At 71.8% G+C, this 55,667-nt stretch carries 57 protein-coding genes and 1 pseudogene (2 of these 58 cut by a window edge); 36 read left to right on the top strand and 22 right to left on the bottom strand.

The features are described 5' to 3' along the window. Positions 1 to 691, top strand: partial view of an inorganic phosphate transporter gene (locus tag KLO01_RS03920; protein WP_147062282.1) — the 3' portion only. Its footprint begins 314 nt before the window's first position; only the last 691 of its 1,005 coding nucleotides appear in the window; the start codon falls outside the window, past its left edge; its stop codon occupies positions 689 to 691. 114 nt (positions 692 to 805) lie between these two features. On the opposite strand, the gene pstB is transcribed toward KLO01_RS03920, so the two are convergent. The 8 genes from pstB to cuyB form a co-directional block, all read right to left on the bottom strand. Then, entirely contained in the window at positions 806 to 1,582 is a 777-nt protein-coding gene (gene pstB, locus KLO01_RS03915; protein ID WP_147062280.1) for a phosphate ABC transporter ATP-binding protein PstB, read from the bottom strand. A gap of 67 nt (positions 1,583 to 1,649) precedes the next feature. Continuing rightward, positions 1,650 to 2,576 carry a phosphate ABC transporter permease PstA gene (gene pstA, locus KLO01_RS03910; RefSeq protein WP_147062278.1) on the bottom strand — a complete coding sequence of 309 codons (927 nt, stop codon included), beginning with the start codon at positions 2,574 to 2,576 and terminating at the stop codon, positions 1,650 to 1,652. Beyond that, positions 2,573 to 3,586, bottom strand: a complete 1,014-nt coding sequence (pstC, locus tag KLO01_RS03905) for a phosphate ABC transporter permease subunit PstC (RefSeq protein WP_147062276.1) — start codon at positions 3,584 to 3,586, stop codon at positions 2,573 to 2,575. The genes pstA and pstC overlap by 4 nt, the downstream gene beginning before the upstream one ends. Before the next feature lie 132 nt (positions 3,587 to 3,718). Then, complete coding sequence (gene pstS / locus KLO01_RS03900) at positions 3,719 to 4,843, bottom strand: phosphate ABC transporter substrate-binding protein PstS (protein WP_147062274.1); 1,125 nt, start codon at positions 4,841 to 4,843, stop codon at positions 3,719 to 3,721. Between the two features lie 221 nt (positions 4,844 to 5,064). Beyond that, the gene (locus KLO01_RS03895; protein ID WP_147062272.1) at positions 5,065 to 5,499 is read right to left on the bottom strand and encodes a hypothetical protein; all 435 of its coding nucleotides are present in this window, start codon (positions 5,497 to 5,499) and stop codon (positions 5,065 to 5,067) included. 121 nt (positions 5,500 to 5,620) lie between these two features. Then, a complete protein-coding gene (locus KLO01_RS03890) occupies positions 5,621 to 6,529 on the bottom strand; it encodes an NUDIX hydrolase (protein ID WP_147062270.1) in 909 nt (302 codons plus the stop codon). A 53-nt stretch (positions 6,530 to 6,582) separates the two neighbouring features. After that, positions 6,583 to 8,907 (bottom strand): RNA degradosome polyphosphate kinase, encoded by a 2,325-nt coding sequence (locus tag KLO01_RS03885; protein ID WP_147062268.1) that lies wholly within the window; start codon positions 8,905 to 8,907, stop codon positions 6,583 to 6,585. 69 nt (positions 8,908 to 8,976) lie between these two features. Continuing rightward, positions 8,977 to 9,693 carry a cysteate racemase gene (gene cuyB, locus KLO01_RS03880; protein WP_246136035.1) on the bottom strand — a complete coding sequence of 239 codons (717 nt, stop codon included), beginning with the start codon at positions 9,691 to 9,693 and terminating at the stop codon, positions 8,977 to 8,979. A gap of 240 nt (positions 9,694 to 9,933) precedes the next feature. Between cuyB and KLO01_RS03875 the strand changes: the two genes are divergently transcribed. Continuing rightward, positions 9,934 to 11,160, top strand: coding sequence for a lipid II:glycine glycyltransferase FemX (locus KLO01_RS03875; RefSeq protein ID WP_147062266.1), 1,227 nt, complete (start codon positions 9,934 to 9,936; stop codon positions 11,158 to 11,160). 13 nt (positions 11,161 to 11,173) lie between these two features. Further along, entirely contained in the window at positions 11,174 to 12,502 is a 1,329-nt protein-coding gene (locus KLO01_RS03870) for a carboxylate--amine ligase (RefSeq protein ID WP_246136034.1), read from the top strand. A gap of 99 nt (positions 12,503 to 12,601) precedes the next feature. Here KLO01_RS03870 and murJ read toward each other — a convergent pair whose 3' ends face one another. Genes murJ through KLO01_RS03855 form a run of 3 tightly spaced genes read right to left on the bottom strand, consistent with a single transcriptional unit; the run spans position 12,602 to position 15,957 of the window. After that, the gene (murJ, locus tag KLO01_RS03865) at positions 12,602 to 14,299 is read right to left on the bottom strand and encodes a murein biosynthesis integral membrane protein MurJ (RefSeq protein WP_147062262.1); all 1,698 of its coding nucleotides are present in this window, start codon (positions 14,297 to 14,299) and stop codon (positions 12,602 to 12,604) included. Between the two features lie 42 nt (positions 14,300 to 14,341). Next, entirely contained in the window at positions 14,342 to 15,250 is a 909-nt protein-coding gene (mshD, locus tag KLO01_RS03860) for a mycothiol synthase (RefSeq protein WP_147062260.1), read from the bottom strand. Further along, positions 15,247 to 15,957, bottom strand: a complete 711-nt coding sequence (locus tag KLO01_RS03855; RefSeq protein ID WP_147062258.1) for a response regulator transcription factor — start codon at positions 15,955 to 15,957, stop codon at positions 15,247 to 15,249. The genes mshD and KLO01_RS03855 overlap by 4 nt, the downstream gene beginning before the upstream one ends. Before the next feature lie 20 nt (positions 15,958 to 15,977). On the opposite strand from KLO01_RS03855, the gene KLO01_RS03850 reads away from it, so the two are divergent. Both KLO01_RS03850 and KLO01_RS03845 read left to right on the top strand, forming a co-directional pair. Next, on the top strand, positions 15,978 to 16,250 hold the full coding sequence (locus KLO01_RS03850; protein ID WP_186827897.1) for a MoaD/ThiS family protein: 273 nt from the start codon (positions 15,978 to 15,980) through the stop codon (positions 16,248 to 16,250). Positions 16,251 to 16,266: 16 nt separating this feature from the next. After that, positions 16,267 to 17,106 (top strand): hypothetical protein, encoded by an 840-nt coding sequence (locus KLO01_RS03845; RefSeq protein ID WP_147062256.1) that lies wholly within the window; start codon positions 16,267 to 16,269, stop codon positions 17,104 to 17,106. 53 nt (positions 17,107 to 17,159) lie between these two features. On the opposite strand, the gene KLO01_RS03840 is transcribed toward KLO01_RS03845, so the two are convergent. Next, entirely contained in the window at positions 17,160 to 17,540 is a 381-nt protein-coding gene (locus KLO01_RS03840; protein WP_147062254.1) for a DsrE family protein, read from the bottom strand. Positions 17,541 to 17,575: 35 nt separating this feature from the next. Between KLO01_RS03840 and KLO01_RS03835 the strand changes: the two genes are divergently transcribed. Then, entirely contained in the window at positions 17,576 to 18,085 is a 510-nt protein-coding gene (locus KLO01_RS03835; RefSeq protein ID WP_147062252.1) for a heme-binding beta-barrel domain-containing protein, read from the top strand. Between the two features lie 30 nt (positions 18,086 to 18,115). Here the strand turns inward: KLO01_RS03835 and KLO01_RS03830 are convergent, their stop codons facing one another. Further along, entirely contained in the window at positions 18,116 to 19,141 is a 1,026-nt protein-coding gene (locus KLO01_RS03830) for an LCP family protein (protein WP_147062250.1), read from the bottom strand. A gap of 56 nt (positions 19,142 to 19,197) precedes the next feature. On the opposite strand from KLO01_RS03830, the gene KLO01_RS03825 reads away from it, so the two are divergent. From KLO01_RS03825 to KLO01_RS03815, 3 genes are all read left to right on the top strand, one after another. Then, the gene (locus KLO01_RS03825; protein ID WP_147062248.1) at positions 19,198 to 19,617 is read left to right on the top strand and encodes a Fur family transcriptional regulator; all 420 of its coding nucleotides are present in this window, start codon (positions 19,198 to 19,200) and stop codon (positions 19,615 to 19,617) included. Further along, positions 19,614 to 20,645, top strand: coding sequence for a CAF17-like 4Fe-4S cluster assembly/insertion protein YgfZ (gene ygfZ / locus KLO01_RS03820; RefSeq protein ID WP_147062246.1), 1,032 nt, complete (start codon positions 19,614 to 19,616; stop codon positions 20,643 to 20,645). The genes KLO01_RS03825 and ygfZ overlap by 4 nt, the downstream gene beginning before the upstream one ends. Positions 20,646 to 20,708: 63 nt before the next feature. Next, positions 20,709 to 21,548 carry a beta-keto acid cleavage family enzyme gene (locus KLO01_RS03815; RefSeq protein WP_147062244.1) on the top strand — a complete coding sequence of 280 codons (840 nt, stop codon included), beginning with the start codon at positions 20,709 to 20,711 and terminating at the stop codon, positions 21,546 to 21,548. 138 nt (positions 21,549 to 21,686) lie between these two features. Here KLO01_RS03815 and KLO01_RS03810 read toward each other — a convergent pair whose 3' ends face one another. Further along, entirely contained in the window at positions 21,687 to 22,184 is a 498-nt protein-coding gene (locus KLO01_RS03810; RefSeq protein WP_147062243.1) for a DUF4395 domain-containing protein, read from the bottom strand. A 209-nt stretch (positions 22,185 to 22,393) separates the two neighbouring features. Here KLO01_RS03810 and KLO01_RS03805 point away from each other — a divergent pair, with 209 nt between their 5' ends. Genes KLO01_RS03805 through KLO01_RS03785 form a run of 5 tightly spaced genes read left to right on the top strand, consistent with a single transcriptional unit; the run spans position 22,394 to position 25,322 of the window. Next, entirely contained in the window at positions 22,394 to 22,762 is a 369-nt protein-coding gene (locus KLO01_RS03805; protein WP_147062241.1) for a helix-turn-helix domain-containing protein, read from the top strand. Between the two features lie 44 nt (positions 22,763 to 22,806). Continuing rightward, positions 22,807 to 23,526, top strand: a complete 720-nt coding sequence (locus KLO01_RS03800) for a hypothetical protein (protein ID WP_147062239.1) — start codon at positions 22,807 to 22,809, stop codon at positions 23,524 to 23,526. 31 nt (positions 23,527 to 23,557) lie between these two features. Beyond that, positions 23,558 to 24,538, top strand: a complete 981-nt coding sequence (locus tag KLO01_RS03795) for an asparaginase (RefSeq protein WP_147062237.1) — start codon at positions 23,558 to 23,560, stop codon at positions 24,536 to 24,538. A gap of 13 nt (positions 24,539 to 24,551) precedes the next feature. After that, complete coding sequence (gene dtd / locus KLO01_RS03790) at positions 24,552 to 24,986, top strand: D-aminoacyl-tRNA deacylase (protein ID WP_147062235.1); 435 nt, start codon at positions 24,552 to 24,554, stop codon at positions 24,984 to 24,986. Positions 24,987 to 24,995: 9 nt separating this feature from the next. Beyond that, on the top strand, positions 24,996 to 25,322 hold the full coding sequence (locus tag KLO01_RS03785) for a DUF2516 family protein (protein ID WP_147062233.1): 327 nt from the start codon (positions 24,996 to 24,998) through the stop codon (positions 25,320 to 25,322). On the opposite strand, the pseudogene KLO01_RS03780 reads toward KLO01_RS03785, so the two are convergent. After that, positions 25,307 to 26,123 (bottom strand): annotated as a pseudogene (locus KLO01_RS03780) (class I SAM-dependent methyltransferase). The gene KLO01_RS03785 and the pseudogene KLO01_RS03780 sit on opposite strands and share 16 nt — an antisense overlap. Before the next feature lie 68 nt (positions 26,124 to 26,191). Between KLO01_RS03780 and KLO01_RS03775 the strand changes: the two are divergent. From KLO01_RS03775 to KLO01_RS03760, 4 genes are all read left to right on the top strand, one after another. Beyond that, positions 26,192 to 26,983, top strand: a complete 792-nt coding sequence (locus KLO01_RS03775) for a hypothetical protein (protein ID WP_147062231.1) — start codon at positions 26,192 to 26,194, stop codon at positions 26,981 to 26,983. Positions 26,984 to 27,006: 23 nt separating this feature from the next. Further along, positions 27,007 to 28,320: a D-inositol-3-phosphate glycosyltransferase gene (mshA, locus tag KLO01_RS03770; protein ID WP_147062229.1), complete on the top strand. Its 1,314-nt coding sequence runs from the start codon at positions 27,007 to 27,009 to the stop codon at positions 28,318 to 28,320. After that, on the top strand, positions 28,317 to 28,805 hold the full coding sequence (locus KLO01_RS03765) for a YbjN domain-containing protein (protein ID WP_147062227.1): 489 nt from the start codon (positions 28,317 to 28,319) through the stop codon (positions 28,803 to 28,805). The genes mshA and KLO01_RS03765 overlap by 4 nt, the downstream gene beginning before the upstream one ends. Positions 28,806 to 28,870: 65 nt before the next feature. Further along, the gene (locus KLO01_RS03760) at positions 28,871 to 29,605 is read left to right on the top strand and encodes a phosphoglyceromutase (protein WP_147062225.1); all 735 of its coding nucleotides are present in this window, start codon (positions 28,871 to 28,873) and stop codon (positions 29,603 to 29,605) included. Positions 29,606 to 29,671: 66 nt separating this feature from the next. On the opposite strand, the gene phoU is transcribed toward KLO01_RS03760, so the two are convergent. After that, positions 29,672 to 30,388, bottom strand: coding sequence for a phosphate signaling complex protein PhoU (gene phoU / locus KLO01_RS03755; protein WP_147062223.1), 717 nt, complete (start codon positions 30,386 to 30,388; stop codon positions 29,672 to 29,674). Between the two features lie 196 nt (positions 30,389 to 30,584). On the opposite strand from phoU, the gene KLO01_RS03750 reads away from it, so the two are divergent. After that, a complete protein-coding gene (locus KLO01_RS03750) occupies positions 30,585 to 31,769 on the top strand; it encodes a sensor histidine kinase (protein WP_147062221.1) in 1,185 nt (394 codons plus the stop codon). Then, positions 31,766 to 32,446: a response regulator gene (locus KLO01_RS03745; RefSeq protein ID WP_147062219.1), complete on the top strand. Its 681-nt coding sequence runs from the start codon at positions 31,766 to 31,768 to the stop codon at positions 32,444 to 32,446. Before KLO01_RS03750 ends, KLO01_RS03745 begins: the two co-directional genes overlap by 4 nt. 73 nt (positions 32,447 to 32,519) lie before the next feature. On the opposite strand, the gene KLO01_RS03740 is transcribed toward KLO01_RS03745, so the two are convergent. Further along, complete coding sequence (locus KLO01_RS03740) at positions 32,520 to 33,041, bottom strand: hypothetical protein (RefSeq protein WP_147062217.1); 522 nt, start codon at positions 33,039 to 33,041, stop codon at positions 32,520 to 32,522. Between the two features lie 233 nt (positions 33,042 to 33,274). Between KLO01_RS03740 and KLO01_RS03735 the strand changes: the two genes are divergently transcribed. The 10 genes from KLO01_RS03735 (at position 33,275) to KLO01_RS03690 (ending at position 40,994) form a co-directional block, all read left to right on the top strand. Then, positions 33,275 to 33,757 (top strand): CarD family transcriptional regulator, encoded by a 483-nt coding sequence (locus tag KLO01_RS03735; RefSeq protein WP_035945327.1) that lies wholly within the window; start codon positions 33,275 to 33,277, stop codon positions 33,755 to 33,757. Then, positions 33,754 to 34,440 carry a 2-C-methyl-D-erythritol 4-phosphate cytidylyltransferase gene (gene ispD / locus KLO01_RS03730; RefSeq protein ID WP_147062214.1) on the top strand — a complete coding sequence of 229 codons (687 nt, stop codon included), beginning with the start codon at positions 33,754 to 33,756 and terminating at the stop codon, positions 34,438 to 34,440. The genes KLO01_RS03735 and ispD overlap by 4 nt, the downstream gene beginning before the upstream one ends. After that, complete coding sequence (locus tag KLO01_RS03725) at positions 34,437 to 35,207, top strand: SDR family oxidoreductase (RefSeq protein WP_147062212.1); 771 nt, start codon at positions 34,437 to 34,439, stop codon at positions 35,205 to 35,207. Before ispD ends, KLO01_RS03725 begins: the two co-directional genes overlap by 4 nt. Further along, positions 35,204 to 35,701, top strand: a complete 498-nt coding sequence (gene ispF / locus KLO01_RS03720; RefSeq protein ID WP_186827896.1) for a 2-C-methyl-D-erythritol 2,4-cyclodiphosphate synthase — start codon at positions 35,204 to 35,206, stop codon at positions 35,699 to 35,701. Before KLO01_RS03725 ends, ispF begins: the two co-directional genes overlap by 4 nt. An 81-nt stretch (positions 35,702 to 35,782) precedes the next feature. After that, positions 35,783 to 36,868, top strand: coding sequence for an S-(hydroxymethyl)mycothiol dehydrogenase (locus tag KLO01_RS03715; protein ID WP_147062208.1), 1,086 nt, complete (start codon positions 35,783 to 35,785; stop codon positions 36,866 to 36,868). After that, on the top strand, positions 36,868 to 37,536 hold the full coding sequence (locus KLO01_RS03710) for an MBL fold metallo-hydrolase (protein WP_147062206.1): 669 nt from the start codon (positions 36,868 to 36,870) through the stop codon (positions 37,534 to 37,536). The genes KLO01_RS03715 and KLO01_RS03710 overlap by 1 nt, the downstream gene beginning before the upstream one ends. Before the next feature lie 60 nt (positions 37,537 to 37,596). After that, positions 37,597 to 39,027, top strand: coding sequence for a cysteine--tRNA ligase (cysS, locus tag KLO01_RS03705; RefSeq protein WP_147062204.1), 1,431 nt, complete (start codon positions 37,597 to 37,599; stop codon positions 39,025 to 39,027). A gap of 2 nt (positions 39,028 to 39,029) precedes the next feature. After that, a complete protein-coding gene (gene rlmB / locus KLO01_RS03700) occupies positions 39,030 to 39,980 on the top strand; it encodes a 23S rRNA (guanosine(2251)-2'-O)-methyltransferase RlmB (RefSeq protein ID WP_147062202.1) in 951 nt (316 codons plus the stop codon). Between the two features lie 157 nt (positions 39,981 to 40,137). Beyond that, a complete protein-coding gene (locus tag KLO01_RS03695; RefSeq protein WP_147062200.1) occupies positions 40,138 to 40,542 on the top strand; it encodes a CD225/dispanin family protein in 405 nt (134 codons plus the stop codon). 11 nt (positions 40,543 to 40,553) lie between these two features. Continuing rightward, a complete protein-coding gene (locus KLO01_RS03690; protein WP_246136033.1) occupies positions 40,554 to 40,994 on the top strand; it encodes a DUF2752 domain-containing protein in 441 nt (146 codons plus the stop codon). Positions 40,995 to 41,078: 84 nt separating this feature from the next. Here the strand turns inward: KLO01_RS03690 and KLO01_RS03685 are convergent, their stop codons facing one another. The 3 genes from KLO01_RS03685 to KLO01_RS03675 all read right to left on the bottom strand — a co-directional run bounded on the left by KLO01_RS03685 (position 41,079) and on the right by KLO01_RS03675 (position 44,390). Further along, positions 41,079 to 41,864, bottom strand: coding sequence for an RDD family protein (locus tag KLO01_RS03685; protein ID WP_147062196.1), 786 nt, complete (start codon positions 41,862 to 41,864; stop codon positions 41,079 to 41,081). 79 nt (positions 41,865 to 41,943) lie between these two features. Next, the gene (locus KLO01_RS03680) at positions 41,944 to 43,182 is read right to left on the bottom strand and encodes a DUF4032 domain-containing protein (RefSeq protein WP_147062194.1); all 1,239 of its coding nucleotides are present in this window, start codon (positions 43,180 to 43,182) and stop codon (positions 41,944 to 41,946) included. A gap of 101 nt (positions 43,183 to 43,283) precedes the next feature. After that, the gene (locus KLO01_RS03675) at positions 43,284 to 44,390 is read right to left on the bottom strand and encodes an ABC transporter ATP-binding protein (RefSeq protein ID WP_147062192.1); all 1,107 of its coding nucleotides are present in this window, start codon (positions 44,388 to 44,390) and stop codon (positions 43,284 to 43,286) included. Positions 44,391 to 44,586: 196 nt separating this feature from the next. Here KLO01_RS03675 and KLO01_RS03670 point away from each other — a divergent pair, with 196 nt between their 5' ends. Continuing rightward, on the top strand, positions 44,587 to 45,015 hold the full coding sequence (locus KLO01_RS03670; protein ID WP_147062189.1) for a CBS domain-containing protein: 429 nt from the start codon (positions 44,587 to 44,589) through the stop codon (positions 45,013 to 45,015). A 30-nt stretch (positions 45,016 to 45,045) separates the two neighbouring features. Here KLO01_RS03670 and KLO01_RS03665 read toward each other — a convergent pair whose 3' ends face one another. Next, positions 45,046 to 47,247, bottom strand: coding sequence for an alpha/beta fold hydrolase (locus KLO01_RS03665; RefSeq protein WP_147062188.1), 2,202 nt, complete (start codon positions 47,245 to 47,247; stop codon positions 45,046 to 45,048). A gap of 5 nt (positions 47,248 to 47,252) precedes the next feature. Then, the gene (locus KLO01_RS03660) at positions 47,253 to 48,332 is read right to left on the bottom strand and encodes a class I SAM-dependent methyltransferase (protein WP_147062186.1); all 1,080 of its coding nucleotides are present in this window, start codon (positions 48,330 to 48,332) and stop codon (positions 47,253 to 47,255) included. A 143-nt stretch (positions 48,333 to 48,475) separates the two neighbouring features. On the opposite strand from KLO01_RS03660, the gene KLO01_RS03655 reads away from it, so the two are divergent. The 5 genes from KLO01_RS03655 to KLO01_RS03635 form a co-directional block, all read left to right on the top strand. Next, positions 48,476 to 51,241 (top strand): helix-turn-helix transcriptional regulator, encoded by a 2,766-nt coding sequence (locus tag KLO01_RS03655; protein WP_246136077.1) that lies wholly within the window; start codon positions 48,476 to 48,478, stop codon positions 51,239 to 51,241. A 59-nt stretch (positions 51,242 to 51,300) separates the two neighbouring features. Further along, positions 51,301 to 53,022 carry a protein kinase domain-containing protein gene (locus KLO01_RS03650; RefSeq protein ID WP_147062182.1) on the top strand — a complete coding sequence of 574 codons (1,722 nt, stop codon included), beginning with the start codon at positions 51,301 to 51,303 and terminating at the stop codon, positions 53,020 to 53,022. Continuing rightward, the gene (locus KLO01_RS03645; RefSeq protein ID WP_147062180.1) at positions 53,019 to 54,473 is read left to right on the top strand and encodes a threonine/serine exporter family protein; all 1,455 of its coding nucleotides are present in this window, start codon (positions 53,019 to 53,021) and stop codon (positions 54,471 to 54,473) included. Before KLO01_RS03650 ends, KLO01_RS03645 begins: the two co-directional genes overlap by 4 nt. A 121-nt stretch (positions 54,474 to 54,594) precedes the next feature. Beyond that, positions 54,595 to 55,290 (top strand): transglycosylase family protein, encoded by a 696-nt coding sequence (locus KLO01_RS03640; RefSeq protein WP_147062178.1) that lies wholly within the window; start codon positions 54,595 to 54,597, stop codon positions 55,288 to 55,290. Positions 55,291 to 55,363: 73 nt separating this feature from the next. After that, positions 55,364 to 55,667, top strand: the 5' portion of a protein-coding gene (locus KLO01_RS03635; protein WP_147062176.1) for an LCP family glycopolymer transferase. Its footprint extends 821 nt past the window's final position; only the first 304 of its 1,125 coding nucleotides appear in the window; it begins with the start codon at positions 55,364 to 55,366; the stop codon falls past the right edge of the window.

The following is a 55,667-nucleotide window of genomic DNA, read 5'->3' as shown; positions in this document are numbered from 1 at the left end:
GTCGTCGCACGCGCTCATCGGTGGCCTCGGTGGCGCGGCGATCGCCGCCTCCACCACGGTGCACTGGGCGGCGGTCCTCGAGAAGGTCATCCTCCCGATGGTCGCCTCGCCGGTCGTCGGCCTCGTCGTCGGCTTCCTCGTCATGACCGCGATCATGTGGCTGTTCCGCAAGGGGCACCCGGGCAAGGTCAACCGTGGCTTCCGCTACGCGCAGACCGTCTCGGCCGCCGCGATGGCGTTCGGTCACGGCATGCAGGACGCCGCCAAGACCGCCGGTGTCGTCGTGCTCGCCCTCACCGTCGGTGGCTTCCACACGAGCGGGAACGACACCATCCCGCTGTGGGTGCTCGTCATGAGCGCCGTGGTCATCTCGCTCGGCACGTATGCCGGTGGGTGGCGGATCATGCGCACGCTCGGCCGCCGCATCATCCACCTCGACCCGCCCCAGGGCTTCGCCGCCGAGACGACGGCTGCGGCCGTGCTCTACGTCGCCACCGCCACCGGCGCCCCGATCTCGACGACCCACGCCATCACCTCGGCGATCATGGGCGTCGGCTCGACGAAGTCGGTCAAGGCCGTCCGGTGGGGCGTGGCCAAGAACATCGTCGGTGCGTGGATCTTCACCTTCCCCGGCGCCGGCATCGTCGCCGCCCTCTCGTACCTCCTGCTCAAGCTCGTCATCGGCCTCTGACGCCCGGTCCGCAAACGACGAGGCGAGCAGCTCCTGGCGAGACGAGCAGCCCTGTCTGCTCGTCCCACCCGGAACTGCTCGTCTCGAGCGTCGGGCCCTGCTGCTGCCCGCGGCTCAGCCGAAGCGGCCGGAGATGTAGTCCTCGGTCGCCTTCTCGCTCGGGTTGCTGAAGATCCGCTGCGTGTCGTCGACCTCGACGAGGCGTCCGGGCTGGCCCGTCGCCTTGAGGTTGAAGAACGCCGTCTGGTCCGAGACGCGCGCCGCCTGCTGCATGTTGTGCGTGACGATGACGATCGTGTACTGGCTCTTGAGGTCGTTGATGAGGTCCTCGATGGCCAGCGTCGAGATCGGGTCGAGCGCCGAGCACGGCTCGTCCATGAGCAGCACCTGCGGCTCGACGGCGATGGCGCGGGCGATGCAGAGCCGCTGCTGCTGACCACCCGAGAGCCCGGCGCCGGGCTTGTCGAGGCGGTCCTTGACCTCGTTCCAGAGGTTGGCGCCCTTGAGCGAGGCCTCGACGACCTCGTCGAGCCGCTTCTTGTTCTTGACGCCGTTGAGCTTGAGCCCGGCGGCGACGTTGTCGCGGATCGACATCGTCGGGAACGGGTTCGGCCGCTGGAACACCATGCCGACGGTGCGGCGCACGGCGACGGGGTCCATCGACGACGCGTAGAGGTCCTGGTCGTCGAGCGCGACCTTGCCCTCGACGCGGCCACCGGGGATGACCTCGTGCATGCGGTTGAGGGTGCGCAGGACGGTCGACTTGCCGCAGCCGGACGGGCCGATGAAGGCGGTGACGGAGCGGGGCTCGACGGTCAGCGACACGCCTTCGACGGCCTTGAAGTCGCCGTAGTAGATGTCGAGGTCCTTGACGTCAATGCGCTTGGCCATGGGTGCTGTCGTTTCTCTCTGGTCGGGTTGCGAAGAAGATCGGGTATGCCGTGTGCTCGGCGGGGCGTCAGCTCTTCACCTTGCTGAACCGGCCGATGAGGCGGCCGAGGATGTTCAGCAGGAAGATGATGAGGATGAGGGTGAGGGCGGCGCCCCAGACGCGGTCCAGCGCGGGCTGGAGCGTCTGGTCGCGGTCCTGGTTGATCATCGTGGGGAGCGTGCCCATGAGACCGCCGAAGAGGTCGGTCGCGATGACCTTGGTGTACGGCGCGAGGATGAGCAGCGGCGCCGTCTCACCCATGACGCGGGCCAGACCGAGCAGGATGCCGGTGACGATCCCCGAGAACGACGTCGGGATGACGATCTTCATGATCGTCTTCCACTTGGGCACGCCGAGGGCGTAGGACGCCTCGCGCAGCTCGTTGGGGACGAGCTTGAGCATCTCCTCGGTGGAGCGGACCACGGTGGGGATCATGAGCATGGTCAGCGCGAAGCAGACCGCGATCGGGAGACGCTGGAAGCCGAACGTCGTCACCCACACCGCATAGATGAACAGGCCGGCGACGATCGAGGGGATGCCGGTGAGGATGTCGACCATGAACGACACGACCCGGGCGAGGCGACCGCGGCCGTACTCGACGAGGTAGACGGCGGTGAGGACGCCGATCGGCACCGAGATGAGGGCCGTGACGAGGGCCTGGATGAGCGTGCCCTGGATGGCGTGGACGGCGCCGCCACCCTCGCGCCGGGCGGTGATGCCGGCCTGGGACTTGCCCCACCAGTCGGCCTCGAGCAGCATGTGGCCGCCCTTGAGCAGGGTGGAGCCGAGGATCCACACGAGCGGGATGAGCGCGATGAGGAAGGCGCCCCACATGAGGATCCGGGCCAGCTGGTCCTTGAAGGCGCGGCCCCCGGATCTGCCGCCGAAGTCGTCGTTCGTCGGAGTGGTCCGGGCGCGTGGTGCCGACTCGCCGACGGTGCTCACGGTGCTCATTCGGTGAAGGCCTTCCGACGGTCGATGACGACCCGGGCCGCCGCGTTGACGATGAAGGTGAGGATGAACAGCACGAGGCCGGCGGCGATGTAGGCGCCCGTCTTCTGCGCCGAGTCGAACTCGTTGGCCGCGAGGGCGATCTTCGAGGCGAAGGTCGCGCCGCCGTTGAAGATCGTCGACCGGAACGCGTCGCTCGCGTTGAGGCCGGAGAGCAGGATCGTCACGGCGAGCGTCTCACCGAGGGCCCGGCCGAGGCCGAGCATCGCGGCCGAGATGATGCCGGGCTTGCCGAAGGGGAGGACCGCGGTGCGGATCATCTCCCACTTGGTGGCACCGAGGGCCAGTGCGGCCTCCTTGTGCGCCGTCGGCACCTGGTTGAAGACCTCGCGGGAGATCGCCGTGATGATCGGCAGGATCATGATGGCGAGGATGACGCCGGCGAAGGCCAGCGTGCTCTTGGCGCTCGGGGTGCCGGTGTAGTCGAAGAACGGCAGCCACCCGAGCACGCTGTCGACGCCCTTGGCCACCGGCTCGAAGTACTGCCCGGCGACCTGGAGGCCCCAGAAGCCGTAGACGATCGAGGGCACGGCGGCGAGGAGGTCGACGAGGGCCGCGGCGGGCTTGCTCAGCCAGGTCGGGGCGTACTGCGTGATGAAGAGCGCGACCGCCACACCGAGCGGCACGGCGATGACCATGGCGATGAGCGAGGTCGTGACCGTCGCCCAGAGCAGGTCGACGATGCCGAACCGGGGCTCCGCGCCGGCCGGCTCCCACTCGCGCGAGGTGAGGAAGTTGACGTTGTTGTTCATCAGCGACGGCACGGCCTGCGCGATGAGGAAGACGCCGACGAGGGTGACGAGCGCGATGACGAAGATGCCCGAGCCCGTCGCGAGCCCGCCGAAGATGCGGTCGCCGAGACGGCCGGTGCTGGCTCGGTCGGCCTCGAGCGGTGGGCGGCCGTCGCCGCCGGGCAGCTCGTCGATCGCGCTGCGACCGGTGATGGATGACACGAGGTCGAGTCCTCTCAGGGGCTGTGCGGGGTGCTGGTGCGGCAGGTGCTGTGGAACGGGGTTGAGGGGGTGGGACCGGAGCGGTCCCACCCCCTCAGTCGACCAGATGGTCGGCGCGTGCGGAAGGCGAGGTCAGCTGATCGCCTCGATGGCGGCCTCGACCTTGGTCTGGACCTCGGCGGGGAGCGGCGCGTAGCCGACCTCCTCGATGACCTTCTGCGCGTCCTCGGAGGCGAAGTACTTGAGGAAGGCCTTGATGTTCTTCTGCTTCTCGGCGTCCTTGCCCTTCGAGCAGACGATCTCGTAGGTCACGAGGTTGATCGGGTAGGCACCCGCCTCCTTCGTGGCGTAGTCGAGCTTGAGGGCCAAGTCGTTGCCCGTGCCCGTCTGCTTCGCGGTGGCGACGGCCTTGCCGACCGACTCGCTGTTGAGCTCGACGGCGCCGCCGCCGTTGTCGATCTGCGCGACACCGAGGCTGGCCTCCTTCGCGTAGCTCCACTCGACGTAGGTGATGCCGCCGTCGGTGCTCTTGACACCCTCGGTGACACCGGAGGACTTCTCCTTGCCCTCGCCCTTGCCGGTCCACTTCTTGGAGGGCTCGCCGGCCCAGGTGGCGGCGGAGGCGGCCTTGAGGTACTTCGTGAAGTTCTCGGTCGTGCCCGACTCGTCGGAGCGGAAGAAGACCTTGATGTCGGTCGCGGGGAGCGTGGCGCCGGAGTTGACGGCGGCGATCTTCGGGTCGTTCCACTTGGTGATGACGCCCGAGAAGATGTCACCGGCGACGGCCGGCGTCAGGGTGAGCTTGTCGACGCCCTTGACGTTGTAGGCCACGGCGATCGGGCCGGTGACCATGGGGATGTTCCAAGCGGGCGAGCCGCAGGCGGTGGCGGCGTCGGTGGCCTCGACCTTGCCGTCCTTCTCCTCGGTCTTGAGCGAGGAGTCGGAGCCGGCGAAGTCGACCTGGCCGCCGATGAACTGCTTGATGCCGGCGCCGGAGCCGGTGGGGTTGTAGTTGACCGTGGCGCCGGTGCACTTCTCGCTGAACGCGGCGGAGACCTCTTCGAACGCGTTCTTCTGGGCGGAGGAGCCCTCGGCGTTGAGCGTGCCCTCGAAGCAGTCGCTGCTCGACGAGGCGCTGGCGCTGCTGTCGCCCGACGCGGCGGAGTCGCCGCTGTTGTTGTCGGAGCCGCAGCCGGCCAGGGCAAGGGAACCGACAAGGGCGAGGGAAGCCATCGCACCGAGACGCTGAATCTTCACTGGTGTACCTCTCACAAGGACAGAGATCGGGGTCGGACGTGGTGTACCGACATCAGTGAAGGTAGGGACGGCTGGTGACCGCCCGGCCCGTGCGGGGTGAACGACGCGTGAACGGTGTTCGGCCATTGGTGGTCGCGCTGTTCAAGCGGGAGTCAGGGCCGGTCCGTCGTCGTGTCGTCACCCGCACGGGGCCGTGCGGTCGCAGCAGGCTCGGGCGCGGGTCAGCTGAAGGAGATCCGCACCGGCTCGCTGCAGGCGGCCTTGCAGACGTAGAACTCGCTGTAGCCCTTGAGCCGGAAGCCCGAGGACGACAGCGCCACGTCGGCACCGGTCTTGGAGCCGCTCACGTCCATGTAGCGGTAGAAGGTCTTGGTGACGGTGGGCTCGCTGGCCGTGACGTAGCGGATGAGGAACTTCGCCCGGCAGTTGCTCGCGTTGCCGGAGCGCGGCCGCGTCCCGGGGTGGGTCTGGGTGATGAGGGTCGTGTAGTAGCTGCTGTAGAAGCTGCCGTTGATCTCCTTGATCTCCATCCCGGCCCGGCAGTCCGAGGTGTAGCTCACCATGTAGACACCCGACACTCTGGCCTGCGCCATCGATGGCGTGAGCACCACCGCTGCCGCCGCGACGGCCGTGCTCATGAGCAGCTTCCGCTTCATTGACGTCCCCTTTGACGTTCGGCACGGCCCCCGTGGTCATGCACGTGCGCCGACCCTAGGGAGTCCGGCCCGGTGGCCGGGTGTCGCGCGACTGACCTTCGCGTGAACAGTTCACGTGGGCTCAGGGGAGGTGGCGCTCCACGGCGACGATGCGCGCGTCGGCACCGACTCCGGCGACGTGGCACACGAGCGCCTCGCCCTTGTCGAGGTTGTCGTCGCGTGCCTCGACGAACCGCTCGAGCATCGCGACCGCGTCGCCACCGTCGAGGTGCAGGCGGGCGGTGAGCACCTCCATGACCGCGGGCATCACGGGGCCGTGGGTGCACACGGCGGACGGCTCACCACGCTCGAGCAGCTTCTCGACGAGCTCACCGGCCCTGCCGGGCTCGGCCTCGTGGCCCTCCTCGGACAGCCCCTCACGGGACCGCGCATCGTGACCGGACTGCACGGCATACGGGGCGATCGTGTCGAGACACCGCACGGAAGGCGAGGTGAGGAGGCGGGTGATCCCGTATGCCGTGAGCACCGGGACGAGGTCCTTCGCCCGTTGGGTGCCGCGCTCGTCGAGCGGTCGCTGCTGGTCGTCGCCGCTCCAGCCGGAGCGGGGGATGGACTTGGCGTGCCGGACGACGACGAGCGGCCAGGTCTCGAGGGTGCCCTCCCCGTGGGCCCGGACGAGGGCGCGCAGCTGGTCACGGTCGTGGGCGTAGTCGAGCCGGATGTTGGCCTCGGCGACGTCGAGCCACTCGACGGCGTCGATCTCGTTCTCGAGGCGGCCGTGGCCGCCGGTGACGGTGGCGGCCCAGTAGTGCACGACCTTGTCGCCGCGGGTGCCGGACTTGGTGAGCATGAGGTAGCGGGCCTCGGGCAGGGGAGGGCCGAGACGCACCTCGAGCCCGGTCTCCTCGAACGTCTCGCGCACCGCGGCGGTCGCCCAGTCCTCGCCCGGGTCGAGCTTGCCCTTGGCCCACGACCAGTCGTCGTAGCGGGGGCGGTGCACGAGGGCCACCTCGAGCACGCCCTTGCGCACCCGCCACGGCAGCGTTCCCGCCGCGGGGATGACCTCGGGTCGGTCCTGCGTGCTCAGCGCCGCCGCGCCTTGCGTCGACGCTTCGCGTGCATCTCGATGAGGGTCTCCTGGATGTCCGGCAGCGGCTCGCCGTCGGCGTCGAGGTGGCGCCTGCTCCAGCGGCCGTCGGCGCTGAGGGCCCAGTGCGAGTAGTCGGTGCTCATGCCCTTGGACATGAGCGAACGCAGGTCGACCAGGTGGCGCGGGTCGGTGAGGCGCACCAGGCACTCGACGCGACGGTCGAGGTTGCGGTGCATCATGTCGGCGCTGCCGATCCACGCCTCGAACTCCTCGCCGGTGCCGAAGAGGAACACCCGCGAGTGCTCGAGGAAGCGGCCGAGCACGGAGTGCACCGTGATGTTCTCGGAGAGCCCGTCGACGCCCGGTCGCAGGGCCGAGATGCCGCGGACCCACACGTCGACCCTGACGCCGGCCATCGAGGCCCGGTAGAGCGCGTCGATGACCTGTTCGTCGACGATCGAGTTGACCTTGATGCCGATGTAGCCGGAGCCGGCCCTGTCGTGCTCACGCTCGATCTGGGTGTCGATGCGCTCGATGAGCCCGGTGCGGACCGAGCGGGGGGCGACGAGCAGGCGCTTGAACTTGCTGCGCGGAGCGACACCGGAGAGCTGGTTGAACAGCCGGGTGAGGTCATCGCCGACCTGCGGGTCGACGGTGAGGAGGCCGAAGTCCTCGTAGAGGCGGGCGGTCTTGGGGTTGTAGTTGCCGGTGCCGATGTGGCAGTAGCGGCGCAGGCCGTCCTCCTCCTGCCGGACCACGAGGCTGAGCTTGGAGTGGGTCTTGAGGCCGACGATGCCGTAGACGACGTGAACGCCGGCACGCTCGAGCTTGCGGGCCCACGAGATGTTGTTCTGCTCGTCGAACCTCGCCTTGATCTCGACGACGGCCAGCACCTGCTTGCCGCTGTCGGCGGCGTCGATGAGGGCGTCGATGATCGGGGAGTCGCCGCTCGTGCGATAGAGCGTCTGCTTGATGGCGAGGACGTTGGGGTCGGCCGCGGCCTGCTCGATGAACGCCTGGACCGAGGTCGAGAACGAGTCGTAGGGGTGCTGGAGCAGGACGTCCTGCTTGCGGATGCTCGCGAAGAGGTCGCGCGCCTTGGCGCTCTCGGTCGGCGCGAGGTCGCTGTTGGTGCGGGCGACGAACGCCGGGTAGTGCAGGTCGGAGCGCTCGAGGTCGGCGATGATGTTGAGGCCGCGCAGGTCGAGCGGGGCCGGCAGCCGGTAGACCTCGGCGGCGGTGACCCCGAGCTCTCGCACGAGCAGGTCCATGACGTGGTCGTCCATCTCCTCGTCGACCTCGAGCCGCACGGGAGGTCCGAACCGGCGCCTCGTGAGCTCCTTCTCGAGCGCCGCGAGGAGGTTCTCGGCGTCGTCCTCCTCGACCTCGAGGTCCTCGTTGCGCGTGACCCGGAAGGTGTAGTGCTCGTGGACCTCCATCCCGGGGAAGAGCTGGTCGAGGTGGGCGGCCATGACGTCCTCGAGCGGCACGAAGCGCACGTCGTAGATGTCGGCGGAGGCGCCGGCCTCACCCACGCGGAGCAGCCTGGGCAGCAGCGGCGGCACCTTGACGCGCGCGAAGTGCTCCTTGCCCGTCTTGGGGTTGATGAGGAGCACGGCGAGGTTGAGCGAGAGCCCGGAGATGTAGGGGAAGGGGTGCGCCGGGTCGACGGCCAGCGGCGTGAGCACCGGGAAGACCCGGTCGGTGAAGAGCTGGCCCAGCTGCTCCTGCTCGGGCTCGGAGAGCTCGTCCCAGCGGACGACCTGGATGCCCTCGTCCTCGAGCGCCGGCTGGACGAGGTCGTCGTAGACGCGGGCCTGCATCGCGAGCAGCTCGTGGCTCACGACCGAGATCTGCTCGAGCACCTCGCGCGGCTCGAGGCCCGAGGCGGAGCGGACGGCGAGCCCGGTGGCGATGCGGCGCTTGAGGCCGGCGACGCGGACCATGAAGAACTCGTCGAGGTTGGACGTGAAGATCGCGAGGAAGCGGGCCCGCTCGAGCAGCGGGACGTTCTCGTCGGCGGCGAGCTGGAGGACGCGCTCGTTGAACTGCAGCCACGAGATCTCGCGGTCGAGGAACCGGTCGGCGGGCAGCCCCTCGGCGTCGTCGGCCCCACCGGTGCGCACGAACCGGCCGTTGGAGGCGCGCGGCTGGGTGCCGCGGGCCTCGGCGGCGGAGGCGCTCGCGATGGAGACCTCGTTGACGAAGCCGGTGGGGTCGAGCGTCTCACCGTCGACGTCGCGCACGTCGGCCACGGCCTCGGACGTCGTGGGGGCGCCGTCGACGTCGGGGGAGGAGGGCTTCGTCGACGTCGTCATGGCTTCATCGTGGCAGGTCGAGGTGAACGGCGGACGACACCGGTCGGGGAGCGGGCAGCCCTCCCACGGTCACCGCAGCCGTCCGCCGGCCATCGTCACCGTGCGGGCGGCGAGGGCGTCGAGGGAGTCGACGACGTCGGGCTCGTCGACGGCGAGGTCGGTCTTGAGGATCGAGAGCTCGGTGCAGGCGAGCATCACGGCACCGGCGCCCTTGGCGCGCAGGTGCGCGACCGCCGCGTCGAAGCGGTCGCGCTCGACCGGCATACCCGCCTTGACCCCGTCGTAGATCATCGACATGACGTCCTTCTGGACGACGTCGTCGGGGACCACCGGGGTGAGGCCCGCGGCCCGCGCGGTGCGGTGGTAGGTCTCCGCCCTGAGCGTGCCGTCGGTCGCGAGGATGCCGACGCTCGTGAGCCCGGGGACCGCGGCCTGCGCGGCGGCGACCGTCTCGTCGACGATGCTCAGCACGGGGATGTCGACGGCCGAGGCGATCTCGTCCTGGAACGCCACGGCCGTGTTGCACGGCACCGCGATGAACCGCGCGCCCGCACGCTCGAGCTGGCGGGCGTCGTCGGCCATGACCGGCCCGGGGCTCTCGTCGCTGTCGCCGAGCAGGTATGCCGTCCGGTCCGGGATGCTCGCGTGGTTCCACACGAGCATGTCGAGGTGGTCCTGGTCGCGGGAGGCGTCGGTGAGGTCGAGGACGCGCTGCATGAAGTAGACGGTGGCCATCGGCCCGATCCCGCCGAGGATGCCGACTGGTTCGTTGCGTTCGTTGCGCACCCGTCGAGCCTAACCCCGACCGGCACGGTCTCCCGGGACTCGGCTTGCGCTGGGGGTGCTCCGACGGGCCGGTCACCGATAAGTGCCCAGCGCGGACACTTATTGGTGACCGACCCTGACGACACCACATGGCGAAGGCCGATCGTGGGTCGGTCTTTCGGCGACCTCGGCGACTCGGGAGCGGATTCCCCGGCCGATACACTCCGAGGCGACCCCTGACCGGCTTGACCTAGGAGCTCCGTGGCACTGGCCGCCCTCGACCTCACCGACCGCGAGCACGACGACTTCGTCCGTGACCACCCAAACGGTCACCTCATGCAGACGACTCCGTGGGGCAGGGAGAAGGAGCACACGGGCTGGACCTGGCGCACCGTCGCCGTCGGCCGCAAGGGTGCAGGGCCCGACGGCGGCGACGAGGTCACCGGCGCCGCGCTCATCCTCTTCCGGCGCACCCCCGTCCTGCCGCTGGCGCTGGCCTACTGCCCCCGCGGGTTCGTCGTCGACTGGGCCGACGGCGAGAGCGTCGACGCGCTGCTCGCCGAGGTCACGCGCGTCGCGAGGGCCAACCGGGGCGTGCTCCTCCGGATCGACCCCGCCGTGCGGATCGACGACCCGACGATCCGCCCCGCGCTGGAGTCGCGCGGCTTCACCCGCACCGACCCGGGCGACGATGCCGCCAAGACGCTCGCCCAGCCGGCGCTGCGCATGGTCACCGACATCTCCGACCTCGACCGGCTCGAGAAGGAGCTCTCGCAGGGCACCCGCCAGTCGATCCGCAAGGGCGAGAAGTCGGGCCTCGTCTATGAGTCGGCGGGCCGCGACGGCGTCGACGCGTTCTACGAGCTCATGCGGGTCACCGGTGAGCGCGACGGCTTCGGGATCCGCAGCAAGGACTACTTCACGACCCTCGTCGACGTCCTCTCGCCGACCGACGACATCGTCGTCTCGCTCGTCAAGCTCGACCACGGCGCCGCCGCCGAGTCGGCCCGCAAGGCTGTCGCGGACACCCGCGCCCAGCTCGAGAAGGCGCAGGCCAAGCGCGAGAAGTACCCCTCCGAGAAGGCCGACCGCCAGGTGGCCCAGCTCGAGGAGACGATCGCCAAGAAGGAGGAGTCGATCCCCGGCTTCGAGGCGGCCCACGCCCGGCACCCCGACGGCGAGTACCTCGCCGGCTCGATCTTCGCCACCTGTGGCACGCGCGGCTCCTATCTCTACGCCGCCTCCTCCAACGAGCACCGCAACCTGCGCCCGAACTACCTCATGGTGTGGCGGATCATGCAGGCCGCCGCGGCCAAGGGCGTGACGACCTTCGACTTCGGTGGCATCGACGCGTCCGAGGGGCTCGAGGAGTTCAAGCGCCAGTGGAACCCCGAACGACGTGAGTATGCCGGTGAGTTCAGCAAGGAGCTCCTTCCCCTCGCGGGGCGGCTCCTCGACCTCGTCGTCCGCGTCTACAAGCGCCGCTGAGGAGCGAGTTCCCTTGTCGCAGAGCACCGCCCGTCCCACGTCCTACGCGTCGATCGCGGACCAGCCGTTCGTCCCCGTCATCGTCGGCGCCCACGTCGGCGGCTACTCGCTCGTGCGCGCCTTCCACGAGGGCTACGGCGTGAAGTCGCTCGTCGTCACCGGCGCGACGTCGTGGGTCGTCGAGAACTCCGCGATCCTCGAGGTCGTCCACTGCTCCGACGCGCACGACCCGGAGGTGCTGGCGGCGACGCTCGCCGGTGCGCCGTTCGACGGTCTGGTGCAGCCCAAGATCCTGCTCGCGACCTCTGACTCGCTCGTCGACGTCATCGCCCTCATGCGCGACGGGCTCGACGACTCGTGGAAGGTGCCCTATGCCAGCGACGAGTCGCTGGCGCGCGCCACGCGCAAGCACACGTTCGAGGAGGCGGCCCAGCGGGCGGGAGTCACGACTCCGGCGACGACGTTCATCGACCTGGGCGACCCGGCATACGACGTCGTGGCAGCGGAGCTGCCGAGCGAGGGCTACCCGCTCATCGTCAAGCCGACCGCACCCGCCGCGTGGAACCGCGTGACGTTCGAGGGCCAGGCCAAGGTGCACACCGTCGCGACCCGGGACGAGCTGCGTGATCTCGTCGGGCGCGTGCAGGGCTCCGGCTACCGCGAGACGCTCATCGTCCAGGACATGATCCCCGGCGACGACACGGGCATGCGGATCCTCACCTGCTACTGCGACAAGGACTCCCGCGTCCGGTTCGCCTCCTACGGCCGGACCCTCATCGAGGAGCACGCCCCCGGTCTGCTCGGTGTGCCCGCGGCGATCCTCACCGGACAGAACCGCGAGATCGTCGACGAGGCCGTGCGGCTGCTCGCCGAGCTCAAGTGGGTCGGCTACGCGAACTTCGACCTCAAGTACGACCCGCGCGACGGGAGGACGAAGTTCTTCGAGCTCAACCCGCGGCTCGGGCGCTCGAACTACTACGTCACGGGGACCGGCTTCAACCCGGTGACCTGGTACGTCGACGAGTACGTCCACGACAACCTGCCCGAGGAGTTCGAGCTCGTCGAGGCCGACACCGAGACCGTCTACTCGGTCGTGCCGGTGCGGACGATCAGGTGGGCCATCGAGCGCCACCCCGACCTCTGGGCCCGGACCAGGCGCGTCATCAAGGCCGGCGGCCTGCGCAACCCGCTGCACTACCGCGCCGAGAAGCACCCGGTGCGCTGGGCCAAGATCCTCGCGGCCGGCGTGAGCTACGACCGCAAGTTCCACCAGTACTACGACCCCGAGGCGGCCTACCACCCCGGCGGCGAGCCCGCCGACAGCGACCTCCCCCGCGGTTAACTCGCCAATTCCTCCCCTCCGCCACGGGCTGACCGGGGGCGGAGGAGGGGAATTGGCGAGTTGGTCACGACAGGTTCGGGGGCGGGCGGGTGGGAGCGGTCAGCGGCCGATCGGCAGGCGGCGCAGGACCGGCGCGAGCATGTCGTCGACCTCGCGGATCCGCAGCAGCTTCGCCGCGGCGAGGAAGACGACCGCGAACACGAGGCCGCCCACGACGAGCCCCGTGGCGTGCGGGAGCCACGCGCTCGCCGGGTCGAAGACCAGCGTGGAGACGCCCCAGGCCGCCACACCGGCCACCGCCGAGGCGACCGTGAGCCGCAGCCACAGCCGGTTGACCTCCGCCATGCCCAGACCGTGCAGCTCACGCCGGGCCACGGCGAGGAAGGCCCCCGCCGACACGATGTTGGCGACGGTCGCGAAGCCCGCGACGGTGGCGACGACGTACTCGGCCGGCGTCAGCCAGTAGGCCACCGCGCACCCGACGAGGTTGATGCCGGTCATGAGCGCGACGAGCCAGAAGTTGAGCCAGCCGTCGCCGCGCGCGAAGCAGTAGCGCTGCTTGAGCGCGGTGATGCCGAAGGGCAGGAGACCGACGGCCATGATGGCGAGCACGAGCGCGATGCTCCCGGGCTCGTCGATGCCCTTGCCGGGGAGGTACTGGATGCTCCAGAACAGCGTCTTGGCCATCGGCCGGCCCAGCGCGATGAAGATCGCCGTGGCCGGGAGCAGCAGCACCGCCGGGCCCTTGAGGCCGCTGACGACGCGGCGACGCAGCTCGGCGAGGTCACCGGACTCGTGGGCGCGCGACATGGCGGGGAAGAGGGCGGTGACGATCGAGGTCGTGATGATCGAGTGCGGGAGGATGTAGAGCGCGTAGGCGTTGGCCTGCACCGCGTTGCCCGCGACGGCCGCCCCGTCGATGTTCTCGGGGGACATGACCTTGGTCGTGACGAAGCCGTAGAACTGCGAGATGAGCAGGGCGGCGACCGTCCACCCGGTCATCCGCGACATGTCGCCGAAGCCGTAGCCGCGCCAGCCGAACCGCGGCCGGAAGCGGAACCCCGACTTCCACAGTGGCCAGGCCAGGCTCAGCCCCTGGATGACGATGCCGAGGGTGGTGGTGAGCCCGAGCACGAGGATCATCTGCGTCGTCCAGGCATCGACGCGTGGCTGCTTGCCCCACTCGAGGATGAAGTACGTCAGGCCGGCGATCTGGATGAGGTTCGCCCACGCCGGCGCCCACGCGAAGGCGAGGAAGTTGCCGCGCGCCTGCAGGACCTGGCCGAGCACGGCATACAGGCCGTAGAAGAACAGCTGCGGCATGCAGATGTAGGCCATGAAGGTCGTGAGGTCGCCGAAGGCCTCACCCGACCCGGGACGGGTGAGCAGCCCGACGATCCACGGCGTCAGCCCCATCGCGAGGACGGTCGCGGCACCGAGGACGAGCAGGCAGAGCGTGACGAGCCGGTCGCTGAAGTCCTGACCGCCGTCCTTGCGCAGCATCGCCTTGGTGAGCTGGGGGATGAGCAGCGCGGAGATGAGGCCGCCGTTGATGAGGACGAAGAGCTGGGTCGGGAGGGTGTTGGCGATCGTGAACGAGTCGGCCGAGACGCTCACGACGCCGAGCGCCGCGGCGAGGAGCGCGGCGCGGACGAACCCCAGGATCCTCGAGCCGAAGGTGCCGAGCGCCATGACGACGCTGTTGCGAGCGACGTCGTCCACGCGAGCGGCGATCTCCGGAGGGGGAGCCGCGCCCTCGGGGTCGGCCTCGGCGCCCTCGGGGCGGGTGTCGCTCACGTGCTCTCCCTCGCGGGTTCCCTGCGGATGGACCGGGCCACTCTACGGCGCGGGCGCAGGACCGTAGACGACGTGGATTGCGGCGTCCTCGAACCCGGCGCGGCGGTAGGTCGCCAGCGCCCGCGTGTTGTCGCCGTCGACGTAGAGCTCGATCGTCGTCACGCCCTGACGGGCGAGGTGGGCCGTCCCGAGTCCCGTGAGCGGTCCGGCGAGCCCACGACCTTGGTATGCCGGGTGCACCCCGACCACGTACACCTCTCCTTGGTCAGACCCCACCTCGCGCTTGGTCCAGTGGAACGCCGCCAGCGGGTGCGCGCCCCCGTCCGAGGTGGCGGTGGTGTCCTCGACGAGGAGGAAGCCGGCCGGGTCGAACCAGTCCTGGGCCATGCGCTCGTGCAGGTCCTCGAGCGTGATCGAGCCCTGCTCGGGGTGCGACGCGAAGGCGAGCCGGTTGACGTCGAGCCAGGCCTGCTCGTCGCGCCCGGGCTCGAACGCCCGCACCGAGAACCCCTCGGGCAGCGCGGGATCCACATCGTCGCCGTCGCGCACCGGTCGCTCCATGACATGCAGCTCGCGCGTCGACACGAGTCCCGCATCCGCCGCCAGCCCCTTCGCCGCGGGCAGGTCGCCGTGCGCCCACACACCGGTCGCGCCGGCGTCGAGCACCGCGCGCAGCAGAGCCCGCCCCGCGCCCTGCCGGCGGGACGACGGGTCGACGACGAGCTCGGCCGACCCGGACCCGTCGCGGGCGGCATACCCGGCAAGGGACCCACCGGCATACGCGAGGACGTGCGTGACCTCGCCACGACCGGAGGTGAGGGCCAGGCGGAACGCCTCCGAGACGGCCTCGACCCCGTCGACGTCGGCCGCCCGCCGGGCCAGGTCCAGCACCGCGTCGGCGGTCGCCCGCTCGAGCGACGACCCGGTCTCGAGCCGCGGGTCCTCGCTCATGAGGTCGCCACCTCGGCGTCGTCGGCGAGGGCCTCCTCGGGCACGAAGCGGTAGCCGACGTTGCGGACGGTCCCGATGAGCGCCTCGTAGTCGGAGCCGAGCTTGGCCCGCAGGCGGCGGACGTGGACGTCGACCGTGCGCGTGCCGCCGAAGTAGTCGTAGCCCCAGACCTCCTGGAGCAGCTGGGCCCGGGTGAAGACCCGGCCCGGGTGCTGGGCGAGGTGCTTGAGGAGCTCGAACTCCTTGTAGGTGAGGTCGAGAGCCTTGCCGCGCAGCTTGACCGAGTAGGTCGCCTCGTCGATGACGAGCACGCCGGCGGTGATCCGCACGTCGTCGGTGGCCGGCCCGTCCTCCTCGAGGGCGCGGGCGATGGCCAGGCGGAGGCGGGCCTCGACCTCGGCCGGTCCGGCGGTGTCGAGCAGGACGTCGTCGATGCCCCACTCCGGCGTGAGCCCCGCCAGCCCGCCCTCGGTGAGCACGGCGAACAGCGGCGCTGACAGCCCGGTGGTGCGGATGACCCGGCACAGCGAACGCGCCATCGCGAGCTCGCGGCGGGCGTCCACGAGCACGGCGTCCGCGGGCGGCGCGTCGATGAGGGCGGTGGCCTCGGCGGGGAGGATGCGAACATGGTGGCTGAGCAGCCCCAAGGCCGGCAGCACCTCGGCGCTCGGCGCCAAGGCGTTGGTCAGCAGCAGGAGGTGGGCCATCCAGCACAGAATAGGTGGACATGACCACGATCGACGGCGCTCACCGGGCCTTGAGACCGGTGACACTGCGCTACTGGGCCGGTGCCCGCGCGGCGGCAGGCGTCTCCGAGGAGACCCTCGAGGCCGGTCCCACCGTCGGTGACGTGCTCGACCGCGCCGTGGCCGTGCACCCGGACCTGCACGACGTCGTCGCCGTCTGCTCGGTGCTCCTCGCCGGGCGCGCCGTCGGCCGCGAGGTCGTCGTCGGCCCCGACGAGGTCCTCGAGGTGCTCCCTCCGTTCGCCGGGGGGTGATGGCAGGATGCCGACCGTGGAAGCGTCCGAGCCCGTGAGCGAGTCCCGCGCCGCGCGCCGGGCTGCCCGTGACGAGCGACGCCGCAACCCGGTCCTGCCGCCGATGGCGACCGAGCGACGGGTGCCCGTCGTCCTCGCGACCGCCGTGCTCGCCCTGCTCCTCGCGCTCGCCACCGCCGCCGACCACGCCCTCGGCGCTGCCGCGGTCGCGTGGCTCGGTCTCGCGCTCGCGTGGGGCTGGCCCGAGCTGCTCGGTTCGCCGAGCCGGTTCGGCTCCTCGCTCGCCGTCGGTGTCGCGGGCGTCCTCGCGCCGGTGACGGTGGCGTTCACCCCGGACGACCCCTACCTGCGGCACGTCCCTGTCGTCGTCGCCGCCGCCGTGCTGACGATGTTCCTCCACCAGGTCGTGCGCAAGGACGGTCGTCCGCGCCTGACCCAGTCGGTCGCCATCAGCGCGGCGGGCATCGCCGTCGCCACGATCGGCGTCGCCTGGGTCCCGCTGGGCCGGACCTCCGACGGGGCCGAGGTGGCCCTCGTCGTCGCCGTCGCCCTCGCGGTGTCGGCCCTCGCCGACCTCCTGGCGCCCCTGGCCCGGGTCCGCCCGTGGATGGTGGCCATCGCCGGCGTGCTCGGCCTCGTCGCCGGTGGCGTGGGCGGGCTCGTCGTCACCGAGGTCGGTGCGCTGGGCGGCGCCGTGATCGGGGCGGTCGCCGCGGGCCTGGCCCACGTCATGCGCCGGGCGCTGTGCGTGCTGCCGCCGATCCGTGGCCTGCGAGGCCAGCTCACCGCCGCCGCGGCGTCGGTCCTCGTCACGGGGGTGCCGGTGGGCGTGCTCGCGGCGGTCTTCGTCGGCTGACCCGCCCCTCACCGCACGGACGCTCGGAGGTGGGCGGACGGCATACGCCGCCGTCAGTAGACGATCGCCTGCGCGTCCGGCGCGAGGATCTCCTCCACGTATGCCGCGGCGCCCCGGATCGTCGCCCCCTCCAGGAGGTCGTCGGGACTGATCCCGCGACGGGCCGCGCACTGGCCGCAGACCGTGACGGTGGCGTCGGCGAGGAGGGCGTCACGCAGCTCGTGCACCGGCGCGCTGTGGGGGAGGGTGAGCTCCTCGGCCCGGCCGGGCACCGCCACCCACGTGGCGTCGCCGGTGAGCCACAGGCTCACCTCGGCGCCGGACGCCAGTGCCGTCGATGCGACGGTGAGGCCCTGGTTGAGGCGCTCGAGGGCCTCGGCCCCGCAGGTGATCTTGACGACGAGCGGCCGGATGCCGGTCGGGGGCTGGGACATGGGTCCTCCTGAGGTCTGCGGCTACGATCCCACTCGTGGCATTCCACCTCGACACCAACCTTCCCTCCGAGCTCGCCCCCCTCGCCTGGCTCGTCGGCAACTGGGCCGGCGCCGGGGTCGTGGGCTACCCGACCATCGAGTCGGCGAACTTCGGCCAGGAGATCAGCTGCTGGCACGACGGCCGCCCGTTCCTCCAGTGGCACAGCCGGACCTGGCTGCTCGACGACGCCGGCGAGAAGGTCCGTCCCCTCGCGACCGAGGTCGGCTTCTGGCGCCCCGTGCCCGAGACCCCCGACGGCACCAACGTCGAGCTGCTCCTCACCCACCCGACCGGCATCGTCGAGATGTACGCCGGCACGGCCCAGCCGGCCAAGGTCGAGCTGCGCACGGACGGCGTCATGCGCAGCCCGCACGCCAAGGAGTACACCGCGGGACACCGCATGTACGGCTACGTGCAGTCCAACCTGCTCTGGGTCATGGACATGGCCGCGGTGGGCCAGCCGCTCACCTCGCACCTCTCGGCCGAGCTCAAGCGCGTCGACTGACCCCGCTCGGCACCGTCGACTCCCTGCAGGTCAGGGCGTGACGCTCGCGTCGGCGTAGTCGTCCATCGTGTCGGTGCGCAGCGCCTTGCCGAGCGCGGCCATGCCGGCCTCGTCGACGATGTCGATCGAGCCGCCGTCGGGCGCCGTGCCGTAGCCGGAGAACGGCGCGGTGATGAAGACGATGTCGCTGCTGCGGATGTTGCGCAGCGAGATCGCCTCGCTGCGCATCTGCCCGACGTCGAGGGCCTTGTCGACGACGAGGTTGCTCGTCGCCGCGTCGACGAACTTCGTGAGCCGCACCGGGTTGGCGATCGTCGCCGGCGTCAGGGTCTTGATCATGAGCGCCTTGATGAACGCCTGCTGGCGGCGGCCTCGCGAGATGTCGCCCTCGGAGAGGGTCTTGCGCTCGCGGACGAAGGCCAGGGCCTGCTCGCCGTCGAGGTCGTTCCAGCCCTCCCGCACGGCCATGCGGCCCTCGCCGCTCGCCTCCTCGGCATAGACGCGCACGCCGCCGACGGCGTTGGTCATGTTGCGGAAGCCCTCGAAGTCGGTCTTGGCGACGTGGTCGATCTTGACGCCGAGAAGGTTCTGCAGGGTGCTCACGAGCAGCGGCGCGCCGCCGTAGGCGTAGGCCGCGTTGATCTTGTCCTTCTTGCGCCCGGGGATCTGGACGTAGAGGTCACGCGGGAAGTGGATGAGCTGGACGGCCTTCTTGTCCTCGGGCACGTGAACGAGCACGATGACGTCCGAGCGGCTGGCAGTCTCACCGGGGCGGGCGTCCGAGCCGATGATGAGGTAGTTCTGCCCGACCCCCTTGGGCAGCTCGACGACGGACCCGTCGGGCAGCGTGGCCGACGGGCCGCTCGAGGGGAGCAGGTCCTCCTGGCTGATGTTGCGCGAGGCCTTCTGGTTGAGGAAGAAGGCGAACCCGCCACCGGCGACGAGGGCCAGGACGACGAAGGCGCTGACGACGAGGAGCACGCGACGACCCCACCGCGGCCTCGAGGGCTCACGGGGGGTGGCGGGTCGGTTCTCGGCATCGAAGTCGTCAAGCACCCGGCCCAGTGTAGGTGCGGGGTCCGCCCCGCCGAGGGAGCGGCATACTGGAGGGCGTGAGTGATCTCGGCACGCGACTGCGGGCCGCCGGACGGCGGCTCACGCCGCAGCGCCAGCAGGTGCTCGACGCGGTCGGGTCCCTGGGCCACGCGACGCCGGAGCAGATCGTCGAGGCCGTCGCGACGCAGGGACCGGCGCCGATGGCGCTCTCCACGGTCTACCGCTCGCTCGAGGCGCTCTCGGACCTCGGCCTCGTCACCCACACGCACGTCGACCACCGCGTGCCGAGCTACCACCTCACCTCCCACGCCACCCACATCCATGTCGTATGCCGTCAGTGCGGCTCCGTGGACGAGGCACCCACCAGCGTGGCCGAGGAATTCGTGGCGCGGCTCGAGAGTTCTCTCGGGTTCGAGGCGGACGTCACCCACGCCGCCATCCACGGCCTCTGCCGCTCCTGCAGGAAGACGTCATGACCGACACCGTCACCCTCCCCACCTCCCCGCTGCTCGACCGTCCCCGCGCCGTCGCCGGCGAGGGGGCCGACGCCGGCGTGGCCGCCCACTACGGCGACCCCGGACGCGAGCAGCGGCTCCTCGAGGAGGGGCTCGCCGTCGTCGACCTGTCGCACCGCGGCGTCGTCACCGTGACCGGTCCCGACCGCCTGTCGTGGCTGCACTCGATCACCTCGCAGCAGCTCACCGGCCTGGCGCCGCGTGTCTCGGCCGAGTCCCTCGTCCTGTCGCCCAAGGGGCACATCGAGCACGTCCTCCACGTCGTCGACGACGGCGAGACGACCTGGCTCACCGTCGAGCCCGGCACCGCCCCGGCGCTCGTCACGTGGCTGGACTCGATGCGCTTCATGCTCCGCGTCGAGGTCGCCGACGTCACGGCGTCGTATGCCGTCCTCGGCGAGCCGCTCTCGGCCGCCAGTGCCGAGGGCGAGCCGGTGGCCTGGGTGGACCCGTGGCCCCACCTCGTCGGCGACACCGCGGCATACGGGCCGGAGACGGGGCACCCGGGTGAGGCGCGACGCTGGCGCGAGCTCATCGTCCCCCGCGACGGCATGGAGGCGGCCGTGGGCGACCGGCCGCTCGCCGGGACCTGGGCGGCGGAGGCGCTGCGCGTGGCCGCCTGGCGTCCGCGGCTCGGGTTCGAGACCGACCACCGGACGATCGCGCACGAGCTCGACTGGCTGCGCACCGCCGTGCACCTGCACAAGGGCTGCTACCGGGGGCAGGAGACCATCGCCCGCGTCCACAACCTCGGTCGACCCCCGCGCCGGATCGTCTTCCTCCACCTCGACGGGTCCGGGCACCTGCTCCCCGAGGCCGGTGCCGAGCTCAGCCTCGACGGCCGGGTCGTGGGTCGGCTCACGACCGTCGCGCGCCACCACGAGGACGGGCCGATCGCGCTCGCGGTCATCAAGCGCAACACCCCGGTGGACGCCGATCTTGTCGCCGGGACCGTCGCCGGCGCGCAGACCGTCATCGTCACCCCCTGACCCGCCGCAGGATCTCCCGATCCGGGGCGGTGGGCGCGCGGGTCGCCTGACACACTGACCCGCATGGCTCCCGCACCGTCCGCGACCCTCATCACCGTGGCGCCCACCGGCGCCGAGCACGCCAAGGCCGATGTGCCGCAGCTGCCCACCACGCTCGACGAGCTCGTCGAGACCGCCCGCACCTGCGAGGCGGCGGGCGCGGCCCTCATCCACCTGCACATCCGCGACGGTGAGCACCGCCCGACGCTCGACGCCGGCCACCTGCGCGCGGCGGTCGAGGCGATCCGCTCTGAGACCGACCTCATCGTCCAGCTGTCGACCGGCGGGTCCGTGCACGACCCGCTCGAGCAGCGGCTCACGGTGCTCGACGCCGAGCCGGACTCGTGCTCGCTCACGTGCGGCACGACGAACTTCGGTGACGACGTGTTCCTCAACCCGTGGGGCTTCATGTCGGACCTCTACGTCCAGGCACAGGAGCGCGAGGTCGTGCCCGAGTTCGAGCTGTTCGAGCTCGGCCACGTGCACGCGCTGCGCCGCCTCCTCGACACCCATGGCCTGCCGTTCGGCGGCAAGGTCCACGTCGACTTCGTGCTCGGGGTGCCGGGAGCGATGCCCGGGACCGCGGCCGCGCTCCTGGCCGGCGTCGCGATGCTGCCCGAGGAGGTGACGTCCTGGTCGGCCACGGGGATCGGCCGGACCCACCTGCCGGTGCTCGCCGCCGCGCTGTCGGCCGGTGGCCACCTGCGCGTGGGCATGGAGGACAACATCGTGTTCGCCCGTGGACAGCAGGTCCAGCACAATGCCGAGCTCGTGACCCGGGCCGCCGAGCTGGCGACGACGATGCAGCGCCCGCCGATGTCGACGACCGAGGCGCGCGCCCTCCTCGGCGTCAAGCGCCGCTGACCCGCCCACCCCCGACCTCAACTGTTGCTCCTGGGGAGGGAAGGTTGGGGATCCGGAGGGCAACGTTCCCTCCGGATGCCGAAGGTTCCCTCCTGGGGAGCAGAAGCTGGGGCGGCGGCGCCGGAGGCAGGTCGGGCGTCAGGCGGGCTGGGTCCGGCGCAGCGTGATGTCGTTGCACGCCTCGCAGGTGTCCTCGGGGATGACCCCGAGCCGCATGAGGTGACCGAACGCCCAGCACCCGGCGCAAAACCCCAGCGCCGACTCGAGCGTCGCGAAGACGACGAGGACGCCGAGCAGCACCGATGCCACCGTCGTCGCGCCGAACCCCAGCGCCGCGACCGCCGCAGCCGCGCTCGTCACGAGGCCGACGGCCTGGGCGAAGCGCTTCGGCGGGCCCGGAACGAGCCGTGCCTCCCCGAACCGCGGAGCGACGACGTGGACGGCGAGCCGGCCGAGCGGGCTGAACCGCGGACCGGCGGCGACGCGAAGGGCGAAGCCGGTGGCGAGGAGCACGGAGAGCCACCACCACTGGGTCACGAGGGTGAGCGCCGCCAGGACGACGACGCCGGCGGCCACCGACCGGGCGGCCTTCTCGTTGACGGGGTTGGGGAAGGTGAGGAACGCGGGCAGTGACATAACGCAAGATTATCGCAAACCCAGGCATGCGGCATACGCGCTGCTTTCCCACCCGGAGTGGGATGAGTGCACTGCGCAGCACTGCGGCGGCGCTGCGCAGTGCACTCAAGCCACGTCGGGCGGGAATGTCGAGACGACGGACATCGTGTGGCCACCGTCACGCTTGCCTGGGTTTGCATTCTGCTAACTGGAGCAAGCACAATGGGTGCATGAGCCGGAACCCGCTGAACGACCTCGCCGGACTGGGCGACTACCTGCGTGAGCAGCGTCTGTCGCACCGTCTGTCGCTGCGTCAGCTCTCCGAGCTCGCAGGCATCTCCAACCCCTACCTGAGCCAGATCGAGCGGGGACTCAAGCGCCCGAGCGCCGAGATCCTCCAGCAGCTGGCCAAGGGACTGGAGGTGTCGGCCGAGACGCTCTACGTCAAGGCCGGAATCCTCGACGAGCACCACGGCGCCGAGGCCGCCACCCCCACCGTGCGGGACGCCATCGCTGCCGACCCCACCCTCACAGCCCGTCAGAAGGCGACCCTGGTCGACGTCTACGAGTCCTTCGTCGGCACCGACCGCACGCCCTGACGCCCTCAACCGTCCGAAGCACCACCTTCACCCAGGAGGAACACATGGCCACCAAGACCACCGCCAAGAAGCCCGCCAGCCCGCTGTTCGCCGTCGTCGGCGCCACGGACCTCGCCGTCGAGCGCGCCCGTGAGGCCCGCCTGCGTGCCGACAAGGCCGCCGCCGACGCCCGCGTCCGCGCCGACAAGGTGCGCGCCGAGCTCACCCCCACCGCCTTCAGCAAGCGCGCCGACGAGGTCTCCAAGCGCGCCGGTGTCGTCCTCGACGACGTCCGCGCCCTCCCGACCAAGGCCCTCGACCAGGGTGTCGCCACCCTCGACGAGGTCACCAAGGGCTACGAGGGTCTCGCGACCCGCGGCGAGAAGCTCGTGACCCGCATCAAGAACCAGAAGGCCACCAAGGACCTCGTCGAGCAGGCCGAGGTCACCCTCTCGCTCGGCAAGGGCGCCGTCACCACCGCCCGCAAGGCCGTCCTCGACGTCCGCAGCTCGGCCCTGGCCACCTTCACCACCGGCCGCCAGGAGGCCGCCCACGTCGCCGAGATCGTCGTCGACACCGTCCGCGAGGACGCCGAGGTCGCCGCGACCGACATCAAGGCCTCCGCCAAGCGGACCCGCACCGCCGCCAAGCGCACGAGCACGACCGCGACCAAGGCCGCGAAGAAGACGACGACGCGCGCCAAGGCCACGACGACCGCCGCCAAGAAGACGGCCGCCACCTCGACCAAGGCTGCCGAGAAGGCCGCCGAGAAGGTCGGCGACTGACCCTGGCCGGAGCGGACATAGTCTGGGCTGCGTGAGCACCCCGAACCTGTCCACCCCTGCCGTCCTCGAGGCCGCCCCGGTGCTCGCGCAAGCGATCCGGGGCGGCTTCGTCGAATCCGTCCACCGGGCGAGCGTGGCCGTCACGGCCGCCGACGGCTCCGTCGAGCTCGCCCTGGGCGACGCGACCGGCCCGGTGTTCCCGCGCTCGTCGAACAAGCCGATCCAGGCCCTCGCCATGGTGCGCCACGGCCTCGACCTCGCTCCCCACCACCTCGCGCTCACCTGCGCGAGCCACTCGGGGGAGCCGTTCCACCTCGACGCGGTCCGCGAGATCCTCGACGGCGCCGGCCTCACGGTGCGCGACCTCCAGAACACGCCGGACTACCCCGTCGACGACGAGGCCCGGCTCGACTGGATCCGGGCCGGCCACGGCAAGGAGTCGCTGGCCCAGAACTGCTCGGGCAAGCACAGCGGCATGCTCGCGACCTGCGTCGCCAACGGCTGGGACCACACGGCATACCTCGACGTCGACCACCCGCTTCAGCGCGCGTGCGACGCGACGCTCGCGGAGCTCGCGGGTGAGCCCGTTGCCGCCACGGCCGTCGACGGCTGCGGCGCACCGGTCATGGCCGTCTCGCTCGCCGGGCTGGCCCGTGCCTTCGGACGCATCGCCAGCGCCGGGCCGGGCACCGACGAGGCCCGCGTCGCCGACGCGATCCGCAGCCACCCCGAGTACCTCGGTGGCAGCCGCCGTGACGTCACGACCTTCATCCAGCGCACGCCCGGTGCCATCGCCAAGGACGGTGCCGAAGCCGTGTATGCCGTCGGGCTGGCCGACGGTCGCGGCATCGCCCTCAAGGTCGCCGACGGCGGCCAGCGGGCCCGCACCGTCATCCTCGCCGCGGTCCTGCGCCGTCTGGGCGTCGAGTCCGGCGCGCTCGACGCGCTCGAGGACGCCCCGATCCTCGGGCACGGCGAGCCGGTCGGCTCCGTCGTCGCCGTGGGCATCTGAGCGGAGACGCCGGGTGCGGGCAGTCCTCCAGCGGGTGCACCGCGCCGCTGTCGTCGTCGAGGGCGAGACCGTCGGTGAGATCACCGAGCCGGGGCTCTTCGTCCTCGTCGGCGTCGGCCACGACGACGGTGCGGCCGACGTGGAGCTCATCGCCCGCAAGATCGCCGACCTGCGGCTGCTCGAGGGTGAGCGGTCGGTGACCGACGCGGGTGCGCCCGTGCTCGTCGTCAGCCAGTTCACGCTGCTCGCGGACACGAGGAAGGGCCGGCGTCCGTCGTGGAACGCCGCGGCGCCCGGCGACGTCGCCGAACCCGTCGTGGCGCAGGTCGTCGAGGCGCTGCGCGGACGCGGGATCACGGTCGCGACCGGCCGGTTCGGTGCCCACATGGACATCGAGGTCGTCGCCGACGGCCCGGTGACCATCGTCGTGGACAGCTCCGCGCCGTAGGCTGCACCCATGTTCGGACTCGGCGCGGCGCAGTACTACGTCACCCTTGCGCTCACCATCGCGGCCCTGGCCCTCGAGGTCTTCGCTCTCGTGCACGCGCTCAAGACGCGTCCCGACGCGTTCGTCGCCGCCGGCAAGCGGACGAAGAACTTCTGGCTCGCGGTCACCGGGGTGGCGACCCTGCTCGGCTTCATCTCGCTGGGCGGGGGACTCGGCTTCCTCGCGATCATCGGGATCGTCGCCGCGGGCGTCTACCTCGCCGACGTGCGCCCTGCCGTCGAGACCGTCCAGGGTCGCGGCACCGGCTCGCACCAGGGCCCCTACGGCCCCTGGTGACCTCGCGCCGGTGACCCCGGCGCCACGGCGTCCCACGCGACGGTGAGCTCGCCGAGCCGCCACCGCGACGCCCCGTCGAGGAGCGGCCAGCCGCCCTCGCGCATCGCCCGTGCCGTCGCGAGGAACCGCTGACGGACCCCGTATGCCGCGTGGCTCGCGCTGCGTGCCCAGTGCCGGTCGAGGTCGGCGAGGTAGTCGTGGACGGCCTCGCCCGGGACGTTGCGGTGGATGAGGGCCTTGGGCAGCCGCTCGGCGATGACCGAGGGGGAGTCGAGCCCGCGCAGCTGCCACGAGAGCGTGAGCGACACGGGTCCTGCGGGCTCGACTGCGACCCACGTCGACAGCCGACCGAGCTCGTCGCACGTGCCGTCGACGAGCAGCCCGTCGGGGGTGAGGCGCTCGCACACGGTGGCCCACGCGCCGGCGACCTCCTCCTCGGGGTACTGGCGCAGCACGTTGAACGCGCGCACCACCGTGGCCGAGCGTCCGTCCAGCGGCACCTCGAACCCTCCGCGCCGGAACGACAGCCCGGGACGCTCCAGCAGCCGTCCCGCCGCCACCCGCTCGGGGTCGATCTCGATCCCCACGACCTCGAGGTCCGGCCGCACGGCGCAGCCGGTCGTGCAGCTCGACGGCGGTGACGGGTGACGCGCCGTAGCCGAGGTCGACGACGACCGGGACGCCGGTGCAGCGACGCAGTCGCCACGCGGCCGGGCCGGCGAGCCACCGGTCGCACCGCCGGAGCCGGTTGGGGTTGGTCGTCCCCCGGGTGATCACCCCGACCGGTCTCGTCCTCGCCACGGGCCCAGCGTACGAGCAGGCCGCCCCGCCGGCGTCACGCCCACAGGCCGCACGCCTAGGCTGCTGACGTGCACAGATGGGGAGTGCGCGGCGGACGCCGCGACGTGAGCCGGAGCATGGTGGCGCTCGTCGTCTCCGTGGCCGCGGCCGCTGCCCTCGGGCTGTCCGGGTGGCTGCCCGTCGTGCTCCGCACCGACATCGGCCTCGTCGACGTCGCACCGGGCCTGCTCACCGTGGACGCGTCCGCCCGCGGCATCGCCACCCTGGGCCGCGGCTACACCGTCGGCGCCTACCAGTCCGGGTTCCGCGTCTCCGCCGCGAGCGGCACGCTCGTCGACACCATCACCCGAGGCTCGCCGGTGAGCGCCGTCATCGGCGAGGTCGAGGACCGCGACGACCACCCGGTCGAGCACGTCGAGGCGGGCCTGGACCACGTCCGGATCGACGAGGTGCGCATCGAGCCGGGGCGGGCGGCATACCTCGGTGAGGTCTACGGCGAGGTCGACGGGGCGACGCGCACGATGCCGCTGCGCCTCACCTTCCTGCTGACGACCGCCGGGGTGCACGTCACCGCCCACGTGCAGGGCGCCGACGCCGTCGTCGTCCACCTCGACACCATGCCGGGGACCACCGGGATCCCGCCGGCGCTGCCGGACCGCAACCTGCGCACCAAGGGCTGGTGGGTGGTCCCGCTCGGCGGCGAGGTGCGCGCCTTCACGACCGCACGCCAGGCCGTCGTCGGGATCGGGCCGGCCATCCGGACCCGCGGGCTCGACCTCCGCCCGGACGGTCGGCTCGACGTCCACGTCTGGTCGAACCGGGCCACCCTGACGCTCAGTGGCGTGCCCCGCCGGACCTGATCCGTGCGTGACACACTGGCCGGATGACGAGCGAGCAGACCCGGCCGCGCTGCCGGGTCGCGATGGTGTCGGTGCACACCTCGCCCCTCGCGCAGCCGGGCACCGGCGATGCGGGTGGCATGAACGTCTATGTCCTCGAGGCGGCGAAACGGTTGGCGCGCAGGGGAGTCGCGGTCGACATCTTCACCCGCCGCACCTCCGCCGCCGACGCGCCGGTCGTCGAGGTGGAGCCGGGAGTCATCGTCCGGCACATCGCCGCCGGGCCCTACGAAGGGCTCGACAAGGAGGACCTGCCCGGCCAGCTCTGCGCGTTCGCCGCCGGCATGATGCGGGTCGCCGCGCACGCGCCCGAGGGGCACTACGACCTCGTCCACTCGCACTACTGGCTCTCGGGCCAGGTGGGCTGGCTCGCCGCCGACCGCTGGGACGTCCCGCTCGTCCACACGATGCACACCATGGCCCGGGTCAAGAACCTCCACCGCGCCGAGGGCGACGCCGAGGAGCCCAGGGGCCGCGAGATCGGCGAGGCCCAGGTCGTCGAGGCCGCCGACCGGCTCGTCGCCAACACGCCCGACGAGGCGCGTGAGCTCATCGACCTCTACGGCGCCGACGCCGACCGGGTCGACGTCGTCACGCCGGGTGTCGACCTCGACGTCTTCCGGCCGGGTGACCGGCACGTCGCCCGCCGGAGCGTCGGGGTTCCCGAGGACGCCGTGCTCCTGCTCTTCGTGGGGCGCATCCAGCCGCTCAAGGCGCCCGACGTCCTCCTGCGCGCCGCGGGCAACCTCGTGCGGCGCAACCCCTCCCTGCGCAGCCGGCTCGTCGTCGGCATCCTCGGCGGGGCGAGCGGCTCGGCCGTGCGCTCCCCGATGGCCCTCGAGCGCCTCGCCGAGGACGAGGGCATCGCCGACCTCGTGCGCTTCGTCCCCCCGACCGACCGCGAGACGCTCGCGACCTGGATGCGGGCGGCCGACGTCGTCGCCGTGCCGTCGCACAACGAGTCGTTCGGCCTCGTCGCCGTCGAGGCGCAGGCCTGTGGTGCCGTCGTCGTCGCGACCCACGTCGGCGGGCTCCCCACCGCGGTCGGGGACGCCGGTGTCCTCGTCGACGGTCACGACCCGCACGTGTGGGCCGACGCGATCGAGGGCGTCATCGACGACCCCGTCCGCGCGGCCGAGCTGTCCCGCCGCGCCGTCGAGCACGCCGCGCACTTCTCCTGGGAGGCCACCGCCGAGCGGCTGGCAGCGGTCTACGACGCCGCTCTCGCCGCCCCGCTGCGCGCCTCGATCAACGACTCCGACGTGCTGACCGGCATCCCGACCGCGGTGATCCCGTGACCGGGCTGACCTCGACCATCGAGGGCTACCTCGACGAGACGGGCATCGAGTGGGAGTCCGGCGCGCGCGACGGCGAGTACGTCGTCACCCTTCCCGGAGAGAAGAAGCTCAAGACGGTCGTCTCGCTCGTCGCCGGTGACTCCGACCTCTCGGTCTCGGCCTTCGTCATCCGCAACCCCGACGAGAACCACGAGGCGTTCTACCGGAGCCTGCTTCGCCGCAACCTCCGCCTGCCCGGCCTCGCCTACGCCATCGACGGCAGCGGCGACGTCTACCTCACCGGGCGCCTGCCCGCGGCGGGCATCGACGCCGACCGCCTCGACCTGATCCTCGGCGTCGTCCTCGAGGCGGCGGACTCGCCGTTCAACGACCTCCTCGTCCTCGGCTTCCTCACCTCGATGCAGAAGGAGTGGGACTGGCGGGTGTCGCGCGGCGAGTCGCTGCGCAACCTCGAGGCGTTCCGTCACCTCCTCGACAGGTCCTGACCCTTCGCGCCCGTATGCCGGGCGCCCCGCCTCACGCTCCCGCCCCGCGTCACTACGCTGGAGCCATGGCACACACCTTGATCCTGCTGCGTCACGGCCACTCCGAGTGGAACGCCAAGAACCTCTTCACCGGCTGGGTCGACGTCGACCTCAACGACCAGGGTCGTGAGGAGGCGGTGCGCGGCGGACAGCTCCTCAAGGAGCGCGGCGTCCTCCCCACCGTCGTCCACACCTCGGTGCTGCGTCGCGCCATCACCACGGCCAACCTCGCGCTCGACGCGGCCGACCGCCACTGGATCCCGGTCCGCCGTGACTGGCGGCTCAACGAGCGCCACTACGGCGCCCTCCAGGGCCTCGACAAGGCCGCCACCCGCGAGAAGTACGGCGACGAGCAGTTCATGCTGTGGCGCCGCTCGTTCGACACCCCGCCGCCGCCCATCGAGGTCGGCTCCGAGTTCGACCAGACCGACGACCCCCGCTACGCCGGCGTCGAGGTGCCGCGCACCGAGTGCCTCAAGGACGTCATCGAGCGGTTCATGCCCTACTGGGAGGGTGGCCTGCGCGACGACCTCGTCGCCGGTGAGACCGTGCTCGTCGTCGCGCACGGCAACAGCCTGCGCGGCCTCGTCAAGCACCTCGACGGCATCTCCGACGAGGCGATCGCCGAGCTCAACATCCCCACCGGGCAGCCGCTCGTCTACGAGCTCGGCGACGACTTCATGCCGACGAAGCCGGGTGAGTACCTCGACCCCGAGGCCGCGGCGACGGCCGCCGCGGCGGTCGCCAACCAGGGACGCTGAGACGAGCACACGGCATACCGACAGTGCCGGTATGCCGTGTGCTCGACGTGCGGGCCGCGTCGCGGCTCAGGTGGTGGGCTCGACCTTGGTCTCGGGGAAGGCCTTCTCGTCCTCTTCGTCCTCGTGGCTCACTTCGCTCTCGGCGCTGTGCTCACCGGTGACGAGGAAGACCACGCGACGTGCGACCGAGACGGCGTGGTCTCCGAACCGCTCGTAGTAGCGACCGACGAGCGTGATGTCGACGGTGGTCTCGGCCGGGTGGTTCCAGGAGTCGGAGGCGAGGCGCTCGAACAGGCGCCGGTGCAGCTCGTCCATGGCGTCGTCGTCGCGCTCGATCTGGCGGGCTGCCTCGACGTCGCGGGCGGCGATGACCGAGCCGGCCTTGGTCACGATGCGTTCGGCGACCTGGCCCATCTCGAGGATGATCGACCGGAGCTCGGCGGGGACGGCGGAGTTCGGGTAGCGCAGGCGGGCGACCTTGGCCACGTGGCGCGCGAGGTCACCCATGCGCTCGATGTCCGAGCTCATCCGCATCGAGGTCACGACCATGCGCAGGTCGGTCGCGACCGGCTGCTGGAGGGCGAGCAGGTCGAAGGAGAGGAGGTCGAGCTCCTCGCGCAGGGCGTCGATCTCGACGTCGGCGCCGATGACCGACTCGGCGAGCTGGACGTCGGCGTCGAGCAGGGCCGTCGTGGCCCGCGACATCGCCGAGCTCGCGAGCCGCGTCATCTCGACCAGCCCCTCGGTGACCCGGTCCAGCTCTTCGTGGAATGCCTTGCGCATACGTGACCTCTCGAACATGGGCGATGGCACGCCCTCGGACGCCGGCGGCACGCAGACATGGTGGGTCGCCGACGTCGGCAGCGTGGCACGAGGCGGTGAACACCCGCCACCTCGCAGGTGAACATTGTGGTCGCTCCCTGCTGCGTCGCGCCGTCGGTGGCCGGAGGCGTGCGTCGTGTCGGATTAGGCTGGCTGCGTGGATGCGACGCTCGCCGGACTCGTGGGTGGCGGGCTGGGGCTCGTCATCGGAGCCGTCGCTGTCGCCGCGAGCCGGTTCAGCGAGCGGACGCTCACCGCGATTCCCCCGACGCCCCCGCCGTCGCTGCCCGCCGGCGTCACCGACGTCCTCGCGGTGCTCCGGTCGATCGCGATCGTCCTCGACGCCTCGGACGCCGTCGTCAACAGCTCGGCCTCCGCGGTGAGCTACGGCCTCGTGCGCCACGGTGAGCTCGTCCACGCCGAGCTGCGCCAGCTCGCCCGGCAGGTCCGACGCGACGGCGAGATCCGCGAGGTCGACCTCGAGCTCTCACGCGGCTTCGGCACGACGACCAACGCCCTGATGAAGGCCCGGGTCGCGCCGCTCGGCGCCTCGCACGTCCTCATCCTGGCCGAGGACCACACGCACGCCCGCCGTGTCGAGGAGGTGCGCCGCGACTTCGTCGCCAACGTCTCGCACGAGCTCAAGACGCCCGTCGGTGGGATCGCCCTGCTCGCCGAGGCGGTGCTCGACGCGCGTGACGACCCGGAGGCGGTCTCGCGCTTCGCGGCGCGCATCCAGGTCGAGTCGACCCGCCTGACGCGCCTCGTCAAGGAGATCGTCGACCTGTCCCGGCTCCAGGTCGCCGACACCCTCCACGAGCCCGAGCTCGTCCAGATCCCCGTCGTCGTCGCCGAGGCCGTCGACCGCGTCCGCGTGGCGGCCGAGGCGCGCCAGATCAGCCTCGAGCCGGTCGCCGACGAGCGCGCGAGCGTGTTCGGCGACGCCGAGCTGCTCGCGACCGCCGTCGCCAACCTCGTCTCCAACGCCGTCAACTACTCCGAGCCCGGCACGCGCGTCGCGGTCGCGGCCCGCCGGGTCGGCGACACCGTCGAGATCACCGTGTCCGACCAGGGGCAGGGCATCCCCGAGTCCGAGCAGAGCCGGATCTTCGAGCGGTTCTACCGCGTCGACGCCGCGCGCTCCCGCGCCACCGGCGGCACCGGGCTCGGCCTCGCGATCGTCAAGCACGTCTGCGCCACCCACGGCGGCGACGTCTCGGTGTGGAGCGAGGAGGGTCACGGCTCGACCTTCACCATGAGACTTCCTGCTGCGGCCGTCCGGTCCGCGGCAGACCCCGACCGGCAGTCCGTCGGCCCGGCCCAAGGAGAACAGCAGCAATGACCCGCATCCTCGTCGTCGAGGACGAAGTGTCCTTCTCGGACCCCCTGTCCTACCTCCTGCGCAAGGAGGGCTACGAGGTGAGCGTGGCCGAGAACGGCAACGACGCCCTCGCCGAGTTCGACAGCGCCGGTGCGGACCTCGTGCTCCTCGACCTCATGCTGCCGGGGCTGTCGGGTGTCGACGTCTGCCGCTCGCTGCGCCAGAAGTCCGCCGTGCCGATCATCATGCTCACCGCCAAGGACAGCGAGATCGACAAGGTCGTCGGGCTCGAGCTCGGCGCCGACGACTACGTCACCAAGCCCTACTCCTCGCGCGAGCTCCTCGCCCGGATCAAGGCGGTGCTCCGCCGGCTCAGCGAGCCCGAGGAGCTGCTGCCGACGACGCTCGAGGCCGGGCCGGTCCGGATGGACGTCGAGCGCCACGTCGTCACCGTCGGCGGGTCGGCGACCCAGCTGCCGCTCAAGGAGTTCGAGCTGCTCGAGATGCTGCTGCGCAACACGGGACGCGTCCTCACCCGGATGCAGCTCATCGACCGGGTCTGGGGCAGCGACTACGTCGGCGACACCAAGACCCTCGACGTCCACGTCAAGCGGCTGCGCGCCAAGGTCGAGCCCGACCCGGCCAACCCCCGGCACATCGTCACCGTGCGCGGGCTGGGCTACAAGTTCGAGGCCTGACACCCCGGGCACGCACGTGGGCCCACCGGCGCTGACGCGCTCGGTGAGCCCACGGCATACGGAAGGGGAGCGGTCAGCCGCTGGCGGAGGCGCTCGCCGACGGGCTGGCCGCGGGGGCCGGCGTCATGTCCTTGTAGTAGCCCAGAGCGGGCAGGACGGGCACCGTGGCGATGTTCTGGCCGGTCGCGGCCGTCGAGACCTGGACGTTGAGCACGTCGCCGGGGGCCGCGGAGACGGACGAGAGGGTGACGGACTCGCCGTCCTCACCGAGCGAGAGCGAGCCGTGGCGCGGCACGGTCACCTGCGTCGGCTGGCTGCCCTCGCTCGCGAGCGAGACGTCGAGGTCGTCGTCGCTCGTGTTGACGAGCTGGCCGATGAGCACGCCGGGCGCGCCCTTGGTGTCGGCGATGACGGCGAGGCCGCGCACGTCGAGGTCGCCGAACGTCACGTTGACGCCGTCGGCGGCCTGGTAGGCGTAGTCGGTCTGCTGGGGGTTGAACACCGCGCACCCGCCGAGGAGCGTCGTGCCGAGCACGGCGGCACCGAGGACGGCACGGAGGCGGTGGCGGGGAGTCGTCTGGGCAGCGGTCGTCACGGAAGACAGCCTAGCGAGCACGCGCCGTCAGGGTGCGCGCGGTGGGCGCAGCGGCCCGGTCGGGGTGGCCCGGACGAGCCGCCGAGTGCATGGAAACCGCGTCGTGTCAATCCCCAATCTCGCTGCGGCTCAGCGCATTTCAGGCCTCTGACCTGCACGTATGCCGTCCCGCCCGATTCCGTGTGTCGGTCCGGGCGTGTTAAACTGGGGGTCGCGAAAGGGGCAAACAGCATATGGTTTTCAAGGTCGGAGAAACGGTCGTGTACCCCCACCACGGGGCTGCGCGCATCGAAGAGATCAACAAGCGCACCATCAAGGGCGTCGAGAAGCTCTACCTCAAGCTCAAGGTTGCCCAGGGAGACCTCGTCATCGAGGTGCCCGCAGAGAACTGCGACCTCGTCGGCGTGCGTGACGTCGTCGACAAGGCAGGCCTCGAGAAGGTGTTCGAGGTCCTCCGCGCCCCGTTCGCCGAGGAGCCGACCAACTGGTCGCGCCGCTTCAAGGCCAACCTCGAGAAGCTCGCGTCGGGCGACGTCATCAAGGTGGCCGAGGTCGTGCGCGACCTCTGGCGCCGCGACAAGGACCGCGGTCTGTCCGCCGGCGAGAAGCGCATGCTCTCCAAGGCCCGTCAGATCCTCGTGTCCGAGCTCGCGCTCGCCGAGAAGACCGACGAGGACAAGGCCGAGTCCATCCTCGACGAGGTCCTCGCGTCCTGAGCGGAGCATCGAGCTCCGTCGGTGTCGTCCTCGTCGCCGCAGGTCAGGGCACGAGGCTGAGGGCATCACAGCCCAAGGCGTTCGTCCGCGTCGCGGGCACCACGCTTCTCGAGCATGCGGTCCGCCGCGCGTTCGAGGCTGCCGACACCACCCAGATCGTCATCGTCGCGCCCGCCTCCCACCTCCGGGAGGCGGGCGCGCTCGTGTCCGCGCACCCGCGAGCCGGCGACGTCACGGTCGTCGCCGGTGGCGCGGAGCGCACGCACTCCGTGGCGGCCGGTCTCGCGGCCCTGCGCGACGACGTCGACGTCGTGCTCGTGCATGACGCGGCGCGGTGCCTGGCCCCGGCCTCGCTCTTCGACCGGCTCGTCGCCGCCGTGCGCGCCGGCGCCGACGCCGTCGTGCCCGGGCTGCCCGTGACCGACACGGTCAAGCAGGTCGACGCCGACGGGGTCGTCGTCGCGACGCCCGAGCGCTCGAGCCTGCGCGCCGTCCAGACCCCCCAGGCCTTCCGCCGCTCGATGCTCGTCGACGCGCACGCCTCGGGCGTCGAGGCCACCGACGACGCCGCCCTCGTCGAGCGGCTCGGCGGGCGGGTGCTCGTCATCGAGGGCGACGAGCTCGCGTTCAAGGTGACCACCGCCGCCGACCTCGAGCGCGCCGGTCGTATTCTCGGCCCGTGAGCCAGCCACCTGTCGCCCTCGTCACCGGAGGTGGCACCGGGATCGGTGCCGCCGTCGCCCGCCGCCTCGTCCAGGACGGGTATGCCGTCGTCGTCGCGGGCCGTCGCCGCGACCGGCTCGACGCCGTCGTCGCCGAGCTCGGGGGGTCCGTCACGGCGCTCGAGCTCGACGTCACCGACGCCGACGCCGTGGCTGCGGGCGTGGGTGGCCTCGACCGCCTCGACGTCCTCGTCAACAACGCCGGCGGCGCCATCGGGCTGAGCCCCGTTGAGAGCGGCGACCTCGCCGAGTGGGAGGCGATGTACGCCACCAACGTGCTCGGCACCGTCCGCGTGACCCAGGCGGCCCTCCCGCTGCTGCGCCGCTCGCCCCACGCGACGATCGTCAACGTCAGCTCGATCGCCGGCGAGCGGGTCTATGCCGGCGGCGGCGGCTACACCGCGGCCAAGCACGGCGAGTCGGTGGTTTCCGAGACGCTGCGCCTCGAGCTCAACGGTGAGCACGTCCGCGTCATCGACGTCCGCCCGGGCATGGTCCGCACCGAGGAGTTCTCGCTGACCCGCCTCCACGGCGACCGGGCCGCCGCCGACAAGGTCTACGAGGGTGTCGACCGCCCCCTCGTGGCCGACGACGTGGCCGCCTGCGTGGCGTTCGCGGTCGGGATGCCCCAGCACGTCAACATCGACACGCTCGTCGTCAAGCCGGTCGCCCAGGCGGCGCCGCACCTGCTCCACCGCGGCCCGATCGACTGGAAGGACGGGGCGTGACCTCCGACCTGCCCCGCACCGGGGTCGGCGTCGACGTCCACGCGCTGGCACCCGAGGGCTCCGAGCGTGAGCTGTGGGTCGCCGGGCTGCACTGGCCGGGGGAGCGCGGGCTCGACGGGCACTCCGACGCCGACGTCGCGGCCCACGCGGCCTGCGACGCCCTGTTCTCGGCCGCCGGCATCGGTGACCTGGGCGAGCACTTCGGCACCGACCGGCCCGAGCTGGCCGGCGCTTCGGGCACGACCCTCCTCGCGGAGGCCGCCCGGCTCGTGCGCGAGGCCGGGTTCGAGATCGGCAACATCGCGGTGCAGGTCATCGGCAACCGGCCCAAGATCGGCTCGCGCCGGGCCGAGGCGCAGCAGGTGCTGTCGCAGGCGTGCGGGGCGCCGGTGTCGGTGAGCGGCACGACGACCGACGGGCTGGGTCTCACCGGTCGGGGCGAGGGCGTGGCCGCCATCGCATCGGCCCTGCTCGCACCCGTCATCGCGGGCTGAGCAGACTCGGGGTAACGTCACAGGCAGTCCACCGCGACGTGTGCCGGCCGGCACACGCGGATCGACGCATGGGAGGGCTCAGTGCCACAGACCGTGAGGGGAGTCGTCGCCCTGTCCAAGGGCGCCGACGTCGAGGTCGTCGACATCGTCGTGCCAGACCCCGGCCCGGGTGAGGCGGTGGTCAGGATCGCCTCGTGCGGGGTGTGCCACACCGACCTGCACTACCGCGAGGGCGGCATCAACGACGAGTTCCCGTTCCTGCTCGGCCACGAGGCAGCGGGGGTCGTCGAGGCCGTCGGCGAGGGTGTCACCGAGGTGGCTCCCGGCGACTTCGTCGTCCTCAACTGGCGGGCCGTGTGCGGACAGTGCCGCGCCTGCCTCAAGGGCAAGCCCTGGTACTGCTTCAACACCGCCAACGCCACCCAGCGGATGACCCTCACCGACGGCACCGAGCTGTCGCCCGCCCTGGGCATCGGCGCCTTCATCGAGAAGACCCTCGTCGCCGCCGGGCAGTGCACCAAGGTCGACCCCGAGGCCGACGCTGCCGCGGTCGGGCTCCTGGGCTGCGGTGTCATGGCCGGCTTCGGCGCGGCCGTCAACACCGGTGGCGTCCAGCGTGGTGACTCCGTCGCCGTCATCGGGTGCGGCGGTGTCGGCAACGCGGCCATCGCCGGTGCCCGCACCGTCGGAGCGACGACGATCATCGCGGTCGACGTCGACGACGCCAAGCTCGAGACCGCCCGCACCTTCGGCGCCACCCACACCGTCAACGGCAAGGACGAGGACGTCGTCGAGCGCGTCCGCGAGCTCACCGGCGGCTTCGGCGCCGACGTGGTCGTCGAGGCCGTCGGCCGCCCCGAGACCTACGAGCAGGCGTTCTACGCGCGAGACCTCGCCGGGACGGTCGTGCTCGTCGGTGTCCCGACCCCCGACAAGCAGGTCACCCTGCCGATGATCGAGATCTTCGGCCGCGGCGGCGCCCTCAAGTCGAGCTGGTACGGCGACTGCCTGCCCAGCCGCGACTTCCCGATGCTCGTCGACCTCTACCGCCAGGGCCGCTTCGACCTCGACGCGTTCGTGTCCGAGCGGATCGCCCTCGACGAGGTGGAGTCCGCGTTCGACAAGATGGAACGCGGAGAGGTCCTGCGCTCGGTGGTGGTCCTGTGATGCCGCGGCCGGCGGACGCGTCGACCATCGCGCCCTCGCACGGCGGGGTTCGCGTCGACCGGGTCGTCACCTCGGGGACGTTCGAGCTCGACGGTGGGTCGTGGGAGGTCGACAACAACGTCTGGGTCGTCGGTGACGAGCGCGAGTGCGTCGTCGTCGACGCCGCCCACGACGCCGACGCGATCCTCGCGGCCGTCGCCGGTCGCAAGGTCCGCGCCATCCTGCTCACCCACGGGCACAACGACCACGTCAACGTGGCCAACGAGCTCAAGGAGCGCACCCGCGCCAACGTCCACCTCCACCCGCTCGGCCGGGTCGTGTGGGCGCTCACCCAGGACGGCGCCCCCGACTCCACCCTCGCCGACGGCCAGGAGTTCCACGTCGGAGACGTCACGCTCCGCGTCATGCACACCCCGGGCCACTCGCCGGGCAGCTGCTCCTTCCACGCCCCCGCCCTCCACGTCGTCTTCACCGGCGACACCCTCTTCAACGGTGGGCCGGGAGCGACCGGTCGCTCGTTCAGCAGCTTCGACACGATCATCGAGTCGATCCGCACCCGCCTCCTCACCCTCCCGCCGGGCACCGTCGTCCTCACCGGGCACGGTGACGCGACGACGATCGGGGACGAAGCACCCCACCTCGACGAGTGGATCGCCCGCGGCCACTGAGCCGATGACCCGTATGCCGGGTGGTCCGGAGGCGTGCGTGCCGCCGGTACCCTTGTGCGGGTGACTCTCAGACTGTTCGACTCCCAGTCGCGCGCCCTGCGCGACTTCGTCCCGCTGCAGCCAGGCCGGGCCGGGATCTACATCTGTGGGCTCACGACCCAGGCCCCTCCGCACATCGGGCACGTGCGCTTCGCCGTGGCGTTCGACGTGCTCCGGCGCTGGCTCGTGCGTGGGCACGGCTACGACGTCACGCTCGTGCGCAACGTCACCGACCTCGACGACAAGATCCTGCGCAGGTCGGCCGAGTCCGGCGAGGACTGGTTCGCGCTCTCCTACCGCAACGAGGTCGCCACGTCCGAGGCGCTGCGGCTGCTCGGCGTGCTGCCCCCCACCTACGAGCCCCGCGCGATGGGCCACATCCCCGAGATGGTCGAGCTCATGCAGACCCTCGTCGAGCGGGGCCACGCCTACCCGGCCGAGGACGGCTCGGGTGACGTCTACTTCGACGTCCGGTCGTGGCCGGCATACGGGGAAGTGACGAACCAGAAGATCGACGACATGGCCGCGGCCGAGGACGCCGACCCGCGCGGCAAGCGCGACCCGCGCGACTTCGCCCTGTGGAAGGGGAGCAAGGCCGACGAGCCCGCGTCCGCGAGCTGGCCGACCCCGTGGGGTCGTGGCCGACCGGGCTGGCACCTCGAGTGCTCGGCGATGGCTCGCAAGTACCTCGGCGACGCCTTCGACATCCACGGTGGCGGCGTCGACCTGCGCTTCCCGCACCACGAGAACGAGCAGGCGCAGTCGCGCGCGGCGGGCCTGCCGTTCACCTCGATGTGGATGCACAACGCCTGGGTCACCATCAGCGGCGAGAAGATGAGCAAGTCGCTGGGCAACAGCCTGCTCATCCACGAGGTCACCAAGAAGGCCCGCCCGCTCGCGGTCCGCTACTACCTCACCGCCGCCCACTACCGCTCGATGATCGAGTTCCACGAGGGCTCGCTCGCCGAGGCCGAGGCCGCGGTCGACCGCATCGAGGGCTTCCTGCGCCGTGCGCTCGGCGCCGGATCGGCCCTGCCGACCGGCGACGAGACGCTGCCCGACGAGTTCGTCGAGGCCATGGACGACGACCTGGGCGTCTCCGGTGCGCTCGCGGCCGTCCACGAGGCCGTGACGCGGGGCAACACCGCGCTGGACGAGGGCGAGAGCGACGAGGCCCGTGAGCTCGCCGGGCTCGTCGTCGCGATGACCGACATCCTCGGGGTCAACCCGCTGGACCCGGCCTGGTCGAGCGACGACAGCTCCTCCAGCGACGCGTTCGCCGCCCTCGAGGTGCTCGTGCGTGAGCGGCTCACCGCCCGCACCGCGGCGCGCTCGGCCCGCGACTGGGCGTCGTCGGACGCCATCCGTGACGAGCTCAAGGCAGCGGGCATCACGATCGAGGACACCGCGACCGGCGCCCGCTGGTCGTTGACCCGAGGACGAGGGGAGTAGTCGTGGCAGGCAACAGCCAGCGACGTGGCGCCATCCGCAAGGGTGGCAAGAAGGCACCCACCGTCGGGTCCGGCGGTCAGCGCCGCAAGGGCCTGGAGGGTCGGGGTCCGACCCCCAAGGCCGAGGAGCGTCCGTACCACAAGGCCCATGCGACGGCGAAGGCCTCGGAGCGTCGCTCCGGTGGCGGTCGCCCGACCGGTGGGCGCAAGGCGAAGGCGTCGAGCGAGGTCGTCGCCGGCCGCAACTCGGTGCTCGAGGCGCTGCGCACCGATGTCCCGGTGACGACGATGTACGTCGCCGGTCGGATCGACAGCGACGACCGCGTGCGCGAGGCGCTCAAGATCGCCACGGAGCGCAGCATTCCCATCCTCGAGACCCCCCGTGGTGAGCTCGACCGTCTCACCGACGGTGCGGTCCACCAGGGGCTGGCGCTCCAGGTGCCGCCCTACCAGTACGCCCACCCGAGCGACCTCATCGACCCCGAGATGCCCGGCATCCCGCTCGTCGTCGCGCTCGACGGCATCACCGACCCGCGCAACCTCGGCGCCATCGTGCGCTCCGTCGCCGCGTTCGGTGGCCACGGCGTCGTCGTCCCCGCCCGTCGCTCGGTCGGCATGACGGCCTCGGCGTGGAAGACGTCGGCCGGTGCGGCCGCCCGCATCCCGGTGGCCCAGGCGACCAACCTCACCCGCGCTCTCGAGGACTACCGCAAGGCCGGCTTCTTCGTCGTCGGCCTCGACATGGACGGGGACGTCGAGCTGCCCGACCTCGAGCTCGCCGACGAGCCGCTCGTCGTCGTGGTCGGCTCCGAGGGCAAGGGTCTGTCGCGTCTCGTTCGCGAGACCTGCGACCAGATCGTCTCGGTGCCGATGTCGTCGGCGGTCGAGTCGCTCAACGCGGGCATCGCGACCGGCGTCACGCTCTACGAGGTCGCCCGTCGACGTCGTCGCTGATCAGCGGGCCAGGACGAAAGCGCGGATCGCTCGATGACCCCGTGCGTCTTGCTCGACGGCGCGGTGACCTGTGCCACGATGTCCCGCAGTCGGGGAACCCGACCAGGGGGGTTCACGCCCCACTCGAGAATCGTCGTCTCAGCGAGAGGGACCAAGAATGTCTGACTACGGAAGCACCCCGCCGCCCCCGCCCCCCGGTGACGGTGGCTCGACGCCTCCGCCCCCGCCCAGCGGTGGTGGCTACGACGGTGGCGCCTACGGTGCTCCGCCGCCGCCCGCCGGTGGCTACGGTGGCGCCCCGGCAGGTCCGCCGCCCGGCAACAACCTCGTCCTCGCGATCCTCGGCCTGCTCTGCTGCTGGCCGATCGGCATCCCCGCCGTCGTCTTCGCCGCGCAGGTCAACGGCAAGTGGAACTCCGGCGACCAGGCCGGCGCCGTCGAGGCGGCCGCCAAGGCCAAGAAGTTCGCGACCATCGCGCTCGTCCTCGGCATCATCGTGACGATCATCTACATCGTCCTCATCGCCGTCGGCGCGGTGAGCTCGAGCTCGTCGGGTATGTGATCTCGACGTCCTTGACGCAGCGTCCGGCGCTCCCGCTCACCGACTCGTCGGTCGGGCGGGGGCGCCGCCTGCTGTGGCCGGCGGTCTCGGCCGTCGGCGCGACCGGCTTCGTGCTCGTCGCCCACCTCGTGGACCCCAACCAGCCCGGCAACTACCCGACGTGCCCGTGGCTCGCCCTCACGGGCACGTTCTGCCCCGGCTGCGGCACGCTGCGCGCCACGCACGCCCTCAGTGAGGGCCATGTGCTCGAGGCGTTGCAGCGCAACCCCCTCACCGTGGCTGCCTTCACGCTCATGGTCCTCGGGTTCGTCCGGTGGACACGTCGCCAGTGGCGCGGTGAGCAGCGGATGACCGCGGCGCCGGCGTGGCTGCTCTACGGCCTCTTCTGGGCGATCATGGCGTTCTGGATCCTGCGCAACGTCCCCGGCTGGACCTGGCTCTCACCCAGCTGAGCCCGACCTCTTGCTCGAGTGGGACCGGCCGAGGCCGCTGCGCAGCCTCGACACGGTCCCACTCGGGCCACCAGTCGCACGGGGTCAGGACTTGGGGACCTCGATGACGGTCGAGTGCACGACCTTGTCGGCCAGCGTCTGCTTGTTGTCGTCCCAGAGCATCCAGAGGTAGCTCAGGTAGAAGACCTGGTTGATGAGACCGCCGAGCAGCTCGCGCAGGAACGCCTGGAGCGCGCCGATGGGCTGGCCGCTCTGGTCGCCGACGAGCTTGAGGCCCATGACCTTCTTGCCGATGCTCTGTCCGGTGCGACCCATCCGGAAGACGCGGTTCCAGAGCTGGAGGCCGATCATGAGCAGCGCGCCGAGGCCCATGAGGATGCCGCCCGTGGCGGCCATGCCGCCGTTCCCCGTGCCCTCCACGGCGTAGCCGTCGATGTCGGTGTCGGGCACGGCCGCGATGAGCAGCACGATCCCGATGAGGAACGGGACGAGGCCGAGCAGGGTGATGAGCGTGTCGATGATGAGTGCGCCCGCCCGCGCCCCGAAGCCCGCGACCCTGCCGAAGTTCTGCTCGACGTAGGCCTTCGACCCGGGCCACACCTGACCTCCGCCGTAGGGGTTCATGCCGGGCGCGGCCTGGTACCCCGGTGCGCCGGACGCACCGGGTGCGCCACCGGCATACGGCTGCGGCTGCTCGGGCTGCGGGGGCTGACCCGGCTCGCGGTGCCACGACGGCGGCTCCGGGCGGTACCGCTCGGAGGGCGTGTCGGCGGTCGGCGCCTGCGCGGGCGGCAGGGGCTGCGACGGCGGCAGCGGCTGCACGGGCGGCTGCGCGGGCGGCTGCTGGTTCGGGTCGTACGGCTCGGACATGCGGGTGCTTCCCCCTGTGGGATCTCGTGCTGGACGCCCTGATCCTAGTGACGGGTGGGGCGTGCGTCCGGGAGGCCGCTCAGTCGGCGATGACGGGCATCTCGATGGTGTCGACCCCCACGACCGAGGCCTCGTCGGGCTTGGTCGGCAGGATCGAGCGGACGTAGTCCTCGATGGCTCGCTCGATCGGCACGTCCTGCTGCTCGCGCTCGGCCATGTACCAGCGGTGCTCGAGCACCTCGTGGAAGAGCTCGGCGGGCTCGAGCTTGCCGGACAGCTCGCGAGGCACGCGCCGGGTGATGGGCTCGTAGATCCGGGTGAGCCAGTCGTGCGCGACGAGCTCCTCGTCGTCGTTCTGCCGGTCGGTCGAGGCGCGGTAGCTGTCGAGGTCGTTGAGCAGGCGCCGGGCCTGGCCCTCACCGACGTCGAGCCCGGTGAGCCGCAGCAGCCGGCGGGAGTGGTGGCCGGCGTCGACGACCTTGGGCTGGATGCTGATCGAGGTGCCGTCGATGTCGGTGGTGATGGCGAGCTCGTCGACGTCGAACCCGAGGACGTTGAGGCGGCGGATGCGCTCCTCGACCCGCCAGCGCTCGCCGGTGTCGAACTCCTCGGTGGCGGTGAGCTCGGCCCACAGCTCCTCGTAGCGGGTGACGATGCGGTTCGAGATCTCGACGGGGTCGATCGAGACGTCCAGCAGCTCGCCGGCCTGGAGGTCCATGAGCTCGCCGGCGATGTTGACGCGGGCGATGTCGAGGTCGTGGGCGCGCTGGCCCTTGGTGAGGTTGGGGAAGAGCTCGCCGGTCTCGGCGTCGACGAGCCAGGCGGCGAAGCTGCCCGCGTCCCGCCGGAAGAGGGTGTTGGACAGCGACACGTCGCCCCACCAGAACCCGGTGAGGTGCAGCCGGACGAGCAGCACCGCGAGGGCGTCGATGAGGCGGGTCTCGGTGCCCGGTCGCAGGCCCTGCGAGAACAGCGCGCGGTAGGGCAGCGAGAACTTGAGGTGGCGGGTGAGAAGGCACGCGTCGAGGGGCGTCCCGTCGGCGGACACCCGCCCGCTGACGATCCCGAACGGCTCCACCGCGGGCTGGTCGAGGCGGCGCAGGTTGCGCAGCATGGCGTACTCGCGACGGGCGATGTCCTCCTTGATCTCCTTGACGGCGAGGACGCGCCCGGACAGCTTGACGAACCGGACGACGTGCCGGGAGATGCCGCGGGGGAGGGCGGCGAGGAGGTCCTCGGGCCAGTCCTCCAGCGGCGTCGACCACGGCAGGTCGAGCAGGGCCGGGTCCGGTCGGGCGGTGGTGATCTGCAGGGCCATCGGCTACCTCCGGCGGGGAACCACGGACGGGAAACGCTTCAGGGGTGCCAGGCGCACGGCATACCGAGCTCCTGGCACCCCCGAAGATGCAGCGTGTGGCGTCAGTGGCTCAGACGAGCGCCCGACTCCGCGTTGAACACGTGCATGTGGCTCGAGTTGGGCTGGACCCAGATCTTCTCGCCCTTCATCGGGACCCGACGGCCGTCGACGCGCGCGATGAACGGCTTGACGAGCGAGTCGTCGCCGCCCTCGAGCTTGATCGCGTCGTCGGTGGGCGTGCCGTAGACGTAGGCGTCGGCGCCGAGCTCCTCGACGACGTCGACCGTGAGCTCGAGACCGTCGCCCTCGTTGCCGACCTCGACGTCCTCGGGACGGACGCCCACGATGACGTTGCTGCCGCCACCGGCGAGCGAGTCACGCTCGACGGGGAGGGTGTGCGAGCCGAACTTCACGCCGCCGTCGGCGACCGGCACCGACACGAGGTTCATCGCGGGCGAGCCGATGAAGCCGGCGACGAACACGTTGGCGGGGGAGTCGTACATCTCGCGCGGGGTGGCGCACTGCTGGAGGATGCCGTCCTTGAGCACCGCGATGCGGTCACCCATCGTCATGGCCTCGGTCTGGTCGTGCGTGACGTAGACCGTGGTGACGCCGAGACGACGCTGCAGCGAGGCGATCTGCGTGCGGGTCTGCACGCGGAGCTTGGCGTCGAGGTTGGACAGCGGCTCGTCCATGAGGAAGACCTGGGGCGAGCGGACGATCGCGCGACCCATGGCGACGCGCTGGCGCTGGCCACCGGAGAGGGCCTTGGGCTTGCGGTCGAGGTACTGGGTGAGGTCGAGGATCTTGGCTGCCTCCTCGACGCGCTTGCGGATCTCGCCCTTGTCGACGCCGGCGATCTTGAGCGCGAAGCCCATGTTGTCGGCGACGCTCATGTGCGGGTAGAGCGCGTAGTTCTGGAAGACCATGGCGACGTCGCGGTCCTTGGGGGACAGGTTGGTGACGTCGCGGTCACCGATCCAGATCTTGCCGCCGTTGACCTCCTCGAGGCCGGCGAGCATGCGCAGGGAGGTGGACTTGCCACATCCGGAGGGGCCGACGAGGACGAGGAACTCGCCGTCCTGGATGTCGATGTTGAGCCGGTCGACCGAGGGCGTGTCGTTGCCGGGGTAGACCCGGGTCGCTTCGTCGAACTTCACAGTTGCCATGGCGTCATTGCCTTCCTTCACCGGCAGGAACGTGCCGGACGATCCGTTGTAAAGGGGAAACCCGCCGACGTCCGTGTCGGCGGTTGTGGTCAGCATGCCGTATGCCGTCCGCTCCTGTCACGCGCAGCCACGGGTCGGGCGTGCGGGGACTCCCGGAAGTCTGGCGCGGTCCGGTCGGGAGCACTACCGTCGGGTCATGAGGATCTCCGACGTCGTGAAGCGCAAGGGAGGCACCGTCGTCACGGTGCGCTCCGACGCCAGTGTCACCGACCTCCTCGACCTGCTGGCCGAGCACCGCATCGGCGCCGTGGTCGTGAGTGACGACGGCTCGACCATCGCCGGCATCGTCAGTGAGCGTGACGTCGTGCGCCACCTCCAGCAGCGTGGCGCGGCGGTGCTCGACGAGGCCGTCTCCGAGATCATGACGTCCGAGGTGCAGACCTGCTCACCCGAGGACGAGCTCACCGATCTCGAGCACACGATGACCGAGAACCGCTTCCGCCACGTGCCCGTGCTCGTCGACGGCAAGCTCGCGGCGATCGTGAGCATCGGTGACGTCGTCAAGCACCGGATCACCGACCTCCAGGCCGAGCGCGACCAGCTGAGCGCCTACATCCAGCAGTAGCCGCGCCGCGGCCGTGAGCCGTGGGCCGAGTCAGAGGAGCTCGGCGAGCATCGCCGCCGCGCGGGCCGCACCGTCGGTCTCGACCGGGCGGTAGTCGACGTCCCGGCCGAGCTCCTTGACGAGCATGGCGGCGAGGGCGTCCGGGTCCGTGGCGAGCGCGTAGTCCAGGCAGGTCCCCGCGCGGTACTGCTCGAGCCGGCGCCGGACGTGGAAGTTCTGCTCGAAGTGGTGGCGCAGCGGCACGTGGAGGAAGGGCTTGCGCAGCGCCGTGAGCTCCATGCAGGTCGTGAGTCCCCCCTGGGTGAGCGCGACGTCGCACGCGGCGAGGTGCTTGGTGAGGTCCGGGACGTAGCCGACGACCTCGACCCCGTCGGTCACCGGGAGCGAGCCCGGCTCGATGCGCGGCCCCGTGACGACGACGAACCGCAGCTCCGGCACGAGCCGTCGTGCGAGCGGTGCCGCGTCGAGCACCCTTCTCAGCAGGGGCAGCCCGACGCCCGAGCCCCCGACGGACACCACGCAGACCCGCTCGTCCGGCTCGAAGCCGAGCCGGGCCCGCAGCGCCTCGCCGTCGTGGGCCGACGGGTCGAAGCCCGTGACGTAGCCGGCGAAGTCGAACTCGCCCTCGGTCCACGCGCGGATCGACGGCAGGCCGGGCCCGAAGGTGTCGGGGACGATGTCGGCGGGGCTCCCGACGAAGATCGAGCGGTCGCGCAGCCCACGGAACCGGGCCCGCTGCTCGATCATCTCGGCGTTGAGATCGGCTGTGAGACAGGCCTCCTCGTCTCCACCGTCCGGCATCGGCAGCCAGCCGACGAAGTCCGTGAACCATGCATAGGTCGCGCGCTTGAGCTCCGGGTTCTCGTGGAGGAAGTAGTCGATGTCCCACGCCTCGTCGCCGATGACGAGGTCGAACGCCTCCCGTTCCATGAGCTCGTCGAACACCATGAAGTTGTTGACAAGGATCTCGTCCATCCGGCGCAGCGCGCGGAACGCGTGCAGGTCGTGCTCACCGGACTCGCTCTCGATGTGGCCCGACTCGCTGGCGAGGTGCGCCGACGCCGGGTGCACCGACTCCCCGCGCGCGGCCAGCACCCGGGTCACCGGGTCCTGGGCCAGCCACTGGACGTCGAGGTCGGGGTGCAGCAGACGCAGCTCGTCGGCGACGGCGAGGTCGCGGCGCGCGTGCCCGAGACCGATGGGCGAGGAGATGTAGAGGGCACGCCTGCGTCGTGACGCCGCCCGGACACGGGTCCTCCGGCTCCCCGCGCCACCGGGAGCGGCAGCGGTGGTGGGGCGCACGGCATACGGGTCGAAGCGTTGCGCGAAGCGCCGGATCTCGTGGTTGACGAGGACCGGGTCACGCGCGAGCGGCCCGTGGCCGGAACCCTCGACGACGACGAGCTCCCCACCGGTGAGCTCGGCGAGGCGCTCGCCGTACTGGAGCCCGCGGATGCGGTCGTCCGAACCGTGCAGCACGGTGACGGGCTGGGTGACCCGCCGGCAGAGGTCCTCGATGTCGGAGCACACGGCGCCGTCGCAGCCGATCCGCCCGGCTGTCGTGTCGGCCAGGGTCTGCGGCGAGATCTGGTGACCCCACGCGACGGCGTCCTCGATCTGCTTGGTCGAGTGCGGCTCGCTGAACATCTGCCGGAAGAAGAAGCGGACGAAGTCGTCGTAGTCGCCCTCGAGCCAATAGTGCTTGTTGTACTTCTCCCAGCCGTGCGCGCTCGGCAGGCGCTCGTCCCACGGGACGGAGTCGCGGTGCGGGTCCTCGAGCCGGAAGCCGCACGACGGCGCGATGGCGAAGAGGCCGAGGACGCGCTCCGGGTGGCTCGTCGCGACGTGCACCGACCAGGCACCGCCGCACGACAGCGACACCAGGACGGCCCGGTCGACACGCGCGGCGTCCATGACGGCGACGGCGTCCGCGGCGTACTCCTCGTTCGTGTATGCCGTGGCACCGGTCGGGCGCCCGGAGGCGCCGCTGCCGCGCCCGTCGAAGGTGACGACCCGGAAGTGGCGGGCGAGGTAGGGGACCTGGGCCCTCCAGATGCGCGACGGGACGATCGACCAGGTCGGCATGAGCAGGAGGGTCGTGGCCCCCGACCCGAACGACTCCCAGGCGAGGTCGACGCCGTCACGGGTGGTGACTCCCGTGGCCTCGGGCAGCCGGGCCCGGCTGCCGGGGCCGGCCGCGTCGCCGAGCCGGGTGCCGTCGGTGGGGGCCACGGCGGTCACTTCCTGACCTCGAACACGTTGTTGAACGGGGTGGTGGCCGCGATCCGGAACGAGCCGAACCCGGCGGTGGTCACGATGTCGCGGATGCGGGCCGGACCGGCCTGGGTGCCGATGGCCAGCCCGACGTCCTGCGACAGGGACGCGGGGGTGCAGAGCAGGGTGGAGAACCCATAGTAGGCCCGGCCCACGGGGTTGAGGTTGTCCTCGACGTGGTCCCCGGCGACGGGTTCGACGACCATCCACGTGCCGTCGTCGGCGAGCGCGTCGTGGACGCGGCGGGCGGCTCCGACGGGGTCACCCATGTCGTGCAGGGCGTCGAAGGTCGTCACGAGGTCGAAGCCCGACCCGGTGAGGCCGGTTGCCGGGGTGACCTCCCACCGGATGCGTTGCGCGACACCGGCTTCGGCCGCCCGCTCGCGCGCCACCTCGATCGACGGGCCGTGGACGTCGGAGCCGACGAAGGTCGAGCTCGGGAAGGCCTGGGCCATGAGGATCGTCGACGAGCCGTGGCCGCAGCCGAGGTCGTGCACCGACCCGCCGGCCTCCAGCCGCTCGACCACGCCGTCGAGGGCCGGGAGCCACTGCGTGACGAGGTTCGTGGCGTACCCGGGGCGGAAGAAGCGCTCGCAGCCGTCGTGCACGTCGCTGTTGTGCTCGCCCCAGCCGAGACCGTCCCCGTCCCGTGCCTTGTCGATGATGCGGTCGGCGTCGCGCACCGTGCCGAACGCGATCTGGAAGAAGCCGGGGAGGTATGCCGGGCTGGTCGGGTCGGTGAGGGCCACGGCGTGCTCGGCGGGGAGGGTGTAGGTGCGCGTCTCCGGGTCGTAGGTCACGAACCCGCCCGCCGCCTGGGCGCCCAGCCACTCCGTGGCGTAGCGCTCGCCCGTCCCCGTCCTCCGGGCGAGGTCCGGCGCCTCGAGCGGCCCGTGGTCGGCCAGGGCCCGGTAGTAGCCGAGCTTGTCGCCCATGACGACGAGGGCGCAGTTGAGCGCGGCGCCGACCTCGTCGACGGCGCGGAACACGAAGCCCATGAGGGCGTCCATGTCGATGGCAGGGGTGGTGGTGTCGATGCTCATGGGGTGCTCCTCACGTCGGTGGCCCGGGCGGGTGCCACGGCCTCTGCTGCCGAGGGTGGCGCCGGGCGGGCGCGGCTCGCATCAGGGGACCCCCCTGGTCCTTCGTCGCGCAGGCGCCCCGGCCCTAGCATCAGAAGGTGCTGATGGGCCGGGAGGACGAGCAGCGCACCCTCGACGCGCTGGTCTCCGGTGCGCGCGTGGGGCAGAGCGGGGTCCTCGTCCTCAGCGGTGACGCGGGCATCGGCAAGAGCGCCCTCGTCGCGGACACCCTCGAGCGGGCCACCGGCTTCCGTGTCCTGCGGTGCGTGGGCACGCCGGCCGAGCGCGAGCTGCCCTTCGCAGGCCTCGCCCGTGTCCTGCACCCGATACTGCCCTCCCTGGACGACCTGCCGGAGCCACAGGCACACGCTCTCGGCGTCGCGCTCGCCCTGCGCTCGGAGGGGGTCGCCGACCGGTTCGCGGTGTCGGCGGCGGCGCTGACCCTCGTCACCCGGGCGGCCGAGTCCGGGCCGCTCGCGGTCGTCGTGGACGACGCCCACCTCCTCGACACGTCGTCGGCGCAGGCCCTCGCGTTCGTCGCGCGGCGCGTGCTCGTCGACTCGGTGCTCGTCCTCGTCGCCGTCCGGACGGGTGAGGCCGAGGCGTGGGGCGACCTCCCGACGCTGCACCTCGGACCGATCGCTGCTGACGCGGCCGAGCGGCTCGCCGACGACGTCGCCCCCACCGCCCTGACGGCCGACCAGCGGCGTCGGGTGGCCGACGGCGGTGCGGGCAACCCCCTCGCCATCCGGGCGCTCGCGCAGGAACCCGAGGTCCTCGGCGCGGGCCCGTTCACCCACGCACTGGAGGTGCCGCAGGTCGTCGCCGACGCCTTCGCACGACGGGTCGCGGGCCTGGACCCGGATCAGCTGCGAGTGCTGCGCGTCGTGGCAGTGACCGGCGGGGACCTCCCGACGGTCGCCGGCGTCTGCCGGTCGCTCGGCGTGCCCCTCGACGGACTCGAACGGGCCGAGGAGCTGAGGATCGTCACGCTGACCGCCTACCGAGTCGACTTCACCCACCCGCTCGTCGGGTCGGCGGTGCTCGCGGGGATCCCACCGGGTGAGCGCCGCCGGCTGCACGCCCTCGCGGCCCGGGCCGTGGCCCCGGGCGAGACCGACCGTCGTGCCTGGCACCGGAGCGAGGCGACGCTGGGGCTCGACGACGACGTGGCGGTCGAGCTCGACGAGGTGGGCCACCGTGCGTCGGCGCGTGGGGCGTTCGCGGTGGCCTCGTCCGCGCACGAGCGGGCCGCCACCCTCTCGACGGACGCCGCGGCACGGGCCCGGCGGTTCCTCGCGGCCGGTGAGGCGGCGTGGCTGGCAGGCGAGGACTCGCGCGCCCCGTCTCTGCTGGACGAGGCCGTGCGGCACGCCCCGGACCCGGTGCAGCGGGCACGCGCTCGCGCCATGGCGGGGCAGGTCGCCGCGCGTGGTGGCTCCCTCGAGGAGGCGCGCGACCTCCTCCTGGCCGCCGCGTCCGAGGCGGAAGAGGGCGCGCCGGACGAGGCCGTCGTCATGTATGCCGCGGCCATCGACTCGTGCTTCTACCTGCTCGACGCCCGGTCCGCGCTCGCGGCGGCCGCCCGGCTCCCGGGGCTCGTCGCCCGCACCGGTGAGGACGCGCCGGGCCACGGGGGCACGAGCGCGTCGATCGCCTCGATCGCCTCGATCGCCACCGGGATGGCGCGCGGGCTGGCCGGTGAACCGGGCCTCGAGGCGCTGCGCGCCGGCGTCGAAGGGCTCGTGGCGCAGGGCGAGCCCACGCCCCAGGAGGCCGACTGGGCCCTCACGGGTCTGCTGTACCTCCGAGAGGTCGGCGACGTCCGCGACCTGCTGCGCGAGAGCATCGAGGCCCGGCGCCGCAGCTCGGAGGTCGGGCACCTGCCCCACCTGCTCTTCCACCTCGCCCGCAGTGACGCGACGACCGACCGGTGGTCGTGGGCGGAGGCGCTCTACGGCGAGGCCGTCGACCTCGCCCGGGAGTTCGGCCAGCTCACTGAGCTCGGGGCGTCGCTGGCCGGCCTCTCCCAGCTCCTGTCCCGGCAGGGGCGGTCGGACGAGTGCCGGCGGCTGGCGGCCGAGGCCTCCGGGGTGGGGGAGCGGCGCGACCTCAGGCTCGCGTCGGTGTGGGCCGGCTTCGCCGTCGCCGAGCTCGACCTCTCGCTGGGTGACGTCGACTCCGCGATCACGGGGTTCAGCGCCGTGGCCCAGCAGCTCGACGCCTTCGACGTCGGCGACCCCGACCTGTCGCCTGCTCCCGATCTCGTCGAGGCGCTCCTGCGCAGGGGCGAGCGGGATCGCGCCCTGCAGGTGCACGACGCGTTCGTGGTGAGGGCACGACGCAAGGCCCGGCCCTGGTCGCTGGCGCGCGCTGCCCGGGCCTTCGCGCTGCTGGGCGACGACGACGAGCTCGACGAGCGGTTCGGTGCGGCCCTGCGCCTGCACGACGAGGGGCCCGACACCTTCGAGCGGGCCCGCACGCTCCTGCTCCTCGGTGCCCGCCTGCGCCGTGCTCGCCGCCGGGTCGAGGCCCGCGGCCCGCTCGAGGAGGCGCGGGCCGACTTCGAGCGGCTGGGCGCCCGGCTCTGGGCCGACGACGCGTCGGCCGAGCTCGAGGCGACCGGGCTCCGGGCCCGTGCCCGACGGGCCGGCCCGGTCCTCGACCTCACCGCCCGCGAGCTCCAGATCGCCGAGCTGCTCGGCGAGGGACGCACCACCCGTGAGGTGGCGGCAGCCCTCTTCCTCAGCCCCAAGACCGTCGAGTACCACCTGCGCCACGTCTACACGAAGCTCGACATCACCTCCCGGGCCGAGCTCCGCGACCGCCTGCCCGACATCGCGTCGCAGCCACATCCGTCACATCCGTAACACGCCGTCTCGGCGGTTCGGACAGGTTCCCCTCAGGATGACGGCATACCGTGTCTGTCATGACCGCCGAGATCCTCGACGAGCCGGGTGGGAGGGACCCACTCCCCGAGCACTCCCTGCTGGGCTCCTACCGCCTCGTCCAGCGCCTGGGCGAGGGCGGGATGGGCGTCGTCCACCTCGCGCTCGACCGCCAGGGCAAGGCCGTCGCGATCAAGGTGCTGCGACCCCACGTCGCCCACGACCCGGCCGCGCGGGCCCGCCTCTCGCGCGAGGTCGACACGCTGAGCCGGATCCGCAGCCCGCGCGTCGCCCCGGTCATCGACGCCGACATCGACGGCGAGCGGCCCTTCATCGTCACGCGCTACGTCCCCGGCCCGCCGCTCGACGAGGTCGTCGCTGGGAGCGGACCGATGGGCGCCGACGACCTGCACCGGCTGGGCCGCGGGCTCGCCGAGGCGCTCGACGTCATCCACGACAGCGACGTCATCCACCGCGACCTCAAGCCCGGCAACGTCCTCATGGTCGACGGCGACCCGGTCGTCATCGACTTCGGCATCGCCCACGTCACCGACGACATCCGCCTGACGATGACCGGCCTCGTCATGGGCACGCCCGGCTATCTCTCTCCCGAGGTGGTCGAGGGTCAGCGAGTGTCCCCCGCCACCGACTGGTGGGGCTGGGCGGCCACCCTCGCCTACGCCGCCTCGGGGCGCCCGCCGTTCGGCCGAGGACCGATGGACCTCGTTCTCACCCGGGTCACCGCCGGCGACCCGGACCTCAGCGGGGTCGACTCGCGGATCGCGCCCCTCCTGTACGCCGCGCTGGCGCCGGACCCGCAGGACCGTCCCCACCAGCGGGACGTCGTCGCGGCGCTCGAGCGCTATGCCCACGGCGGGCTCGTCACCGACGTGATCCAGGCACGGCCGCCCGTGCCCCCGGTGCAGGCCACGCAGTCGTTCGCCGTGCCGCGGACCTCGGTGATGCCGTTGTCCCGCAACGGGATTCAGCCCCGTCCGACGGTCGCTCCTGCTCAGGCGCCGCAGGGCCCACCCCAGGTCGCGCAGCAGCTCGCACCGGTCACCCCACTGCGCCAGGCCGCGCCCCAACGGCAGGACCCTGCCGACGCGATCTTCGGACCTCGTGACGACCAGCTCGAGCCCGGCGAGCAGCGCCTCGACCCGCGGATCGGCCGACCGAGCCGCAGCGGCACCGTCGCAGCCCTGCTCGCCCTGCTCGTCGCCACGGCCGTGACCGTGCCGGTCGTCGCGGCGGTCGCCCTCCTCCTCTGGCTCACGCTCGCGCGCACCACGGACCGCTCGGTCACCTCGCTCATCTTGCGGCGGCACGACCGCGGCCCCCGGCGCAGCGACCTCCCGGTCGCCGTCCTCGTGACCCCGTGGCACCTGCTGCTCGGGCTGCTCACGTCGGTGTTCGGCGCGATCATGCCGGCGCTCCTCGCGGTGTCGGGAGTCTTCTGCGCGGCGCTCGCCGTCGTCGCGGTGCAGGGCACCGGCTCGCCCGAGCCGGACGCCCTCGTGCCGATGGGTGTCGGCGGGCTCCTCGCCGGTCTCATGGCCTGGTGGGGTCCGGGCGGTGCCAGCCTGCGTCGCGGCACCCGCAGCATCCTGCGAGGGGTCAGCCCCGGTCCGAGCGCGAGCCGGGTCGTCGTCCTGCTGCTCCTCGTCGCCGCCGCCGCCGTCGCGGCCGCGGGCATCGTCGAGGGCGCCCCGTCGTGGTGGCCGACCGGCACGGCGTGGGCCGACCAGCTGAACCTCCCGTGAGCGAGGAGGTCCGGCGGCGCCGGCAGTGGCGCCTGCAGGGTGGCCCACCGACCGAGCCGATGCCGCTCGTCGACCTGCTGCGCCGCACGCCCTACCGCAACGCCCGCGTCGCCATCGAGGGCGCCGAGGAGGCACGCGTCCGCGAGGCGCTCGACCTCGCCGTGCGCCTCGGCGAGCTCATGCTCCGGTGTGGGGCCGGCGCTCCCCAGGTCGAGGGCTCGGTCGCGGCGGTGTGCGCGGCCGCGGGTCTCACCGACGTCGAGATCGACATCACCCTGCAGTCGCTGCTCGTCCACGCGCGCATCGACGCCGTCCACTCCGTCACCGCCCTTCGGGTCGTCCGCTCGACCCGCCACGACTACGCCCGCCTCGTCGCGGTCCACGAGCTCGTCGACGCCTTCGTCAACGGACACATCGAGATGCAGGAGGCCGCCGAGCAGCTGCGCGACCTCAAGCGCACGCCGCGGATCTGGCCCGACTGGGCGGTGACCGTGGCGACCGCGATGCTCGCCGCGGCCGTCGCCGTGATGATCGGCGCCTCGCTCTTCACCGGCCTGCTCACGGTGCTCGTCGTGCTCGGCGTCTCGGCGGTCGAGCGCCTCATGAGCCCGCTGCGGCTGCCCGACTTCTACTCGAACGCCGTCGCCGCCTTCGTCGCCACGCTGCTGGCCTGGGTCGCCTATGCGGCGGGTGCCATGGGATGGATCCCCTTGGGTGCCAAGGACTTCGCCTTCATCGTGGCGGGCGGGATCGTCGCCCTGCTGCCGGGACGCACGATGGCCTCCGCGGTCGAGGACGTCATCTCCGGGTATGCCGTGACCGGAGCGGGCCGCCTGCTCGCCGTCTTCGTCTCGCTCACCGGTCTCATCATCGGCATCGCCGTCGCCCTGGGCGCGACGATCAGCCTCACCGACGCGATGCACTTCTCGTTCGTCTCGCCGTCGGTGCTGGACCTGCGGACCTCGCAGTCCGAGTGGTGGGCCGCCGTCATCGGCTCGCTCATCGTGGGCTCCTGCGGTGCGGTCTCGATGCAGAGCCGGCGACGCCTGCTGCTGCCGACGGCGCTGCTGTCGCTCGCCGGGTCGGGTGTCTTCGCCGTCCTCACCCGCGTCGGCGACGTCGGAGCGGTCACGGCGACCGGCCTCGCGGCGGTCGCCATCGGCCTCGTGGGTCGCCTCGTCGCGCTGCGCCTCGGTGCGCCGGCGATGGTCGTGGTCGTGCCTGCGAGCTTCGGGCTGCTCCCCGGTCTGACGATCTTCCGTGGGCTCTACGAGCTCGTCGGCGAGAGCTCGTCGGACATCGGCACGCTGTCGTTCCAGGCGGGTGTCGGCACCCTGCTGGGCGCGGCCGGAGTGCTCCTCGCGATCGCGACGGGGACGACGCTGGGCGAGATCATCGCGTCGCGGTGGGACAACCGCGTCGCCCGCGTGCGTCGACGGGTGCGTGTCTGACGCAACCTTCACAACCATGTGAATGTCCGTGACCGTCTTGTGACCTGAGGTGGGCATCGGTACCCTCATGGCTTGCCCGAAACCCCTGTCGGGCCACACCTCACCGCAAGGACCCCTGCCGATGCCGTACAGCCCGAAGCATGCTGCCCCGAAGCCCGCGCCCGTCCGCCGTCGCCTCGCCGGCGTGGCCGTGACCTCCTTCGCCGCCGTCGGCGGCGGTGCCGCGATGGCCCAGCCCGCCAATGCCGCCGGAACCGTCTGGGACCGCGTCGCCGCCTGCGAGAGCGGTGGCAACTGGTCGATCAACACCGGGAACGGCTACTACGGCGGCCTCCAGTTCTCGTACTCGACGTGGAAGGGCTACGGCGGCCAGCGCTACGCCAACACCGCCAACCGCGCGAGCAAGGGCCAGCAGATCGAGATCGCGCAGAAGGTCCTCGTGGCCCAGGGTCCCGGCGCCTGGCCGGTGTGCAGCCAGCGTGCGGGTCTGACCCGGGCGAACGGCGCAGCGGAGGGCGGCGGCTCGACGACCACCGGCGTCTCGCGTGACACCACCCGTCCCGGCAAGCTCGCCGTGGACGGCCGGATGGGACCGGCCACGCGCCGCGCCATGGAGCGCTGGGTCGGCGGCTCGGTCAACGGTGCGCTGAGCCGCGCCGACAAGCGCCTCATCGAGAAGAAGGTCGGCGGCTCGGTCAACGGCTCCTTCGGTCGCGACGACGTCCGCAAGCTGCAGAAGGTCGTGGGCACGCGTGTCGACGGCTCGTGGGGCCCGATGACGACCAAGGCGCTCCAGCGCTACCTCAACACCCACTGACACGACCCTGACGGAGGCGGACCTGGCGTGCCGGGTCCGCCTCCGTCGTGTGCGGACGCCCTAGCGTGGGCGTATGCCGTCCTCCCGCCTCGCTGCTCCCGCCCTCGCCCTCGCGGTCGCGCTCGTCCTCGTGTCGTGCTCGGGTGACGAGCCGGAGACCAGGAGGTCGTCGGGGCCGACGTCCAGCACGGGGCCGACGGGGACCGCCTCGGCCACGCCCTCTCCGGGCGTCCCGGTCGTGACCCTCGAGGGTGGCGACGCGGCGATGGAGGCCGTCCTCGCGTCGGTGTATGCCGGCCGCCCCGCCGTGGAGGGGTCCGCCACCGTGGGGACGTGGAAGGGCGAGAAGGTCGCGGTCGTCACGAGCAGTGACGACG

It is taken from the genome of Knoellia locipacati (assembly GCF_007992835.1).
GTDB lineage: Bacteria > Actinomycetota > Actinomycetes > Actinomycetales > Dermatophilaceae > Knoellia > Knoellia locipacati.
This window is presented reverse-complemented; position numbering and strand designations above follow the sequence as displayed.

What these genes read in the sequence shown, in the direction of transcription:
- pstB (WP_147062280.1), bottom strand. Translation starts at nt 1,582, where the DNA reads ATGGCCAAGCGCATTGACGTCAAGGACCTCGACATCTACTACGGCGAC.
- pstA (WP_147062278.1), bottom strand. Translation starts at nt 2,576, where the DNA reads ATGAGCACCGTGAGCACCGTCGGCGAGTCGGCACCACGCGCCCGGACC.
- KLO01_RS03895 (WP_147062272.1), bottom strand. Translation starts at nt 5,499, where the DNA reads ATGAAGCGGAAGCTGCTCATGAGCACGGCCGTCGCGGCGGCAGCGGTG.
- KLO01_RS03885 (WP_147062268.1), bottom strand. Translation starts at nt 8,907, where the DNA reads ATGACGACGTCGACGAAGCCCTCCTCCCCCGACGTCGACGGCGCCCCC.
- mshD (WP_147062260.1), bottom strand. Translation starts at nt 15,250, where the DNA reads ATGAGCGAGGACCCGCGGCTCGAGACCGGGTCGTCGCTCGAGCGGGCG.
- KLO01_RS03855 (WP_147062258.1), bottom strand. Translation starts at nt 15,957, where the DNA reads ATGGCCCACCTCCTGCTGCTGACCAACGCCTTGGCGCCGAGCGCCGAG.
- KLO01_RS03850 (WP_186827897.1), top strand. Translation starts at nt 15,978, where the DNA reads ATGACCACGATCGACGGCGCTCACCGGGCCTTGAGACCGGTGACACTG.
- KLO01_RS03840 (WP_147062254.1), bottom strand. Translation starts at nt 17,540, where the DNA reads ATGTCCCAGCCCCCGACCGGCATCCGGCCGCTCGTCGTCAAGATCACC.
- ygfZ (WP_147062246.1), top strand. Translation starts at nt 19,614, where the DNA reads ATGACCGACACCGTCACCCTCCCCACCTCCCCGCTGCTCGACCGTCCC.
- KLO01_RS03815 (WP_147062244.1), top strand. Translation starts at nt 20,709, where the DNA reads ATGGCTCCCGCACCGTCCGCGACCCTCATCACCGTGGCGCCCACCGGC.
- KLO01_RS03810 (WP_147062243.1), bottom strand. Translation starts at nt 22,184, where the DNA reads ATGTCACTGCCCGCGTTCCTCACCTTCCCCAACCCCGTCAACGAGAAG.
- KLO01_RS03805 (WP_147062241.1), top strand. Translation starts at nt 22,394, where the DNA reads ATGAGCCGGAACCCGCTGAACGACCTCGCCGGACTGGGCGACTACCTG.
- KLO01_RS03800 (WP_147062239.1), top strand. Translation starts at nt 22,807, where the DNA reads ATGGCCACCAAGACCACCGCCAAGAAGCCCGCCAGCCCGCTGTTCGCC.
- KLO01_RS03785 (WP_147062233.1), top strand. Translation starts at nt 24,996, where the DNA reads ATGTTCGGACTCGGCGCGGCGCAGTACTACGTCACCCTTGCGCTCACC.
- mshA (WP_147062229.1), top strand. Translation starts at nt 27,007, where the DNA reads ATGACGAGCGAGCAGACCCGGCCGCGCTGCCGGGTCGCGATGGTGTCG.
- KLO01_RS03760 (WP_147062225.1), top strand. Translation starts at nt 28,871, where the DNA reads ATGGCACACACCTTGATCCTGCTGCGTCACGGCCACTCCGAGTGGAAC.
- phoU (WP_147062223.1), bottom strand. Translation starts at nt 30,388, where the DNA reads ATGCGCAAGGCATTCCACGAAGAGCTGGACCGGGTCACCGAGGGGCTG.
- KLO01_RS03745 (WP_147062219.1), top strand. Translation starts at nt 31,766, where the DNA reads ATGACCCGCATCCTCGTCGTCGAGGACGAAGTGTCCTTCTCGGACCCC.
- KLO01_RS03735 (WP_035945327.1), top strand. Translation starts at nt 33,275, where the DNA reads ATGGTTTTCAAGGTCGGAGAAACGGTCGTGTACCCCCACCACGGGGCT.
- KLO01_RS03710 (WP_147062206.1), top strand. Translation starts at nt 36,868, where the DNA reads ATGCCGCGGCCGGCGGACGCGTCGACCATCGCGCCCTCGCACGGCGGG.
- KLO01_RS03695 (WP_147062200.1), top strand. Translation starts at nt 40,138, where the DNA reads ATGTCTGACTACGGAAGCACCCCGCCGCCCCCGCCCCCCGGTGACGGT.
- KLO01_RS03685 (WP_147062196.1), bottom strand. Translation starts at nt 41,864, where the DNA reads ATGTCCGAGCCGTACGACCCGAACCAGCAGCCGCCCGCGCAGCCGCCC.
- KLO01_RS03680 (WP_147062194.1), bottom strand. Translation starts at nt 43,182, where the DNA reads ATGGCCCTGCAGATCACCACCGCCCGACCGGACCCGGCCCTGCTCGAC.
- KLO01_RS03675 (WP_147062192.1), bottom strand. Translation starts at nt 44,390, where the DNA reads ATGGCAACTGTGAAGTTCGACGAAGCGACCCGGGTCTACCCCGGCAAC.
- KLO01_RS03670 (WP_147062189.1), top strand. Translation starts at nt 44,587, where the DNA reads ATGAGGATCTCCGACGTCGTGAAGCGCAAGGGAGGCACCGTCGTCACG.
- KLO01_RS03660 (WP_147062186.1), bottom strand. Translation starts at nt 48,332, where the DNA reads ATGAGCATCGACACCACCACCCCTGCCATCGACATGGACGCCCTCATG.
- KLO01_RS03655 (WP_246136077.1), top strand. Translation starts at nt 48,476, where the DNA reads ATGGGCCGGGAGGACGAGCAGCGCACCCTCGACGCGCTGGTCTCCGGT.
- KLO01_RS03650 (WP_147062182.1), top strand. Translation starts at nt 51,301, where the DNA reads ATGACCGCCGAGATCCTCGACGAGCCGGGTGGGAGGGACCCACTCCCC.
- KLO01_RS03640 (WP_147062178.1), top strand. Translation starts at nt 54,595, where the DNA reads ATGCCGTACAGCCCGAAGCATGCTGCCCCGAAGCCCGCGCCCGTCCGC.